Below are 56,351 nucleotides of genomic sequence, written 5' to 3' on the forward strand. Positions count from 1 at the left end.
AGACTGTGCCCTTGCCGGTAGTCGGGAGAGTTGATCGCTGATGGGATGTCGTGCCCACCTCTGTTGGGGTGTGAGTACTCGTTCATTAGGTCGTTGATGGTTCTCCTGCGGGCTGCTGATGGTGATCGACTGCGAAGACGGGAGAAGCGTTGCTGTTTGTTGGAGACGATTGGTCGGAGGCCCATCACGATGTTGAGCTGATGGATCCCACGGGTCGCAGGCTGTCCAGGGCTCGGTTGCCGGAAGGGGTCGCGGGGATCGCGCGGTTGCACGCGATGATCGGCGAACACCTTGGCGAGGACGCGGACGAGGCCGAGGCGGTGATCGGGATCGAGACCGACCGGGGTCCGTGGGTGCAGGCGCTGATCGCTGCGGGCTATCGGGTGTTTGCGGTGAATCCGTTGTCAGTGGCCCGTTTCCGGGAGCGGCATAGCGTGTCGGGCGCCAAGAGCGACACGGCCGACGCGCATACGCTGGCTGACATGGTGCGCACTGACTCCCACCAACTACGTCCGGTTGCCGGAGACACCGCGGCGACGGAGGCGGTCAAGGTGGTGAGCCGGGCGCATAAGACGTTGATCTGGGAACGTACCCGGCATATGAACCGGCTGCGGCACGCGTTGCGCGACTACTTTCCCGCAGCGCTGGAAGCGTTCGACGACCTCGCCGCCGCCGACACGTTGGAGTTGCTGGACAAGGCTCCGGACCCAGCCTCGGCGGCCCAACTGACCATCACGCAGATCAGCGCCGCACTCAAGCGTGCCCGTCGTCGCAGCATCTCAGACAGAGCCGCAGCCATCCAGGCCACGTTACGGACCGAGCAGCTGGGCCAACCCGAGGTGGTGACCGCGGCCTACGCCGCGACCACGCGCGCGGCGACTGCTGTCCTGAGCACGATCAATGAGCAGATCAACGCCTTGCAGGGACAGGTGGAGGCACATTTTGGTCAGCACCCGGCCGCTGAGGTCCTCCTGAGCCAGCCCGGCCTAGGGTCGATCGCCGGCGCTCGGGTGCTTGGCGAGTTCGGCGACGACCCCCGCCGTTATACCAGCGCGAAGTGCCGCAAGAACTACGCCGGCACCAGTCCGATCACACGCCAGTCCGGCAAGAAGAAGACCGTGATGACTCGCTACGTCCACAACGACCGGCTCCTCGACGCGCTCGCCGTGCAGGCTTTCTCAGCCCTGCAAGCATCCCCGGGCGCACGGGCCTACTACGACAAGCTCCGGGCACGCGACATCGGTCACCGCGCCGCGCTGCGACAACTCGCTAACAGGCTCGTCGGAATCCTGCACGGCTGCCTCAAAAACCGCGCCCTCTACGACGAAGCAACCGCGTGGTCACATCATCTCGAGCACGCCGCCGCTTGACATCCAAGCTCCTGGGATGTCTTTTTTCGCAGCTCGAGTGTTCGGCCGATGATTCTCCGGCAGAACCCGGGTCTTGCCGCAAGCCCACCAGTCCGCTATATGTTGAAAGTGGCGGGAGGTGCGCGCCCGATGAGTTCCCGGCCCGCTCGCGGTCGACAGGGGTGAACCGACCGAACCGGGAGTAGATCATGGCCGCACCGGACCAGGACTCGATCCTTCAGCTGCTCGACCCCGCCTTCACACCGACCGGAGAGCTCCTGCGTGAGCTGCCCGCCGAGCGATACACCGACCCGAGCCCCTGCCAGGGGTGGACCGTGCGGAACGTGGCCGATCACCTGATCAACGCGCTCGACCTGTTCGCGCGGCTCGCCGAAGGGGAAACCGGAATCGATTTCACCGCCCCCGAACCCGAGCACGCCGATCCCGCGGGCGCCTTCACCGAGGCGAGCGGACGCTGTGCCGCCGCCCTGCGCCGCCCGGGAACCCTCGATGCCGAACTGCCCTTCCCCGGCGGCGCCGCGCCCGGCTGGGTGCACGCGCACATCGCGATCTCCGAGTCGCTGATCCACGGCTGGGACATCGCCTCCGCGTCCGGCCGTGTCTACCGGCCGGACGAGCGCGTGGTCAGCACCACCGCCCGGTTCCAGGCGCAGGGTGACGAAGAGGAGCGGCGTGCCTCGGGGATGTTCCGTCCCGCCGTTGCCGCCCCCGAGGGCGCGGGCGAGTTCGAGCGGCTGCTCGCCTTCCTCGGCCGCCGCGCCTAATGTGCGCTCGCGCGGCTATGCCGCCGTACGCGCTCCGGCGAACTCCGCGACCGCCTCCGCGACCACACCGGGTTCGGTGCGCGGCAGCCAGTGCCCGCCGTGCACACGGCGTTTGGTGAAGTCCGGCACCCAGCGCGCGGCCGCCGCCTGCATCGGCGCGGTCACGTAGGAGTCGTTGTCCGGTGCGAGCACCTGCACCGGCACGGCGGTCCGGCGCTCGGCGGGGCGGCGCAGCCGGGGCCGCATGTTCGCCCGGTAGAGCTCGAGTCCGTGCACGGCGTCCTCGGGGTCAGGGCGTGGTACCTCCCCGTTGCGGCCCTCGAGCCAGCCGATGGCCCGCCCCGCGACGCCGCTGCGCCAGGCGAGCTCCGGAATGACCGGCAGCTGGAAGAAAGCGATGTACCAGGAGTGCAGCAGCTGGTTCGCACCTGCGCGAATGCCCCGGATCCCCTTGTGCCGCCAGGTCTCCCGCATCCAGTGTCCGACGTGATCGAGGCAGGGGCCGGAAATCGAGGTGAACGAGGCGAACCGGGCCGCGAACTCCGCCTCGGTGACCGTGTGCCAGGCCTGGATGGACCCCCAGTCGTGCGCCAGCAGATGCACGGGAGCCGCCGGGCTCACCGCGTCGGCGACCGCGACGACATCGCGGGCGAGCTGATCGAGCTTGTAGTCCGAACGGCTCGCCGGGGTGTCGGAATCACCCGCGCCACGCACGTCGAAAGTCACCACGCGGAACCGGTCAGCCAACCGCCGCGCCGTCTGCTCCCACAGCGTCTTGTCGTCCGGATACCCGTGCACGCACAGCAGAACCGGCGCGTCCGCCGCTCCGGTGACCGCAACCTCGAGCTCGAGCCTGTCACTGGTTCGTACCCGCATCGCCGCTCCTTAGTGTTACCGGCGGTAATACGTACGAATCGTAACCGATCTACTGATCAGTAGGAAGGGCTCAGAACGGCCAGCCGAGCACCGGCCAGCCCACGACCGCGTCCACCGCGAGCATCACGAAGACCACGCACAGGTAGGTGTTGGAGAGGTGGAACACGCCCATCGGCTTGTACTCCGCCCCCCTGCGCACCTGCGAGTGCAGCCGGTGCACCGCGACCAGGAACCACGCCCCGGCGATCACCGCGCAGGCCGCGTAGAGCCAGGAGGTGCCCGGGACGAGCACCAGCGCGCACAGCGCCATCGCCCAGGAGTACAGCACGATCCGCAGCGTGACCTGACGGGGCGAGGCCACCGAGGGGAGCATCGGGACTCCCGCGTTCGTGTAGTCCTCGCGGTACTTCATGCCGAGCGCCCAGGAGTGCGGCGGCGTCCAGAAGAAGATCACCCCGAACATCACGAAGGCCTGCCAGCCGACCGTCCCGGTCACCGCGGACCACCCGATCAGCACCGGCATGCAGCCACAGATTCCGCCCCACACCACGTTCTGCGAGGTGCGGCGTTTGAGCCACATCGTGTAGACGAGCACGTAGAACGCGATCGCGCCGAGGGTGAGCACCGCGGAGAGCAGATTCGTGGTCAGCCACATGCCCGCGACCGCGAGCGCGCCGAGCACGATCGCGAATATCAGCGCACTGCGCTTGGACACGGTGTCGTTCACGATCGGGCGTTTCGCGGTCCGCTTCATCACCGCGTCGATGTCGGCGTCCGCGACGCAGTTGAAGGCGCCCGCCGACCCCGCGGCGAGGGCGCCGAACGCGACGGTGGCCACGACCAGCCACAACGCGGGCACCCCGCGCTGGGCGAGCAACATCGAGGGAATCGTCGCCACCAGCAGCTGCTCGATGATGCGCGGCTTGGTCAACGCCAAGTACTTCAGGAAAACGTCCTTGGGGCTGCGCTGACCACCCGGCCTGGTTTCGACAATCGCAGTCACGGCACGCACCGCGCGGCGAGCACAGACAACATGCGGCTCCTTGTGGCAGTTCGGGACGCATGGCGCACGAATCGAGCACCAGCGAACACCGCCGATGGTAGTCGCGGACGTTTCCCGCGTGACGCGTGGGGCACGCGTAACGCCGCACACAATTGGCCTGGCCACACGGGCACACCAGGGGCGGGATTAGGGTGGAACGCGACAAGGCAGTCACGGCCGCGTAGCCGTAACCGAGGCACAGTTTCGAAAGAGTGGGAGCCGAATCTCCGTGTCCAGTGTTGATCGAATCACCAGCCTAACCACGCCGAACCTGCCAGCGGACTGGACCGAGCTCGACAGCCGCGCCGTCGACACGATCCGCGTGCTCGCCGCGGACGCGGTGCAGCACAAGGGCAACGGGCACCCCGGGACCGCGATGAGCCTCGCCCCGACGGCCTACGCGCTGTTCCAGCGGGTGATGCGGCACGACCCGAGCGATCCCGCATGGATCGGCCGCGACCGGTTCGTGCTCTCCTGCGGGCACTCCAGCCTCACCCTCTACCTGCAGCTGATGTTCTCCGGCTACGGGCTCGAGCTCGCCGATATCCAGGCGCTGCGTCAGTGGGGTTCCAAGACCCCCGGTCACCCCGAGTGGCGGCACACCGCCGGTGTCGAGATCACCACCGGCCCGCTCGGCCAGGGGCTCGCCTCCGCGGTCGGCATGGCCATGGCCGCCCGCCGTGAACGCGGCCTCTTCGATCCCGAGGCGCTGCCCGGTGACTCACCGTTCGACCACCAGGTCTACGTGGTCGCCTCGGACGGGGACATCGAGGAAGGCGTGACCTCCGAGGCTTCGTCCATCGCGGGCACCCAGGGACTCGGCAACCTCACGGTCATCTACGACGCGAACCAGATCTCCATCGAGGACGACACCACGATCGCGCTCTCCGAGGACACCCGCGCCCGGTACGAGGCCTACGGCTGGCACGTGCAGGAGGTCGAGGGCGGAGAGAACGTGGCCGGGGTGCTCGCCGCGCTCGAGGCCGCGAAGGCGGAGACGCAGCGCCCCAGCTTCATCGTGCTGCGCACCGTGATCGGCTACCCCGCGCCGAACCTGATGGACACCGGCAAGGCACACGGGGCCGCGCTCGGTGCCGAGGAGGTCGCCGCGGTCAAGAAGGCGCTCGGCTTCGACGAGTCCGCCGAGTTCCCGGTCGAGGACGCGGTGCTGGAGCACGCCCGCCAGGTGGTCACCCGCGGCAAGAACACCCACGCCGCCTGGCAGGAGTCGTTCGATTCCTGGGCGAAGGCGAACCCGGAGCGCAAGGCGCTGTTCGACCGGCTGCACTCCGGCGAGCTGCCCGATGGCTGGACGGAGGCCCTGCCCACCTGGGATGCCGACGAGAAGGGGCTCGCCACCCGCAAGGCCTCCGGCGCCGTGCTGAACGCGCTCGCCCCGGTGCTGCCCGAACTGTGGGGCGGCTCGGCCGACCTCGCGGAGTCGAACAACACCACCATGGAGGGGGTCGAGTCGTTCGGCCCCAAGAAGATCTCCACCGGGATGTGGCAGGCCGCCGAGTACGGCCGCACGCTGCACTTCGGCATCCGTGAGCACGCCATGGGCTCGATCCTCAACGGGATCGCGCTGCACGGCCCGACCCGCCCGTACGGCGGCACCTTCCTGATCTTCTCCGACTACATGCGCCCTGCGGTCCGGCTCGGCGCGCTGATGGGCACCACGCCGGTCTACGTGTGGACCCACGATTCGATCGGCCTCGGCGAGGACGGCCCGACCCACCAGCCGATCGAGCAGCTGGCCGCGCTGCGCGCCATCCCGAACCTCTCCGTCGTCCGTCCGGGTGATGCCAACGAGACAGCGGCCGCCTGGCGTGCGACGCTCGAGTGGCGCGAGGGCCCGGTCGGGATCGCCCTTTCCCGCCAGAACCTGCCCACCCACGCGCAGACCGCGGCGAAGGCGACCGAAGGAGTCAAGCGTGGCGGCTACGTGCTCGAGGACACCGAATCCACCCCGGACGTGATCCTCATCGCCACCGGTTCCGAACTGCAGCTCGCCGTGGCCGCGCGGAAGAAATTGGCTGAACAGAACGTTTCAGCTCGTGTGGTGTCCATGCCCTGTGTCGAGTGGTTCGACGCGCAGGACGCCGAGTACCGCGAGTCGGTCCTGCCCAAGGATGTGACCGCGCGGGTCGCCGTCGAAGCGGGTATCGCGATGCCGTGGCACCGGTTCGTCGGCGATCGCGGACGCATCGTCGGCATCGAGCACTTCGGCGCCTCCGCCGACTACGCGACGCTCTTCGAGCAGTTCGGGATCACCACCGAGGCCGTCGTCGACGCGGCGAACGCCTCCCTCAACAACGCGAACTAGGAGGACGAACATGACGGACAAACTCGCCGAACTATCCGAGCTCGGAGTGTCCATCTGGCTCGACGACCTGTCCAGGGAACGACTGGACAGCGGCAACCTCGCGGCACTGATCCGGGACAAGCACATCGTCGGGGTCACCACGAACCCGACGATCTTCGCCGGAGCGCTGAGCAACGGGGCGGCCTACGACGCGCAGGTGCGCGAGCTCGCCGCGCAGCGCCCAGACGTCACCAGTGCCGACGTGGACGCGGCCGTCCGGGAGATCACCACCACCGACGTGCGCAACGCCGCGGACCTGTTCCGGGACGTCTACACCGCGACCGACGGGGTCGACGGGCGCGTCTCCATCGAGGTCGACCCGCGGCTGGCCAGGGACACCGAGGCCACGGTGGCACAGGCCAAGGACCTGGCCAAGACGGTGGACCGGCCGAACGTGCACATCAAGATCCCGGCCACCCCGGAAGGGCTCCCGGCGATCACCGCGGTACTGGCCGAGGGCATCAGCGTCAACGTCACGCTGATCTTCTCGGTACAGCGTTACCGCGAGGTGATGGACGCGTTCTTCGCCGGGCTCGAGCAGGCCAAGGCCAACGGGCACGACCTGCGCGGCATTCACTCGGTCGCCTCCTTCTTCGTGTCCAGGGTGGACACCGAGATCGACGCCCGGCTGGAGGCGCTCGGCACCAGCGAGGCCAGCGCGATGCGCGGCAAGGCGGCCATCGCCAACGCCCGGCTCGCCTACGCGGCCTTCCAGGAGGCGTTCGCGACCGACCGGTGGAAGGCGCTGGCCGCCGAGGGCGCGCACGCGCAGCGTCCGCTGTGGGCCTCCACCGGCGTGAAGGACCCGGCCTACTCCGACACCCGCTACGTCGACGAGCTGGTCGTCACCGACTCGGTGAACACCATGCCGGAGAAGACCATCGAAGCGGTCGCCGACCATGCCGAGCTGAACGGAGACACCGTCACCGGCGCCGCGGGCCAGGCCCAGCAGGTCTTCGATGCGCTCGCCGACCTCGGAATCGACATCGACGACGTGTACGCGGTCCTGGAGAACGAGGGCGTGCAGAAGTTCGACAAGTCCTGGGCCGAGCTGCTCGAGACGGTGACCACGCAGCTGCAGAAGGCGGGGGCATGACGGTACTAGCCCGATCGAGTCTTTCCTCCGCTCCTCAGTCGCCAGGGCTCCCTACGATGCTCGGAAAGGACTCGCTCTCGTGACCGAAGTACAGATCCTCGACGACACCCTCGCCGAGCAGGCGAGCCAGACCGCGGCCCAGCTCGCCGCCGAACGGTTCGCCAGCAAGCTGACCTCCGGCGACGACACGCTGTGGGGCTCCGAAGCGCAGTCCGAGGCATCCATCCGGCTCGCCTGGACCACGCTGCACGAGACCTCCCGGCCGCTGCTCGCCGAGATCGAGGCCCTGCGGGCGGCGTACCTGGACGAGGGCGTCTCCCGCTTCGTGCTCGCCGGAATGGGCGGTTCCTCGCTGGCCCCCGAGGTGATCACGCAGACCGCGGGTGTGCAGCTGGTGGTGCTGGACACCACGGACCCGCAGCAGGTCGCCGACGCGCTCGCCGGTGAACTGCGGCGCACCGCGGTGATCGTGTCCTCCAAGTCCGGCGGCACGGTGGAGACCGACTCGCACCGGCGGATCTTCGAGGCGGCGTTCACCGAACAGGGCATCGACGCCGCCTCACGCATCGTGGTGGTCACCGACCCCGGCTCGCCGCTGCAGCACCTCGCCGAGGAAGCCGGATACCGCAAGGTGTTCCTCGCCGACCCGCACGTGGGCGGCCGGTACTCGGCGTTGACCGCCTTCGGGCTGGTGCCCGCCGGTCTGGCCGGTGCGGACATCGCCGGGCTGCTCGACGACGCGGCCGACGCGGCCAAGGAGCTGTCCGCGGACTCGGCCAGCAACCCTGCCCTGCTGCTCGGTGCGGCGCTCGGCAACGCGCACAGCGCCGGTGCCGAGAAAGTCGTGCTCGCGGACAACCACTCCGGGATCACCGGCTTCGCCGACTGGGCCGAACAGCTCATCGCCGAGTCGACCGGCAAGAACGGCACCGGACTGCTCCCGGTCGCGGTGGAGAGCCCGGAAGCGCCCGGGTTCGCCGACGCGGGCGCGGACGCCACCCCGGTCACGATCGGCCAGCCCACCGGTGCCGCGAAGCTGGCCACCTCGGGCAGCCTCGGCGGGCTGATGCTGCTGTGGGAGTACGCCACCGCGGTCGCGGGCAAACTGCTCGGCATCAACCCCTTCGACCAGCCGGATGTCGAGGCCGCCAAACAGGCCGCACGGGATCTGCTGGGCAAGCCATCCGGTGCAGGCGAGGAGGCCAGCCCGAACTTCGTCGTGGACGAGGTCGAGGTGTACGCCGCCGAGGACTGGATCGGCCAGGCGCGCAGCCTCACCGAGGCGATCAAGGCATTGCTGGACGCCGCGCCGGAGGCCGGTTACCTCGCCGTGCAGGCCTATCTGGACCGGATCGACGATGCCTCGGCCGCCGTGCTGCGCGGTGAGCTCGCCGCTCGCAGCGGACTGCAGACCACCTTCGGCTGGGGTCCCCGGTTCCTGCACTCCACCGGCCAGTACCACAAGGGCGGCCACCAGAACGGCGTGTTCCTGCAGATCACCGGCGCGAACGCGGACGACCTGGAGGTGCCGGAGCAGCCGTTCACCCTCGGCGGGCTGCAGCACGCACAGGCGCTCGGGGACGGTTCGGTACTCGCCGCGCACGAGCGTCCGGTGCTGCGCCTGCACCTCACCGATCGGCTCGCCGGTCTCTCCGCGATCGCCGCGGCGATCGGAGGACTCGCCTGATGGCGGCGGCTCAGCGCAAGAACCCGCTCCGGGACGAACGGGACAAGCGGCTGCCGCGGATCGCGGGTCCGTGCAGCGTGGTGATCTTCGGAGTCACCGGTGACCTGTCCCGCAAGAAGCTGATGCCGGCCATTTACGACCTCGCCAACCGCGGCCTGCTGCCGCCCGGCTTCGCGCTCGTCGGGTTCGCCCGCCGCGACTGGGAGGACGAGGACTTCGGCCAGGTCGTGTACGAGGCGGTCAAGGAACACGCCCGGACCCCGTTCCGCCAGGAGGTGTGGGACCGGCTCGCCGAAGGCTGCCGCTTCGTGCAGGGCAGCTTCGACGACCCGGAGGCGTTCCACACTCTCGCGCGCACGGTCAAGGAACTGGACGAGGAGCGCGGCACCGGAGGCAACCACGCCTTCTACCTGTCCATCCCGCCGGGCGCCTTCCCGACGGTGCTGCAGGGCCTGCAGACCAGCGGCCTCACCGATCAGGACAGCGGCGGCTGGCGTCGGGTGGTCATCGAGAAGCCGTTCGGCCACGACCTGCGCTCGGCCAAGGAGCTCAACCGGATCGTCAACGAGGTCTTCCCCGAGGAGTCGGTGTTCCGCATCGACCACTACCTCGGCAAGGAGACCGTGCAGAACATCCTGGCCGCACGGTTCGCGAACCAGTTCTTCGAGCCGATCTGGAACGCGAACTACGTGGACCACGTACAGATCACCATGGCCGAGGACATCGGCCTCGGTGGCCGCGCCGGGTACTACGACGGGATCGGCGCGGCCCGGGACGTCATCCAGAACCACCTGCTGCAGCTGATGGCGCTCACCGCGATGGAGGAGCCGCTTTCCTTCTCTCCGCGAGCACTGCGTGCCGAGAAGGCCAAGGTGCTCAACGCGGCGCATGCGGTGACCCCGTTCGGGGAGACCACCGCGCGCGGGCAGTATCTCGGCGGCTGGCAGGGCGGGACGAAGGTGCCCGGGCTGCTGCAGGAGGGCGGATTCGCCAAGGACTCGGTCACCGAGACCTACGCGGCGATCACCGTGGCCGTGGACAACCGCCGCTGGGCCGGGGTGCCGTTCTACCTGCGCACCGGTAAGCGGCTGGGCCGCAGGGTCACCGAGATCGCGGTGGTGTTCAAGCGCGCCCCGCACCTTCCGTTCGACGACACCTCCACCGAGGAGCTCGGGCAGAACGCGCTGGTGTTCCGGGTGCAACCGGACGAGGGCGTGACCATGCGGTTCGGCTCCAAGGTGCCGGGCAACGCCATGGAGGTCCGGGACGTGACCATGGACTTCTCCTACGGGCACGCGTTCACCGAGTCCTCCCCCGAGGCGTACGAGCGGCTCATCCTCGACGTGCTGCTCGGTGAGCCCTCGCTGTTCCCGATCAACGAGGAGGTCGAGCTCTCCTGGGAGATCCTCGACCCGGTCCTCGCGAACTGGGCGGCGAACGGCAAGCCCGAGGGATACCGCGCGGGCAGCTGGGGTCCGGAGAGCGCCAACGAGATGCTCGCCCGCAACGGACACGAATGGAGGCGGCCGTGATCATCGATATGCCCTCCACCAACACCTCGCAGGTCAACGCGAAGCTCGTGGAACTGCGCGAGGCCGGCGGGATGACCACTCTCGGCCGGGTCCTCACTCTGGTCATCGCCACCGAGGACGGGCAGCAGACCGAGGAGGCCATCGACGCCGCGAACGACGCCAGCCGCGAGCACCCCTGCCGCGTGCTGGTGGTCGCCAGGGGCGCGAAGCGGGCCGCGGCACGGTTCGACGCCCAGGTCCGGATCGGCGGTGACGCGGGTGCCTCGGAGGTGGTCGTGCTCCGCCTCTACGGTCCGCTCGCCGATGAGGGCGCCAGCTGTGTGGAGCCGCTGCTGCTCCCGGACGCGCCGATCGTGGCCTGGTGGCCGTTCGACGCGCCCGCGGTTCCCGCGACCGACCCGATCGGGCGGCTCGCGGACCGGCGGATCACCGACTCGGCGAACACCAAGCGCCCTATCAAGGCACTCGAGCAGCGCGCAGCCTCGTACACCGACGGGGACACCGACCTGGCGTGGACCCGGCTGACATCCTGGCGGGCGATGCTCGCCTCGGCGCTGGACCTGCCGCCGCACGAGAAGGTCACCGAGGCGACCGTGACCGGGGCCGCGGACTCGCCGTCCACCGATCTGCTCGCCGCCTGGCTCGCCGAATCCCTCCGGGTACCGGTGCGCCGGGTCAAGGCGGACAAGGGCGGGGGCATCGGCTCGGTGTCCCTGCAGCGGCGCTCCGGGCCGGTCGAGCTGGTCCGTCCGGACGGCAAGACGGGCACCCTCACGCAGCCGGGTCAGCCGGAGCGGAAGGTCGCCCTGCAGCGGCGCAAGGTGAACGAATGCCTCGCCGAGGAACTGCGCAGGCTCGACGCGGACGAGATCTACGCGGACGCGCTGCGCCGCTGGCGCAAGCTGAACACCGCCAAGTCCGGTACGAAGACGGCACGCAAGCCGAAGGCCGGCGCCTCATGAGCAGCACGGCCGCCGAGCCGGTCCTCCGGTAGCGGCCGCCGTGGAGCACCACCTCGCCGAGGATCTGCGCGCCCTGCCCGCGCTGCTCGAAGAGGGCGAACGCTACGCCGTCGAGGTGCTCGGCGAGCTCGCGGAACATCCCGCGGGCCGCACCGGTCCGGCGCCCGATCCTGTCCCGGTTCCGGAGACCGGGATCGGTGCCCGGGCCGCGCTGGCGGAGTTCGCCGCGCGCTGGGCCCCGGGGTTCTCCGGCAGCGCCGGTCCCCGGTATCTGGGCTTCGTCACCGGTGGAGCCACCCCCGCGGCCCTGCTCGGTGACTGGCTGACCGCGGTGTTCGACCAGAACGCCAGCGCCGCTACCGGTTCGGCCGCCGTGGACCTGGAACGCGAGACGGTGGCCTGGCTCGTGGAGCTGTTCGGCCTCGGGCCCGCGCACACCGGCACCTTCGTCAGCGGAGCGACCATGTCGAACCTGCTCGGGATCGCCGTCGGCCGGGAATGGCTCGGGGAACGCATCGGCATCTCGGTGACCGAGGACGGGGCCGACGCGCTCGGGCCTGTTCCCGTGCACTCCGGCACCCCGCACTCGAGCGTCGGGAAGGCGCTGTCCGTCCTCGGTATCGGCAGGCGCAGGCTGCGCACGATCCCGGCACTGCCCGGCAGGGAGGCCGTGGACCTGGCCGCGCTCGAGTCCGCGCTCGCCGAGCTGGGCGGACGGCCCGCGATCGTGGTGGCGAACGCGGGCACCGTGAACACCGTCGACTTCGACGATCTCACCGGGGTCCTGGCACTGCGCGAGCGCTATCCGTTCTGGTTGCACGTGGATGCGGCCTTCGGAGGCTTCGCCGCGCTCTCCCCCGCACATGCCGCGCTGCTGACCGGCTTGCACGCGGCCGATTCGGTGTGCGTGGACCTGCACAAGTGGCTCAACGTGCCCTACGATTCGGCCGTCGCGTTCACCCGGCGCCCGGATCTGCAGCGGGCGGTGTTCCACAACGCGGCCACCTATCTCGGTGCACCGGGCGCGAACCCCGATCCGATGCACCTGGCGCCGGAGAACTCGCGCCGGTTGCGGGCCCTCGCCGCCTGGTTCGGCCTGCGGTCCTACGGCAGGCGGGGGCACGCGGAGATCGTGCGGCGCAACTGCGCGCTCGCGTACTCCCTCGGCGCGGCACTCGAACAACGCCCGCATTGGCGGCTGCTGTCCCCGGTGCGGCTCAACGTCGCCTGCTTCACCCTCGCCGAGGATCCGAGCCGGGAACGCCTGGACGCCGTGCTGCACGCGCTGACCGAGGACGGCACCACTTTCCTCACCCCGACCACCTACGCCGGGGTGCCCGCGCTGCGCGCCGCGTTCAGCAACTGGCGCACCGCACCCGAGGACGTGACTAAGGTGATCGACGCACTCGATCGCGCAGGAGGTTATCGATGACCCGGTCCACCCGACTGGCCGCCGCTGGTGCGGTCGCCCTCGCGCTACTCGGCACCGGGGCGGTCCCGGCCGCGGCGAGGCCGGGCAACACGGCGCGGCACTTCTCCGCGGGCGCCGCCTCGTTCGTCGGCGCGGACACCGTGGCCGAACGGGTCGCGAGGCTGGAGTCGGTGGCGCCGGAGCTGCCGCAGGAGACGACCGCCTATGGGGCGAAAACCGTGTGGAACAACGGGATCACCGGGGACGGGAGCACAGTCGCCACGGTGGTCTCGTTCGGCGATTCGCAGGTGCGCCAGGTGCTCGACGACTACTCCCGCAAACACGGCCTGCCGCCCGCCGATGTGGACGTGCTCTCCCCCTCCGGCCCGGTGCCCGCCTGCACGGACCCGGGCGTGGACAAGGAAGCCTGCGAATCCTGGCGCGGTGAGACCGACCTGGATGTGACCATGATCCACGCGATGGCCCCCTCGGCCAAGATCGTGGTCGCCGCGACCCCGGTCGCCGAAACCGAGGGCTTCACCGGGCTGCCGGAGATGATGCACGCGGTCGACTATCTGACCGAGCACCGCATCGCCGATGTGGTCTCGTTCAGCTTCGGCACGACCGAGGAGAACTTCCCCTCGCTGGACTCGATCAAAACCCTGGATCCTGCGCTGCGCCGGGCGAACCGGTCGGGTGTCAGCCTGGTCGCCTCGAGCGGGGACGACGGGGCGACGAGCCCGGCACCGGGCAATCAGGGCGACTATCCGTTCCGCGCGGCCAGTTGGCCGGCCGCCGATCCGTTCGTCACCTCCGTCGGTGGCACCAGCCTCAGCCTGGACGAGAACGGCAAGCGCACCAAACCCGATGAGCTGATCGACTTCTCCGGCGGCGGATTCTCCAAGGTGTACAAGCGTCCCGCCTGGCAGAACCGGGTCGCGGACATCACCGGCTCGCCGATGCGATCCTTCCCGGACATCACGATGAAGGGCGAGGAGGGCACCTCGCAGTCCGCTCCCCTGTTCGCGGGCAGCCTCGCACTCGCCGTGCAGGCGGCGGGCCACCGGCTCGGCCAGATCAATCCCGCGCTCTATCGGCTCGGCGCACAGGGCACGAAGGCCGGCATCGTCGACGTCACCAAGGGCGCCAACGACTACGCGGGTGTGCCCGGATTCCGGGCCGGGCCCGGTTTCGACGTGGCTAGCGGCTGGGGCACCCCGGACCTCGCGACATTCGTGCCCGCGCTGAGCGGCACGAGCCTGACCGGTGAAAAAATGGCACCGTGAAACCACAACTATTGGCCCACACGAACCGGGAGCAGCTGGCCGCGGCCGCGGCTGCCCGCCTGGTCACCAGGATCGTCGATGTACAGAGCGCGCGGGACAACGCCGCGGTCGTGCTCACCGGGGGTGGTGCGGGCATCGCGGTGCTCGAACATGTCCGGGACAGCCCGGCGCGAGACGCCGTGGACTGGGCGAAGCTGGACATCTATTGGGGCGACGAGCGGTTCCTCCCGGAGGGCGATCCCGAGCGCAACGCGACCCAGGCCTTCGGCGCGCTGCTCGATCACGTGCCGGTGGATCCGGAGCGGGTGCACGTCATGGCGCCTTCGGACGGTGCCTTCGGCGATGATCCCGAGGCCGCTGCCGCCGACTACGCGCGCATTCTCGCCGAGAACGCCACCCCGGAGGATCACGGCGCGGTGCCCCGGTTCGACGTGCTGATGCTCGGCGTCGGCCCGGAGGGGCACGTGGCCTCGGTGTTCCCCGAGTCCCCCGCGGTCTACGAGACCGAGCAGAGTGTCGTCGCGGTGCGCAACTGCCCGAAGCCGCCGCCCACCAGGATCTCGCTGACCCTGCCCGCCATCCGGCACGCGGAAGAGGTCTGGATCGTCACCGACGGTGCGGGCAAGGCACCGGCCGTGGCCATGGCACTCGCCGGCGCCGGTGAGGTCCAGTTGCCCGCGGCGGGTGCCCTCGGTACGCACCGCACCCTCTGGCTCACCGACACCAAGGCCGCAGGCAAGATCGGCGAAAGATTCACACTTCCACTTGCGTGAATATGCGCGATCGGGAGTATCGGCGTTCGCTTTCGCACAGGATTCGGTACGCAATCGTCCCGTCACGGCTTTTTCTCCCTCTCTCTGGGTATCAGCGCAGTACCAGCGAAAGAGGGCACCGTGTCGAACATCTTGAGCGTCCCGGACACGACCGAGCACCCACCGGTGCGGTGGCAGGCGCGTCGGCTCAGCCTGCGGTTCGGCGGTGAGCTCGCCTCGCTCGCCGTTCTCGCGCTCGCGCTCGGCTGTGTGGCCGCGACCGCGCCTGTTCTCGGTATCCCCGCCGCCCTCGCGATCTCCGGAGTGTTCGCGAGCGCGCTGCTCGTGCTTCGTGCCGTGGCCAAACACCGGGTGCGCGCGCGGGCTCGGGTCCAGGTGGATCGCCGCGCGGCGGATGCGGCCCGCGCCGATGAGCGTGCCAAGCTCGCCAGGGAGATGCACGATGTCGTCTCGCACCAGGTCACGCTGATCGCGATGCAGGCGGGGGCGCTTCAGGTGGCCGAGGACGCGGACCGGATCCAGATCGCCACCACGATCCGGGAGCTCGCCACCACCACACTCACCGAGCTGCGCGGGCTGCTCAGCGCGCTGCGCCCGGCCCAGGACAAGACCCTGGACCAGGTGATCGAGCTCGCCGAGCGGCACGGCGCGGAGGTGCAGCTCGACGTGGAGCTCGCGGCGGCCACGGTGACCGGGCCGGTGGCCAATGCCGCCTATCGCACCGTGCAGGAGGCGCTCACCAATGCGCACAAGCACGCGCCCGGTGCCGGGGTGCTGGTCAGCGTCACGGGTGAGGGCACCGAGCTGGCCGTCACGGTCACCAATACGGCACCCCAGCTCGCGCCGCAGGCGATCCCGAGTCCGCGCCTTCCCTCCGGCGGCCATGGCCTGACCGGGATGCGCGAGCGCGCCACGGGTATCGGCGGCCGGTGCACCGCAGAGCCCACAGCCACCGGCGGGTTCGCCGTCTCGGCCCGATACCCCCTGGCCAGCTGAGCACGCCACGAACACAAAAGGCCCTGACCAGGACAACGCCTCCCGGTCAGGGCCTTTCTAGAGAGTCGGATTCCTCAAGCGGCGAAAGCCGTCGTCACCGCCCAGCCAACCGGCCTCGCGGCCCACACCGCCACTCGAGCCAGGTCGCAAATCTCTACGCTTCGCCGCGGCGGGCGCGGAGTCGTTGCAGCGCCTCCTCGAGCAGCGCCTTACCGTCCTCGTCGCTGCGCCGTTCTTTCACATAGGCGAGGTGCGTCTTGTACGGCTCGGCACGCGGGGCCGGTGGTGGCTGTTCCTGGTTCTTCCCCGCGGGCAGTCCGCAGCGCGGGCAGTCCCAGGTCTCCGGAACCTCGGCGTCGAGGGCGAAGGATGGCCGTGATTCGTGGTCGTTCGCGCACCAGTACGACACACGCTGCCGTGGTGCCGTCTCACCGCGCTCGGATTCACCCGTCGGGCCCGAGCCGATCCTGGTCCCCCGAATCGCGTTACCACCGGTCATTGCGTTCTCACTCCGTCAATGTGGCGTGCGTGGATATGGTTGTCGATCAGCTGACGGTGAGCAGCAGTCCGCTGCCGATCACCGCGATCGCCCAGACCGCCGCGACCAGCAGCGTGATCCGGTCGAGGTTCTTCTCGGCCACCGAGGATCCGGCGAGGCTCGACTGCATACCACCGCCGAACAGCGAGGAAAGGCCACCGCCACGGCCTCGGTGCAGCAGCACGAGCAGGATGAGCAGGATGCTCGACACGACCAGAATGATCTGCAGGGCTAATGTCATATGATGTCCGTTTTTCTACTCGCCGTATATCCAGAATACCCGCAACCGGGGCGACTCAGGGCAGTGGCCCGCCAGCGGCGAGTGCACACAGCTTCGTGAATTCCTCGGCCTCCAGGCTCGCGCCGCCCACGAGTGCCCCGTCGATGTCCCGCTGAGCGACCAAGTCGCCGATGTTCTTCGACTTGACCGATCCGCCGTAGAGGATCCGCACCCCGGAGGCCGCCTCGCCGTACTTCTCGGTGAGCGCACCGCGCAGCGCGGAGCAGACCTCCTGCGCGTCCGCCGGGGTGGCCACCCGGCCGGTGCCGATCGCCCAGATCGGTTCGTAGGCGATCACCACCCGCTCGGCGACCTGTTCGGCGGTCAGCCCCTTGAGCCCGGCGAGCAGCTGCGCGTTGCAGTGCTCGACATGCTCACCGGCCTCGCGCACCTCGAGCGGTTCACCGACGCACAGGATCGGGCTGATCTCGTGCTTGATGGCGGCGCGGACCTTCTTGTTGACCAGCGCGTCGTCCTCGGCGTGGTACTCGCGCCGTTCCGAGTGCCCGACGGTGACGAAGGAGCACCCCAGCTTGGCGAGCATCGAACCGGAGACGTCCCCGGTGTAGGCGCCCGGTTCCTGCGGGGAGAGGTCCTGCGCTCCGTGCGTGATGAGCAGCTTGTCCCCGTCGATGAGGGTCTGCACGCTCCGGATGTCGGTGAACGGCGGCAGCACCGTGACATCCACCTTGGCGAAGTACTTCTCCGGCAGCGAGAACGCGATCTTCTGCACCAGGGAGAGCGCCTCGAGGTGGTTGAGGTTCATCTTCCAGTTGCCCGCGATCAGCGGCTTGTTGCTCATGAGAGCGAGTCCTTTCCCAGCATCGCAGCGAGCGTCAGCGAGTGAGGAGCGCAGGAAGGGCTCGATCGGGACAGCACAGTGCTCACGATTCCAGAACCTCCACGCCGGGAAGGGTCTTGCCCTCCAGGTATTCGAGCGATGCTCCACCACCGGTGGAGATGTGGCCGAATCCGTCCTCCCCGATGCCGAGCAGCCGCACCGCCGCCGCGGAGTCACCGCCGCCGACCACGGAGAACGCGGAGGAATCCGCGATGGCCTGCGCGACCTCCCTGGTGCCCGAGGCGAACGGGGCGAGCTCGAACACGCCCATCGGGCCGTTCCAGAACACCGTGCGCGCCCCTGCCAGCACCTCGGCGAACCGCCGGACGCTCTCCGGCCCGATGTCCAGGCCCTTGAGCTCGGCGGGAATCTCGGTCGCGGGAACCGTGCTGGTCTCGGCGTCCGCGGCGATATCCGCGGAGGCGACCACATCGCCCGGCAGGACAAGCTTGTCCCCCGCCTCGGCGAGCAGCCGTGCGCAGGTGTCGATCATGTCCTTTTCGAGCAGCGAACCGCCGACCTGGTGGCCCTGCGCGGCGAGGAAGGTGAAGCACATTCCGCCGCCGACGAGCAGCCGGTCCACCTTCGGCAGGAGGGCCTCGATCACGGCGAGCTTGTCGGACACCTTGGAACCGCCGAGCACCACCACATAAGGGCGCTCGGGTTCCCCGGTGAGCGCGCGCAGCACCTCCACCTCGGCGAGCACCAGCCCGCCCGCGTATGCGGGCAGCCGGGTCGCCAGGTCGAACACCGAGGCCTGCTTGCGGTGCACCACACCGAACCCGTCCGAGACGAAGGCGCCGTCCGCCCCGGCGAGCGCGGCGAGTTCCCCGGCCAGCTGGGCCCGTTCGGCGTCGTCCTTGCTGGTCTCCCGCGGATCGAAGCGGACGTTCTCCAGCAGGGCGACCGAGCCCTCGCCGAGCCCGGCCACGACCTCCCGTGCGGAGGCCCCGGCCACATCACCGGCGAGCGCGACATCCGCACCGAGCAGCTCACCGAGCCGCGCGGCGACCGGCGCCAGAGAGAACGCCGGATCGGGCGCACCTTTCGGCCTGCCGAGGTGGGCGAGCAGCACGACCTTCGCACCGGCCTCGGTGAGTTTGCGGATCGTGGGCAGCGAGGCACGCACCCGGCCGTCGTCGGTGATGTCAGTACCGTCGAGCGGGACGTTGAGGTCGGCGCGGACGAGTACCACCCGTCCGCGCACCCCTTCGGCGAGCAGATCGTCGAGCGTCTTCACTGACTCTCTCCAGTGCCGGTCAGGCCAGCTTCGAGCCGACGAGCGCGACAAGGTCGGCGAGGCGGTTGGAGTAGCCCCACTCGTTGTCGTACCAGCCGACCACCTTGACCTGGTCACCGATCACCTTGGTGAGGCCGGCGTCGAAGATGCACGAGGCCGGGTCGGTGACGATGTCGGAAGAGACGATCGGGTCCTCGGTGTACCGCAGGACACCCTTGAGCGGTCCGTCCGCCGCAGCCTTGACCGCCGCGTTGACCTCTTCCACGCTGGCTTCCTTGGCGAGGTTCACGGTGAGGTCGGTGGTCGAGCCGGTCGGCACCGGAACGCGCAGCGCGTAGCCGTCCAGCTTGCCGACGAGGTCCGGCAGCACCAGGCCGATGGCCTTGGCCGCCCCGGTCGAGGTCGGCACCACGTTGATCGCCGCGGCCCGGGCCCTGCGCAGGTCGGAGTGCGGTCCGTCCTGCAGGTTCTGGTCCTGGGTGTAGGCGTGGATCGTGGTCATCAGGCCGCGCTCGATACCGAAGGCGTCGTTGAGCACCTTCGCCATCGGCCCGAGGCAGTTCGTGGTGCAGGAGGCGTTCGAGATCACCGTCTGCGAACCGTCGTAGCGATCGTCGTTCACCCCGAGCACGACGGTGAGGTCCTCACCCTTCGCGGGCGCGGAGATGATCACCTTCTTGGCGCCGCCCTCGTCCACGTGCTTGCGGGCCTGCTCGGCCTTCGTGAACAGCCCGGTCGACTCGACGACCACGTCCACACCGAGGTCGCCCCAGGGCAGCTTGCCCGGGTCGCGCTCGGCCAGGATCTTGATCAGCTTGCCGTCGACCTCGATGCCCTCGTCCGTCGCGGTGACCTCGGCGCCGAGGCGGCCGAGCACGCTGTCGTACTTGAGCAGGTGCGCCATGGTCGACAGGTCCCCGAGGTCGTTCGCCGCGACAACCTCGATGTCCGCCCCGCTCGCGGCCACCGCACGCCAGAAGTTCCGTCCGATGCGACCGAACCCGTTGATTCCTACCCGGACCGTCACGCTCGCTCCTTTACGCGTTGCTCGTTGCTGGCTTCACCCTATCGGACCCGCTTCAGACCTCGGCTTCGAGCATCTCCTGGGTGACCGCGGACTCGGTGTCCGGGATGCCCAGCTCGCCGGCCCGTTTGTCGGCCATGGCGAGCAACCGCCGGATCCGCCCGGCGACCGCGTCCTTGGTCATCGGTGGTTCGGAGAGCTGGCCGAGCTCCTCGAGGGAGGCCTGCCGGTTGGACAGGCGCAGACTTCCCGCGTGCTGCAGGTGTTCCGGGGCGCCCTCCCCGAGGATCTCCAGCGCACGCTGCACCCGGGCGGCCGAGGCGACCGCGGCGCGGGCGGAACGGCGCAGATTCGCGTCGTCGAAGTTGGCCAGCCGGTTCGCGGTGGCGCGCACCTCCCGGCGCATCCGGCGTTCCTCCCAGGCCAGCACGCTGGTGTGCGCGCCGAGCCGGGTCAGCAGGGCACCGATCGCGTCCCCGTCCCTGATCACCACCCGGTCCGCGCCCCGCACCTCACGCGATTTCGCCTGGATACCGAGCCGCCGGGCGGCACCGACGAGCGCGAGCGCGGCCTCCGGTCCCGGGCAGGTCACCTCCAGCGCCGAGGAGCGTCCCGGCTCGGTCAGCGAACCGTGCGCGAGGAAGGCACCACGCCAGGCGGCCTCCGCGTCGCACACCCCACCGGCCACGACCACCGCGGGCAACCCCCGGACCGGGCGACCGCGCTGGTCGAGCAGCCCGGTCTGGCGCGCGAGATCGTCTCCCCCGGACACCACCCGCACGACGTAGCGCGTCCCCTTGCGCAGTCCCCCCGAGGAGATGACGTGCACATCGGAGTGATGCCCGAACAGCTCGTGGATCTCCTTGCGCAGTCTGCGCGCCACCGATCCGGTGTCCACCTCCGCCTCGACGACCACTTTGCCGCCGACGATGTGCAGCCCTCCCGCGAACCGCAGCAGGGCGGCGACCTCCGCGCGACGACAGCAGCTCTTCTTGACGGTGAGCCTGCTCAGCTCATCCTTGACCGCAGCGGTCATCGCCACTCGAACACCTCCCACATCGAAGCCATGTCCCACACACGGCAACCAAGCTACCTACGAGCCTGGAGCCCGTCCGGGAACCCCGTGTCCTGCTGCGCGGGGCCAGCGCGGCGCCTCGCGGCGAAGGCGCGCAATCACCATAGCTGCCGCTATGGCTCACTCCTCCGCCTTGCCGATCCTGGGCGCGGATCCCGTACGAAACATCCACGCCGACTCCCGCTCGCAACGGGCGAGAGCTCCCGGACGCACTCTGGTCAGGGCTGCGTCGCCTTCCGGATCGCGGAGGCGAGCGCGACCGGGTCGTGCCGCTCACCCGCACCGGCCCGGGCGACATCCGCCAGTTCCACGTGTGCGTCCAATGCCGTAGCCGCCGCCCTGAGCTCACCCGGCGCGTCGACCGCTCCAGTATCGGCCACCACCGCGTCGACGCGCAGCCGCGGTGCGTGCTCGTGCAGTACGTATAGGTGACGTTCCTGGCTGAATCCCGATGTTTCACCAGGTTGGGGGACCAGATTCACCACGACGACACGTTGGGCGGCGGTTTCCACGAGTGCGTCGTGCAGTTCCGGGACGAGCAGGTGCGGGAGCACGCTGGTGAACCAGGAGCCGGGGCCGAGCAGCACCAGGTCGGCCCCGAGCACCGCCTCGACCGCCTCCCGGCAGGCGACCGGCGGATGTTCGGGCCCGCCGTTGCCGTGCAGCCGGATCCGCTGCACCTTGCCCGGCGTGGTCGCGACGGCCACCTGTCCCCTGATCCGGCGCACCGCGCGCGGATCGGCGTCCAACCCGATCACGTCCGCCTCGATGTCCAGCGGGTTCACGCACATCGGCAGCACTCTGCCCCGGGCGCCGAACAGTCGCATCGTCTCGTCCAGCGCCCGCACCGGATCGGCGAGCACCTCGAGCATCCCGCCGAGCAGCATGTTGCCGACGGCGTGCCCGGCCAGCACCCCGTCCCCGCCGAAACGGTGCCCGAACACCTCGGCGAGCAGCGGATGATCGGCCCCGGCCAGCGCGGTGATCGCCTTGCGCAGATCCCCGGGCGGAAGCAGGTCGAGCTCGCGGCGCATGCGTCCCGAGGAGCCGCCGTCGTCGGCGACGGTGACCACCGCCGTGATGTCGTCGGTGAGCTCGCGCAGGGACGCGAGGGTGACCGAGAGGCCGTGGCCTCCGCCGAGTGCGACCGCCTTCATACCTGCCTTTCCCACCCGGTTACCGGGCGCTGGGGTTCAGTCCAGAGCGCGCCTGGGAGCTCCCGTCCGCCGTGAGCGGGAGTCGGCGTGGTGTTTTCGTACGGGACACTCGCGCCCGAGAGCGGCAAGGCGGAGGAGTGAGCCATAGCGGCAGCTATGGTGATTGCGCGCCTTCGCCGCGAGGTTCCGCGCTGGCCCCGCGCAGCAGGACACGGAGCTCCCCGGGGGTGCTCCCACACTCACTCCCGGCCACACTCACTCCCGGCCGAGATCGCGGTGCACCACCTTGACCGACATGTTGTCCTCGCTGGCCAGTTGCCTCGCCAGTTCCTCGGCCATCGCCACGCTGCGGTGCTTTCCCCCGGTGCAGCCGATCGCGATGGTCAGGTATCGCTTGCCCTCCCTCCGGTAGCCCGCGCCGACCAGGGTGAGCAGCTGGTGGTAAGTGCGCAGGAACTCGGTCGCGCCCTCCTGGGAGAGCACGTAGTTGCTCACCTGCTCGTCGAGTCCGGTGAACTCACGCAGCTCCGGGATCCAGAACGGGTTCGGCAGGAAGCGCATGTCCATCACCAGGTCCGCGTCCAGCGGGAGACCGTACTTGTAGCCGAAGGACAGCACCGTGACCCTGGTGCGCATGGTGGCCTCGGAGCCGAACGCGTCCTCGATCTTGCCGCGCAGATCGTGCACCGAAAGGGCGGTCGTGTCCAGCACGAGATCCGCGTCCTGGCGCAGCGGCCGCAGCACCTCGCGTTCGCTGGCGATCCCGTCCGCGAGCCGTCCCCCGCCCTGCAGCGGGTGCTCGCGGCGGACCTGTTCGAAGCGCCGCACCAATGCCTCGTCGGAGGCTTCGAGGAACAGGATGCGCGGCTTGAACCCCTGCGCGTCCAGTTCCTTGATCACGCTGGCCAGGTCGTCGGTGAACGCTCTGGAACGCACATCCATGACCACGGCGATCCGGGTCACCGCGCCGCGGGCGCGCACACCGAGCTCCACCATGGTGGCGATCAGTTCCGGTGGCAGGTTGTCCACTACGAACCAGCCCAGATCCTCCAGGCATTTGGCCGCGGTACTGCGGCCCGCCCCGGAGAGCCCGGTCACCACGGCGACTTCGATGCCGGTGCGGTCACCCTTCTCGGTCATTGCTGCCTCGGTCATTTTTGTTCTCCCCGCTCTCGCCTTCCCCGTTTCCGCCGCGCAGGGCCGTGTGCACGGTCTGCGCGGTGTGTCGCCCGATACCTTGCACCGCGCCGATCTCTTCGACGCTGGCGGCCTTGAGTTTCTTCACCGAACCGAAGTGCTTGAGCAGGGCCGTCTTGCGAGTCTGGCCCAGTCCGGCGATGGAATCCAGGGCGGAAGTGGTCATCCGCTTGCCACGTTTCTGCCGGTGGTAGGCGATCGCGAACCGGTGCGCCTCGTCCCGCACCCGCTGCAGCAGGTAGAGCGCCTCGCTGGTGCGCGGCAGGATCGCCGGGTCCTCCTCGCCGGGCAGCCACACCTCTTCGAGCCGCTTCGCCAGGCCGATCACCGCGACCTCGGTGATGCCGAGCTCGGCAAGCACATCGGAGGCAGCGGCCACCTGCGGGGCTCCGCCGTCGACCACGTACAGGTTCGGGGCGTAGGCGAACTTGCGCGGCCTGCCCGTCTCCGGATCGATCCCGGCGGGCAGGTTCTCGTTCTCGTCCGCCGCCTGCTCCTGTTCGGCCTGGTAACGGGCGAACCGGCGGCGGGTGACCTCCGCGATCGAGCCGACATCGCCCTGCTCGGCGCCCTCCCGGACGGCGAACCGCCGGTACTCGGACTTGCGGGCCAGCCCGTCCTCGAACACGACGAGCGAGGCGACCACATCGCTGCCCTGCACGTGCGAGACGTCCACGCACTCGATACGCAGCGGTGCCTCATCCAGCGCGAGCGCCTCCTGCAGCTCGGACAGCGCGGCCGAACGCGCGCTCAGGTCACCCGCGCGGCGCAGTTTGTGCTGGGTGAACGCTTCCTTGGCGTTGCGTTCCACGGTCTCGGCGAGGGTTCGCTTGTCCCCGCGCTGGGCCACCCGCAACCGCACCTTGGCCGCGCGGTTCTCGTGCGCGCTGCGCAGCCCGGAAAGCCATTCGGTCATCGCCTCGTGCTCCGGGGGCAGTTCGGGAACGAGCACCTCGCGCGGGACCGGGCTGCCCCCGACGTCCGCCTGGGCGTCGAGATCGGCCTGGTCGCCGTAGAACTGGGAGAGGAAGTGTTCGACCAGCTCGGGCAGGCCCTGCTGTTCCACGATGTCGATCACCCAGCCACGCTGCCCGCGCACCCGTCCGCCGCGTACGTGGAACACCTGCACGGCGGCCTGCAGCTCATCGGTGGCGAAGCCGACCACATCGGCATCGGTGCCGTCGCCGAGCACCACGGCCTGTTTCTCCACCGCCCTGCGCAGCGCGGCGACATCGTCCCGCAACCGGGCGGCGCGCTCGAACTCGAGCTCCGCGGAGGCCTCCTGCATCTGCTTCTCGAGCCTGCGCACCATCGCGTCCGTCTTCCCGGCGAGGAAATCGCAGAACTCCTCCACGATCGCGCGGTGTTCCGCGGCGTCCACCCGCCCGACGCACGGGGCCGAGCACTTGTCGATGTACCCGAGCAGGCAGGGGCGGCCCATCTGGCCGTGCCGTTTGAACACCCCGGGCGAGCAGGTGCGCGCCGGGAACACGCGCAGCAACATGTCCAGGGTCTCCCGGATCGCCCAGGCGTGCGAGTACGGCCCGAAGTAACGCACGCCCTTGCGCCGGGGACCGCGGTAGACGTGCAACCGCGGGTATTCCTCGTGCAGGCTGACCGCGAGCACCGGATAGGTCTTGTCGTCCCGGTAGCGGACGTTGAACCGCGGGTCGAACTCCTTGATCCAGTTGTACTCCAGCTGCAGCGCCTCGACCTCGGTGCCGACCACGGTCCACTCGACGGCGGCCGCGGTGGTGACCATCTGGTAGGTGCGCGGATGCAGCGCGGCCGGATCGGCGAAGTAGGAGTTCAGCCGTTGCCGCAGGGATTTCGCCTTGCCGACGTAGATGACTCGCCCGGTGTCGTCGCGGAACTTGTAGACGCCGGGGGACTCGGGAATCGTGCCCGTCGCCGGGCGGTACGTCGAAGGGTCGGCCACATCCCAAGCCTAGGCACTCCCACCGACGGAAATGTGGAGAACCCCGGCGGGCACGCCCTCGGCCAGCTCGGTGGCCAGTGCCCGCACCCGCTCGCGGGCCGCGGCAGAGGACCGCGTGGCCTGTTCGGTGCACCCGGCGAGCGTGGGGATGTCGCCCGCCCTGGTCAGTTCCGCGGCCACCACGTGTATCCGGTCCGCGCGCACCCCGAGCTTGCCGAAGTGCGCCCGCAGGTACGGCTCCTGGAAATCGCAGTGCTCGCGCGGGGAACCCGGCCCGTATCGCCCGCCGCGCGCCAGTACGGCTACCACGGTGGTGTGCGCGAGCAGGTCCGCCCCGGTCACCGGATCGGTGAAGATTCCGGGAAAACCGACCCGGTCGATCCACGCCTTCAGCGAGGCGGGCACCGAGAAGTTGTACATCGGCACCCCGAGCAGCAGTACCCGGGCGGCGCGCAGCTCGGCGACCAGCGGCCGGGTCTGTGCCCATTCCCGCCGCTCGGCACCGGATTCGCAGTACCCGGGCACATCCGCGGCGGCCACGACACCCGATCGTTCGACCCGCATCCCGAGGGCGCAGTAGGCGGGCCCGATCAGCGGGACGGGCTCGGCGGCCAGGTCCCGGTAGCGGTACCCGCCCGCGCCACCCGCGTCCCGCCAGGTCCGCGCGAACATTCCGGCGAGCCGTTTGCTCACCGAATCCGCGGCATGGCTGGCATCCAGATGCAGCAGGCCGGGCGTTCGCTGTTCGGTTAGGGTTTCGGTCATCGGGTCTGTCTCCCTCGATCGGTTCTCGTCCTTCGCGCTCTCGATGGACCGACGGAACACGGCGAGGAAAGGTGACCGATGACGAACACGGAGGACTTCGAGGCGCACCGGAACGGGCTCATCGGGCTCGCGTACCGCATGCTCGGTTCGCGTGCCGAGGCCGAGGACGCGGTGCAGGATGCGTGGCTGCGGCTGCATCGCGCCGGGGAGGTGCAGAACCTTCCCGCCTGGCTGCACACGGTCGTCTCCCGGATCTGTCTGGACACGCTCCGCACCCGGGCCGCGCGCCGGGAGGACCCGTGGCCGGAGGCGGAACCGGAGGACGGTGCGGGACCCGAGGAGGACGCGGTGCTCGCCGATTCGGTCGGCCGCGCCCTGCTCGTGGTGCTGGACCGGCTCGGTCCCGCGGAGCGGATCGCCTTCGTGCTGCACGACTTGTTCGCGGTGCCGTTCGATCAGATCGCCACCGTGCTGGACCGCTCGACCGTGGCGGCGAAGAAGCTCGCCAGCCGGGCCCGCGCCCGGGTACGCGGAACCCCGGAGCACTCCCCCGCGGAACTGCGCGAGCAGCGCACCGTGGTCGAGGCGTTCCTCGCCGCGGCGCGGGACGGCGATCTGCGGCGGCTGCTCACCGTGCTCGCCCCGGAGGTGGTTCGCACCGCCGATCCGGTGGCACTGCCCCCGGGCATCCCGGCCGAGCTGCGTGGCGCACGGGCGGTCGCCGAGCAGACCGTGCTGCTCTCCGCGCGTTCCCGGTTCGCCGTGCTCGCGCTCGTGGACGGGGCGGTCGGTCTCGTGCTCGCCCCCTACGGCCGGCTCCGGCTGGCCATCCGGGTGCAGGTGCACGACAGCCTGGTGACCCGGTACGAGGTGCTCGCCGATCCGGGCCGGCTCCGTGCGACCGAGTTCGGGGTGCTCGAGGACTGAGGCCGGCGGTCACCCGGTGTGAACGGCCGTTTGGCCGACGTCAGCCTGTTGCGTAGATCACTAATGTGGCGCCTGTGATATCCACAGTCGATGGTCGCCTGCGGGTACGGGGTGGCCGTGCGTTCTATTTCTTCGGCGCGCTCGGGGCGGTGCTCTACGGGTACGACACCGGGGTCATCGGTGGCGCGATGCTGTTCCTCAAACCCGAATGGCATCTCTCCCCCACCGAGGAAGCGCTGATCACCAGCATGATCCTGGCCGGGGCGATGATCGGTTCGCTCACCGGTGGCCCGCTCGCCGACCGCTACGGACGGCGCGCGGTGGTGCTCGGCTGCTCGGTGGTGTTCGTGCTCGGTTCACTCGGCGCCGCGTTCGCCCCGGAGGTGGCGAGCCTGATCGCCGCGCGCACCGTGCTCGGTCTCGCCGTGGGCGGTGCCGCCGTGCTCGTCCCGCTGTATCTCGCCGAGATGGCGCCGACCCGGATCCGCGGTGCGGTGGCCTCGCTGAACCAGACCCTGATCATCATCGGACTCGGGGTCGCCTCGCTGATCAACTTCCTGCTGCGGGACATCGCGGACTGGCGGCTGGCGTTCGGGCTCGGCGCGGTGCCCGCACTGGTGATGCTGCTCGGTATCGGGTTCATGCCGGAGACCCCGCGCTGGCTGGTGCGCAAGGGCCGCACCGCGGACGCCTCGACCGTCCTGCGAGTCACCCGCACCGAGGCGGAAGCGGAGACCGAGCTCACCGAGATCGAACAGGTGGAGCGCTCCGGGACGGCGAAGGCCGGACTGCGCACGATCCTGTCCACCGCATGGATCCGGCGGCTGCTGCTGCTCGGTGTCGCGCTCGCGGTCGGCCAGCAGATCGGCGGCATCAACACGCTCGTCTACTACACGCCGACCATCCTCACCACGATCGGCCTGGACAAATCCGACTCGCTGCTTTTCGGGGTGCTCAACACGGTGCCCAACCTGATCGCGGTGTCCATCGCGATCTGGATCGTGGACAAGGTCGGCAGGCGCCCGCTACTGCTCTACGGATCGCTGTTCCTGTGTATCGGCATGGCCTGCATGGGGATTCCACAGCTGTTCGCGGTCTCGCACGGAGTGCAGAACGGCCTCGCCATCGGCGGCAACGTGCTGTTCACCGTGACCTTCTCGCTCACCTGGGGGCCGGTGCTGTGGGTGCTGCTCTCCGAGATCTTCCCGCTCGCCGCGCGCGGCACCGCGATGGGCATCGCCACGGTGGCCAACTGGGTGTTCAACTTCGGCGTCACGATCAGCCTGCCGATCATCATCGCCGCGTGGGGAACCGGCCCGGTGTTCACCATGTACGCCGCGCTGAACCTGCTCGTGCTCGGGTTCATCGGCTTGTTCCTGAGCGAGACCCGTGGGCGCAGTCTCGAACAGCTCGAGACCGATGCACGGAAGGAGGCCGCCACGTGACCGAGCTTGCGAGGTCACCGATGGATACAGCACCGCCGGTCGCGGGGCCGACGAGCGCCAGCGAGGAGGGCCCGTGACCGAGCTTGCGAGGTCACCATTGGATACAGCACCGCCGGTCGCGGGGCCGACGAGCGCCAGCGAGGAGGGCCCGTGACCGGTTACGGGGACTACGGCTCGAGCCTGCGCGATCTGCCGCGGCTGCGGCACACCCGGCGACGGCGAGTGTCCAGCTGGGATCGCAGCGGCGGCAACGAGGACCGCATCTGGTTGCGCCCGGGTCAGACCGAGGTGATCGCGGACATTCCGGGCGCGGGGAACGTGAACCACATCTGGATGACCACGCGCACCATGACCCTGCCGTACATGAATCCGGCCCATCCGGAGCCGGATTTCCTGCGCCGCCTGGTGTTGCGCGCCTTCTGGGACGGCGAGCAACATCCGAGTGTCGAGGTGCCGCTCGGGGATTTCTTCGGGGTGGGGCACGGCCGCTACGCCCAGTTCAACTCGGTTCCCCTGCAATGCAGCCCGCGCGAGGGCATCTCCTACAACAGCTTCTTCCACATGCCCTTCGCCGAGGGCGCGCGCTTCGAGATCACCAGCGAATGCCGGCAGGAAACGGTGCCCTTCTACTGGTACATCGACTACGAGGAGTTCGACGAGCTCGAAGAGGGGCTCGGCCGGTTCCACGCGCAGTGGCGCAGGGAGAACCCCTGCGACGGCGTCCCCCAGGGTGCGGCGTCCACCCCCGAGCACCTGCTCACCGGGACCAATCTGGACGGGGAGGGCAACTACACGATCCTGGACGCCCGCGGGTACGGGCACTACGTGGGCTGCGTGCTGAACGTGCACAACCTGCGCCAGAGCACCGAATGGAACTGGTACGGCGAGGGGGACGACATGATCTTCATCGACGGTGAGCGCTGGCCGCCGAGCCTGCACGGGACCGGAACTGAGGACTATTTCAACACCGCCTGGTGCCCGGACGAGCCGTTCTCCGCGCCCTATCACGGGATCACCCTCGCCGGTGGGCCGAACTGGTCCGGGCAGACCAGCCTGTATCGCTTCCACATCGAGGATCCGGTCACCTTCGCCGAGTCCATCCGGGTGACCATCGAGCACGGGCACGCGAACAAACGCTCCGACGACTACTCCTCGGTCGCCTACTGGTATCAGGCCGAACCGCATGTCCCGTTCCGGCTCCCGCCCCTCGAGCAGCGCCTGCCCCGCCCACTGTGAGAAGGAGAATCCCATGCGGTTGAACGTCGGTGATTTCATGCGCATCTACGATCCGAGCCCGGATTTCGGTGCGCCGTGGTATGTCAACGACCACACGATCATCCGGGATCCCGATGGGGAGTGGCACCTGTACGGCATCAACCACGCGGAGCCCTCCGATCCGGACGGTGAGACGACCTTCCTGCACGCCACCGCCACCGACATCCAGGGGCCGTGGCACACCAGGGAAACCGCGCTGACCCTCGATCCGAACTACTACGGGGAGCGGCATCTGTGGGCCCCGCACGTGATCCGCGCCGACCGCAAATACTGGATGTTCTACAACGCGGGCGGAGACGACCCCACCCGCGAAGCCGTCAACCTCGCCACATCCGAAGACCTCTACCACTGGACCCGCCACCCCGAAGGACCACTGTTCCGCGACGGCTACAGCGCCCGGGATCCCATGGTCACCTGGACCGGCGATCAGTGGACCATGTACTACTGTGGCAACGACGATCCGCTCGGCGGGCATTTCGCGGTCGTCTACCGCTGTAGCGACGACCTGATCCACTGGGGCGACCGCAAGATCGCGTTCACCAGTGAATTCACCGGCCAGGGATTCAACAGCCCGACCGAATCCCCGTTCGTGGTCAAGGAAGAGGACCACTGGTATCTGTTCATCGGGCCGTGCGGCAGATATCAGCCCACCCCGGACGGGTTCGTGTGCACCGCGGTCTACGAGTCGGACAATCCCTGGGAGTTCCCGCGCGACCATCTGATCACCAGGATCGGCAGCCATGCGGCCGAGATCATCGAGAACCGCTGGATCACCTCGTGCGGAGCCGGACAGGGCGGGGTGTATCTCGCGGAACTGTCCTGGGAGAGCTGAGATGCGACTGACCGCGAGCGAATTCCGCCATGTCTTCGATCCGAGCGAGGCGGCGGGGGTGCCGAGCTATCTCAACGACCACACGATCATCCGGGCCGAGGACGGCAGCTGGCACCTGTTCTCCATCACCCATCCGGAACCGGCGAACCCGACCGAGGAGAAAACCTTCCTGCACGCCAGGGCCGGGGACGTCGAAGGCCCGTGGCACACCCTGGATCCGGCGCTCGTCGTGGATCCGGGCTATCACGGGGAACGACATCTGTGGGCCCCGCACGTGATCCGCGCCGACCGCAAATACTGGATGTTCTACAACGCGGGCGGAGACGACCCCACCCGCGAAGCCGTCAACCTCGCCACATCCGAAGACCTCTACCACTGGACCCGCCACCCCGAAGGACCACTGTTCCGGGACGGGTTCAGTGCGCGGGACCCGATGGTGGTGTGGACCGGCGACGAATGGACCATGTACTACTGCGCCACCGACGACCCCTCGGGCGGCAGGCATGTGGTCGCGTACCGGTGCAGCGAGGATCTGGTGCACTGGGACGACCGGAAGATCGCGTTCACCAGTGAACGCAGCGGCACCGGGGGCGGGCCGACCGAATCCCCGTTCGTGCTCTGGGAACAGGGCAGCTGGTATCTGTTCATCGGGCCGTGCGGCGCGTACGCGAAGACCCCGGACGGCTACGTGTGCACCGCGGTCTACGAGTCGGACAGTCCGTGGGAGTTCCCGCGCGACGGGCTGCGCACCCGGATCGCCAGCCACGCCGCCGAGGTGGTGGACAACCGCCTGATCACCTCGGCCGGCTGGGGCCAGGGTGGGCTGTACCTCGCTGACCTCGGATGGGAACGGGATTGACCCGCCGATAGTCGGGTGCTCCCACGACCATTTCCGGTATCGCCTCATCGAGGGACCCGGCTACGGTCTGCGTGTCACCGGACCAAAACAGAAGGTGACCGGAAGAAGGGAATCCCCAGATGCGCAAATCCAGCAAGGTCGGGGGGCTGGCCGCGGCGACACTCGGCCTGGCACTCGTCGCTGCACCGTTCGCCCAGGCATCACCGGCGACCCCGAAAATCATCGGCGGCGAACCGGCCAGTGACGTCTCCTACGGCGCGCAGGTCTATGTCGACGGGCAGTTCAACTGCTCGGGCAGCGTCATCGCTCCCGAGTGGGTGCTCACCGCACAGCACTGCGACGGCCAGGGGCTCAGCGTCAAGGTCGGCAGCCTCAAACTCGGCGAGGGCGAGGACGCCAAGGTCGAGCAGTCCACCAAGGCTCCGGGCGGTGACCTGCTGCTCCTGCACCTGGACCACGCGGTCAAGGCGCAGCCGGTGCAGCTCGGTGACAAGGATCCGGCCAAGGGCGACCAGAACAAGATCTACGGTTGGGGCCGCGAAGAGGGCAGCGGTCCGCCGGCTCCCGCGCTGAAGGTGGCCACCGTCGAGGTCACCGGGCAGAGCCAGGACGCCTTCGACGGACCCGCGATCGCCAGCAAGGGCGTGGATGGCGCATCGTGGCACGGCGACTCGGGCGGCCCGCAGATCGCGGACGGCAAGCAGGTCGGCGTCTGCTCCACCGGGGAGAACTCGGGTAGCGACAAGAACGGTACACAGAACTACGCCAGCGTGGCCAACAGCCGCGACTGGATCAAGCAGACCGCGGGCGTCTAGGGCACGACCCCACGGCCGAACACGATGGCGGGCACCGGATTTTCCCGGTGCCCGCCATCCATGGTGTCCGAGACCGGTTCAGCGGTGCAGGCTTGCTCCCTTGAGCACCTTGTCCACCCCGTTGCGCGGGCCGTGCACGGCGAACCCGACCAGGTCGAGCTCCGCACCCGGGAGGGCGGCGACCGCGGCCCGGTTGTCCGTGTCGTTCCCGGTGTGGAACAGATCCGCGGTGAACACCGCCGTGGGCAGTCCCCTGCGTAACGCACGGGCATGTGCGGTGCCCATCAGTTCCTTGTCCCCCTCGAACACGAGCACCGGCTGGCGGAACATCGGCAGGTATTGCGTCCCGTCCGCATCGGCATAGGGCGCACCCAGCAGTTCGGCATTGGCGGCGATCCCGGAACTGAGGAAGGCACACACGTTCAGCCGCTGCCACGGCTCCAGATCCTCGCGCAGCAACACCGCGATCTTGGTATCGAACTTTGAGCACATCTGAGAACTCCGTGTTCTGCTGCGCTGCGACGTTGGCGAAGTGCCTTCGCATAGACGTTGACGAAGTGCCTTCGCATAAACGTTGGCGAAGTGCCTTCGGGCGTCGGCGAAGTACCTTCGCATGCCAGATCGTCGCCTCGCAGCGTTGTCGTCAAGCGCCGTAGAAACCCGCTACGGCTCATTCCTATGCCTGCCGATCCGACTCCCGCTCGCGACGGACGGGAGCTTTCAGACACGCTCAGGCATAGGACCAGTGTCGTCGAGCGGTGGCGCGGGCGTCTTGTACGTTCTTCACATGCCGGAAAGCGCCGTCCGCGCGTGGGAACCCGGGATACCGGGCATTCGTGAGGTGCTGCACGCGCGGTTCCTCGAACACGCCTACCCCAGTCACACGCACGCCGCGTGGACGGTGCTGATCATCGATGAGGGCATGGTGCGCTACGGCCTGCATCGCGGTGAGCACGGTGCCCTGCGCTCCCAGGTGACCGTGCTGCCCCCGCATGTGCCGCACGACGGGCGCAACGTCACCGAGTGGGGCTTCCGCAAGCGGGTGCTCTATCTGGAACCGTCCGCGATGGACGAATCGCTCATCGGGGCGGCCGTGGATCAGCCCGGACTGCGGGATCCCTTGCTGCGCAAGCGCATCCACGAACTGCACGAGGTATTGCGCGGACCGTGGGAACCGTGGCACGCGCAGTCCCGGCTCGCCCTGATCACCGAACGCCTCGCCGAACGGCTGCACGGTGCCCCCGCCCCGGAGCGGGTACCGGTGGCTCCGGAGCTGGCCGGGCAGCTGCGCGAGCTGCTGGACGCGAGCGCCCCGGTGGGGATCACCCTGGACGAGGCGGCCCGGCGGCTGCACGCCCATCCGGCCCATCTGGTGCGCGTGTTCAGCACCCGGTTCGGCATCCCGCCGCACCGCTACCTCACCGGGTTGCGCATCGACCTCGCGCGCAGGCTGCTGCTCGACGGGCTGCCCGCCGCTCAGGTCGCCCTGGCCGCCGGGTTCACCGACCAGTCCCATCTGAACCGGCATTTCACCGCGATGCTCGGCACCACTCCGGGCCGGTTCCGCGCCTAACGGTCCGCGGTGACCGGCTGCCGGAGGATCGTGCGCAGCTTGCCGGGTGCGACCCTGCGGAAGTCGCTGAGGTAGATCTCGTGGTGTTCACCGGTCATCCGCAGGCCCTGTCCGGGAATGAATTCCCGGTGCATCCGCTCGAGCACGGCGGCCTCCTCGTCGAAGGGGCCGAGGTGCAGGGTCTGTACGCAGGTGCCTTCCGCCAGTCGCTGCAGCCGCACCCGGTCGAGCGCCGCGGTCGGACCACCCGCGGCGGCCTTGGCCACCGCAGCCTCGAGCAGCTCCGGGCCGATCCAGTCCGGAACCATGATCATGAGGGTCCAGTTCCACCGGCTCTTGTCCCGTGCGGCGGTGAAGGCCGCCATGTCTTCGGCCCACCAGCGGCCTTCCAGGGGCATGACCACGTAGTCCCTGCCGAGCTTCTGTTTGCTGGCGAACTTGAGCTTGTAGGCGACCGGATAGAGCGCGCTCACCGCGGCGGCGAACTCCCCGCTCGTGTTCGGGTCACCGTGCCCGTCGACCATCAGATACTGCAGCGGCGGCACCTCGAGGATGCGGAACCGGTCCCGCACCGCCCGGTAGCAGTCCAGCTGCTTCTTGAAGTCGACCTTCTCCGGCACGCCGCCTCCCCTGGTCCGGCGCGGTCTACGCTCCGCCGTGTCCGCGGTGCATCGCCCGAAGGGCACGCATCGCGTCCACCGCCCGCTGACCGTCGTGCGCCTGGATGGCCATCACCGGGTAGTACTCGTCGGCCAGCAGTTCCACCCGCGCCCAGGGGGAACCGTCCGGGAAACTCACCGCGCGCACATCGGCCCAGTCGAACCACTTGCCCTGAAACACATTGCGCACTTCGATGCCGTGCTCGTCGGCGCGCACCCGGGGCCGCAGCAGCAACAGCACGGCGCAGGCGAGAATCACACCGACCACGATCATGGCGACCTGGTCGGCCGAGCCGAAGCTCGCCCCGGTCGGGGTCTGCCGCATCAGTACCCCGGCTACGACCAGCGCGGCGAGCAGGATCAGCGCGAACGGGATGACATAGCGCCGGATCCGTACCGGTCGTGCGATCGTCTCCATCACTTCACCCATGTCGGCTCGGTCCATCACCTGCGCGCCCGTCACGAGAAACCCCGTTCGGTCCACGGGGCGCGCAGCCCGCGCAGCACCCGCGCGGCCTCCAGCGCGGCGACCGTGGCCTCGGCGCCCTTGTCCTCGCTCGATTCGGGCAAGCCGGCCCTGGCGAGCGCCTGCTCCTCGGTGTCACAGGTGAGCACGCCGTTGCCGATCGGGGTGCCCTCGTCCAGCGCCACCCTGGTCAGGCCCGCGGTGACGGCATCGCACACGTACTCGAAGTGCGGGGTGCCGCCCCGGATCACCACACCGAGCGCGACCACCAGATCGTGCTGGCGGGCGAGCTCCTGGCAGACGACGGGAAGCTCGACGCAGCCGGGCACCCGCACCTCGGTGATGTCGGCGACCTTGGCGCGCTCCACCGTGCTCCGCGCGCTGAGCAGCAACTGCTCGGTGATGCGCTCATGCCAGCGGGTCGCGGCGATCGCCACCCGCAATGCGTCGCAGTCCCCGGGTACTTCGATCTCCGGTCGACCGTGGCCAGCCATGTCCTATGCCTCGTACTCGTCGAGCGTCAGCAGGTGCCCCATGCGATCCCGCTTGGTGCGCAGGTAGCGCAGGTTCTCCGGGTTGGCCGATACCGGGAGCGAAACCCGGTCCAGCACGGTGAGCCCGTAGCCTTCGAGGCCGACCCGTTTGGCGGGATTGTTGGTGAGCAGCCGCATCGACCGAACCCCGATGTCCACCAGGATCTGGGCCCCGGTGCCGTAGTCACGCGCATCCGCGGGCAGTCCCTGCTCGAGGTTCGCGTCCACGGTGTCCGCCCCGCGATCCTGCAACTGGTAGGCCTGGAGCTTGTGCAGCAGGCCGATACCGCGCCCCTCGTGCCCGCGCACGTAGAGCACCACGCCCCTGCCGTTCGCGGCGACCGCCTCCAGCGCCGCGTCCAGCTGCGGCCCACAGTCGCAGCGCAGCGAACCGAAGACATCCCCGGTCAGGCATTCGGAGTGCACCCGGACGAGCACATCCTCACCGTCACCGATCTCCCCGTAGACGAGGGCGACATGCTCGATCCCGTCCAACAGGCTGTCGTAGCCCAGCGCCCGGAAGGTGCCGTGCACGGTCGGTATCCGCGCCTCGGCGACCCGCTCCACCTGCTTCTCGTAGCGGCGGCGGTAAGCGATCAGGTCCGCGATCGAGATGATGCTCAGCTCGTGCTCGGCGGCGAACACCTCGAGCTCGTCGCGGCGGGCCATGTCCCCGTCGCTCTTCTGCGAGACGATCTCGCACAGCACACCGGCCGGCTGCAGCTTCGCCAGCCGGGCCAGATCGACCGCCGCCTCGGTGTGGCCGGGCCTGCGCAACACCCCGCCGTCCTTGGCGCGCAACGGAACGACGTGCCCCGGGCGGCGGAAATCGCGCGGGGCGGATGCCGGATCGGCGAGCAGCCGGATCGTGTGCGCCCGGTCGGTCGCGGAGATCCCAGTGCTCACGCCTTCGGCGGCGTCCACGGTCACGGTGTAGGCCGTGCCGCGCACATCCTGGTTGGTGTGGAACATCGGCGGCAGGTCGAGCCGGTCGCAGTCGCGTCCGGTCAGCGGCACGCAGATGTACCCGGAGGTATAGCGGACCATGAAGGCGAGCAGCTCCGGCGTGGCCTTCTCCGCGGCGAAGATGAGGTCGCCCTCGTTCTCCCGGTCCTCGTCGTCGACGACGATCACGGCCTTGCCGTCCGCGATGGCGGCGATGGCTTCCTCGACGGCCTCGTAGTCGGCCACTGCGCTCACGCTCCCGTTTCTTCGCCACCGAGGGCCGCCAGATGCGGCCGGGCAAGCTTGTCGAGGTACTTGGCGACCACGTCGACCTCGATATTGACCTGATCCCCCGGTTCGAGCAGCCCGAGGGTGGTGTCCGCGAGCGTGGTCGGGATCAGCGCCACGGTGAACTCGGTGTCGCTCACCTCCACCACGGTCAGGGAAACCCCGTCCACGGTGATCGAGCCCTTCTCCACCACGTAGCGGTTCAGCTCGCGGGGCAGGGCGAAACTGGTCGTCCCGTCCGGATCGCGCCCGGTGTAGCTCGCGGTCCCGTCCACGTGTCCCTGCACGATGTGCCCACCGAGCCGGGCCCCGACCGCGGCCGCCCGCTCCAGGTTGACCTTCACGCCGGTGGCCAGCTTGCGCAGGCTGGAACGGTGCAGCGTCTCGGCGACCGCGTCCACCGCGAAGGTGTCGTCCTGGAGTTCGGTCACCGTGAGGCACACCCCGTTCACCGCGATCGAGTCGCCGTGCGCCGCGTCGCTGGTGACCAGTGGACCTCGGATGCGGATGCGCGCCTGCTCCGGCGCATCGGTCAGCTCGACGATTTCGCCGACCTCTTCAACGATCCCGGTGAACATGTCCCCACAGTAGCGCTGGGCTTTCGGGGCGGCGCAGCCAACCGCGTGGCGGTGACGACCGCCACGTCCGGCCGGGCACCGTCCCGTGGTGCAGACTGGCACCCGCACCGTCGAGAAGGAGACCGCCATGTCCTTCACCGAACAAGAGATCGCCTATCTGCGCTCCCAGCCGCTCGCCCGGCTGGCCACCGTCGACGCCGGCGCTCCGGGCGTCCCGGCCCAGCCGGACGTGGTGCCGGTCGCCCTCGAATACGACGGCGAGCACCTCTGGGTCGGCGGCGGCGACCGGTCCGTGCTCGGCACCCGGAAGTTCCGCAATCTGGCCACCGGAGCGCACCAGGTCGCGGTGGTGGTCGACGATCTGCCCTCGTTCGAGCCGTTCATCGCGCGCGGGATCCGGATCTACGGCCGCGCCGAGCAGCCCTTCCAGCGGACCGGCATGGTGGGGCCGGGCTGGTATCTGCGGATCACCCCGACGGTGTCCTGGAGCTGGAACCTGGACGGCGAGCCCGTCGGGGAGGACTGGTATGAGGCGCGCCGGGCCGTGCACTAACCGCGGGCGGCTGCCGCGCTCGCCCGCAGGGCGGTCAGTGCCGCGGCGGGGTCCTCGGCGCCGTAGATCGCCGACCCCGCCACGAAACAGTCCACTCCGGCCTCGGCGGCCTGCTCGATGGTGTCCGCGCCGATCCCGCCGTCGATCTCCACCAGCACCCGCAGCTCACCGGCGTCCACGAGGCGGCGCGCGACGCGCACCTTGTCCAGCACCTCGGGCATGAACCGCTGACCGCCGAAGCCCGGTTCCACGGACATCACGAGCAGCGTGTCGTAGTGCTGGAGCAGCTCCACGTATGGCTCGAACGGGGTGCCCGGCTTGATGGAGAGCCCCGCCTGGGAACCCGCGGCGCGCAGGTTCTTCGCGATCGCCACCGGATCCTCGGCCGCCTCCACGTGCACGGTCACGTTGTGGGCGCCCGCCTCCGCGTAGCCGATCGCCCAGCGGTCCGGGTTCTCGATCATCAGGTGGCAGTCGAGCGGGATCTCGGTCGCCTTGCGCAGCGACTCCACCACCGGGAGCCCAAGGGTCAGGTTCGGCACGAAGTGCGCGTCCATCACGTCGACGTGCAGCCAGTCGGCATCCTGCACGGCCGCCGCTTCCTCGGCGAGGCGCGCGAAATCCGCGGAAAGGATGCTCGGGGCGATCATGGGTTCAGCCACGGTGGCGAGTGTAGATGCCGCGGTCAGCCGGAAACGACCGAGGCGACCAGGATCCTGGTGAGCTCCGCGCAGACCTCATCGAGTGGGACCGGACGGCCGTTGCTCTCCCAATCCCGCATCGTCTCGTTCACCGCGCCGATGAAGGCGATGCTGACGGTGCGCAGCTCCCGCCGCGGGGCCTCGCCCCGGTCCATCACGCGCTGCCCCTCCGCGTCGAAGAACCGGCAGAGCCGTTCCCGCCACACGATCCGGTGCTCTTCGACCGCCTTGCCGACGCCCATGTTCTCCACATAGGCGATCCGGGTCCACCGCGGATCGCTCGAGGTCACCTCGAGATAGGCACGCAGCGCGGCGCCGACCCGTTGGGCGAGCCCGCTGTCCTCGGCCGCCTCCAGCGCTTCCACGGCCGCCGCCATGGCGCGGGCGGTGATCCGGTCGTGCAGCTCGATGAGCACCTGCTCGCGCCCGTCGAACTCCTGGTAGAAATTCCGCGTCGAGACACTCGCGGCCGCACAGAGCTTTTCGATCGAGGTCACGGCGTACCCGTTACTGCCGAACAACTCGAAGCCCGCGTCGAGCAAGCGTTCCTTGCGCTCGGCGCGCCGCTGATCGGCCGTCCGGCCACCGTAGTCGCGGCGCGGCATCGTCGTGTCCGCCATACCACCATTGTGCGCGGTGGGCGTGGGATCACCGTTACCAACCACGATGCCGCGCACTGTTACCGGACGAGTGCGCTCACCGGTTCACTCGGCAGGATCTCCTCGTGTACCGCGTGGCGGACGTACATCGGGGCTTCGGGCCCGGTCTTGCCGGTGAGATACGCGTTGCTGAGCGGTCCGATGCCGGATACGCGTCGCCGAGACCCGCGTCGAGTGCGACCGCAGACCGAATTTCCCTGGCGCCGGTTCCCCTGCGATTCCCGGGCCGCCGAGGTTCAGCGCAGCTCCGGTGCGACCTCCTTGTTGAACAGCTCGATCCCCGACCTGTCGTAGGCCGCCTCGGCGAAGTACAGGATGGCGTATTCGAGCCCGAGACCACGCAGGCCGGTGAGCCGCTCCGCGATCTGTTCCGGAGTGCCGACCAATGGGCCGTTCGCTATCATCTCGCGCTGTTGCGCGACCTTCTCCGCGGAGACGTACTTCGCGTAGTGCGCCTCGAACCAGTCCAGCCGCTCGGCCACTTCCCGTTCCGTCTCGCCGATCACCACGTTGTAGTCGGCCGAGCGCACGATCGCGTCGAAGTCGGTGCCGAGCTCGGCACAGTGCCCCGCGAGCACCTCCGATTTGTGCCGGAACCCCTCGGGGGTGCCGTCGAAGTTGGTGTAGGAGGCATACTGCGCCGCGATCCGCAGTGTGCGGCGTTCACCACCACCGGCGATCCACAGCGGGATCCCGTTCTCCTGCAACGGAAGCGGTCGGCAGATCGCCCCGTCCACGGTGTAGTACTTGCCGTCCCGGCTCGACCTGCCTTCGGTCCAGAGATCGCGCATGATCCGCACGCCCTCCTCAAGCCTGCCGAGCCGCTCCCCCGCGCTCGGGAACCCGTAGCCGTAGGCCCGCCACTCGTGCTCGTACCACCCGGCGCCGATGCCCATCTCGACCCGGCCGCCGGAGATCAGGTCGGCGGTCGCGGCCACCTTCGCCAGCTGGGCCGGATTGCGGTAGCTCATGCAGGTGCACATCTGCCCGAGGCGCACCGTGCTGGTGCTCGCGGCCAGTGCGGAGATCAGCGACCAGGCCTCGTGCGTGGCCTCCTCGGTCGGTTCCGGAACGGTGTGGAAGTGGTCGTACACCCAGATCGACTCGTACGGCCCCTGCTCGGCGAACTTCGCGATGTCCAGCATCCGCGACCAGTGTTCCCTCGGCTCGATTCCCGCGAGGTCGAGCCGCCATCCCTGAGGTACGAACAGTCCGAAACGCATGGCCGGAACCCTAGTCGCCGCCGCGGTTCCGCGTCGAGACCGCTAACCGGAACCGGCCCGGGCGCGCGCCCGGCGCCAGGCGCGGGAACCGAGCAGCCGCAGCCCGTTCAACCCGACGAGGACCGTGGACCCCTCGTGCCCGGCAACGCCGAGCGGTAACGGCAGCACCCCGGCCAGATCCCAGACCACGAGCCCGAGAATGAACGCCGCGGCGATCACCAGGTTGGCCACGACCACCCGTTCGGCCCGGCGGGCGAGGGCGAGCACCGTGGGCACCGCGATCAGTTCGTCCCGGACGAGCACGACATCCGCGGCGCCGAGGGACAGATCGGCACCCGCGCCACCCATGGCGAGCCCGGTGCTCGCGGCGGCGAGTGCGGGAGCGTCGTTCACCCCGTCGCCCACCACTGCGAGCCGCGCACCCTCGGACTCGTATCCGGCGATCAGTTCCCGCTTCTGCTCGGGAAGCAGGCCCGCGTGCACGGTGCGGATGCCCAGCTCGTCCGCGATCGGTCGCGCCGCGACGGAATGGTCCCCGGTGACCAGGACGGCACCGGTTCCGGTCAGCCTGGTGCAGCACGCGACCGCCGCGGCGGCACCGGTGCGGGTACGGTCCGCGATCCCGAGCACACCGATCGGCTTTCCGGCCTCACTCACCAGCACCGCGGTACGGCCCCGGGCACGCACCTCGGCCAACACGTCGTCCATTGTGGACTGTCCACGGTGAACACCGACCTCGATCTGCGTGCCACCGACCCGGCCGCGAACCCCGTGCCCCGGCCGGGCGGAGAAGCCGTCCACCGGCGCGAGGGACAGCTCGCGTTCGCGTGCCGCGTCCAGGATCGCGCCCGCGAGCGGATGTTCGCTCGGGTACTCCACCGCAGCGGCAAGGGCGAGCACATCCTCTTCGGCCCGGCCGGCGGTGTGGATCTCGGCGAGTACCGGGGCGCCCTTGGTGAGGGTTCCGGTCTTGTCGAAGGCGAACCGGGTGGTACGGGCGAGGCGTTCGAGTGCGACGGCGGATTTCACCAGCACCCCGTTGCGGCTCGCGGTGGCGATCGCGGCCAGCAGCGGCGGCATGGTGGCGAGCACGAGCGCACACGGGGAGGCCACGATCATGAAGGTCATCGCCCGCAGCAGCGCCTCCTGGAACGGGGTGCCGATGGCGAGCGGGATCGCGAACAGCAGCACGGTCGCGGCGACCATACCGAGCGAGTACCAGCGCTCGACCCGCTCCACGAACAACTGTGTGCCCGCCTTCGTCGCGCTCGCCTCGCGCACCGATTCGGCGATCCTGGCCAGCACGCTGTGCCCGGCGGTGCGCCCGACCCGGATGCGCAACACCCCGGTCCCGTTCCCGGTGCCCGCGAAGACCTCGTCCCCGGCGAACGTGGCCACCGGAAGCGGCTCCCCGGTGATACTCGCCTTGTCCACCTCACTCTCCCCGTGCAGCACGATCCCGTCCGCGGCGATCCGTTCCCCGGGGCGCACCAGGACCTCGTCCCCGACCGCGAGCTCCGCGACCGCAACGGCGTCTTCTCCGCCCGCCGTCACCCGGCTCGCGGTCTCCGGGGCGAACCGCAGCAGCCCGCGCACCGATTCCTCGGTGCGCCTGGTGGCCAGCGCTTCGAGGGCACCGGAGCTCGCGAAGATCACGATCAGCAGCGCCCCGTCCATGAACTGACCGATCGCGGCCGCACCGATGGCGGCGAGCACCATCAGCAGGTCCACATCCAGGGTCTTCCCGGCGAGCGCGCGCACCCCGGCGACGGCGGGTTCCCAACCACCGGCGAGATAACAGGCCAGATAGGCGGACACCCACACCCATTCCGGGCAACCGCTGAGTTCCGCGGCAAGCCCGAGCAGGAACAAACCCAGTGCCATGGCGGCGAACCGCACTTCGGGGACGGCGAACACGAACCCAAGATAGCAGAACATATGAAGATGTCTTCAATTATGGGTTGTGGGCTACGCTACTCGCGTGGGACACACACCGCAGGTGCGCCAACCGGTCGAGGATCTCGATCCACAGAGCGCGGCGAACGTCGCCGAGACACTGCAAGCGCTCGCCACCCCCAGCCGGTTGCGCATTCTCGCCAAACTGCGCGCGGGCCCGCTCCCGGTCACCGAACTCGCCGAGGCGGTCGGCATGGAGCAGTCCGCCGTCTCGCACCAGCTACGGCTGCTGCGCACCCTCGGACTGGTGACCGGCACCCGCAATGGGCGCAGCATCATCTACCGGCTCTACGACAACCACGTCGCGCAGCTGCTCGACGAGGCCGTGTACCACAGCGAGCACCTTCGCCTCGGCCTCACCGATCGGTGACGTGCGCTATCGGCGCGCGTTCACGATCCGCATGCCGCCGAGCAGGTCCCGGGTCCGCCCGCCGATGTGCCGCCCGTACCCCTGCTCGATCGCCTCGATGCCGCGCGGCTCCACCGACCATCCTTTGCCGCTCAGGAATTCCGCGAAGTCCGCGCGTTCCTCCTGGCTGACCAGATCGGCGAAGCTGACCCCGAACTGCTCGGAGGCGTCCGCGACCCGCTCGTCGTGTATGAACGAGCCGGTTGCCAGTGCGCCCGCGTCTTCCACCGAGATCATGCTGCCTGGGGCGGAGAGCTCGTCGATCCGCGCGAAGAGCTGATCCTCGGCCTGTGCGGGCAGATACATCAGCAGTCCCTCGGCGAGCCAGGCGGTCGGCAGTTCCGGGTCGAATCCGGCCGCGCGCAGTGCGGACACCCAGTCCTCGCGCAGATCGGTGCCCACCATGTGGTGCCGGCACACCGGTTCGGCGCCGCGCGCCTCGAGCACGTCCTGCTTGAACGCGAGCACCTTTGGCTGGTCCACCTCGAACCAGCGGGTGTCCGGTGCGACCGAGAGCCGGTAAGCCCGCGCGTCCAGTCCGGCGGCGAGCACCACGACCTGCGGCGTCCCGGCCTTCTCCAGGAACTCGTCGAAAAACCTGGTGCGCACCGCCATGTAGTCGACCATGGAGAGCCAGAATTCCTCGTCCACGCCCCGTTGCCCGTCCCGGATCGACGTCGCCGGGTTCGCCGACTCGACGAAGGCGGCCGCGTATTCGTCGGTGATGAGCGGATCGGCGCTGGCGGTCTCGGCGGCACGCGCGGCAGCGACCATCAGCGCCGTGAAGCCAACACTGGAGACGATGTCCCATTCCTCGTACGCCTGCGTCATGGCCGACCTCCATCGCGAATACACCCGGACAACAGTGGACAGGACCGCTTTTCACACCGTGGCACGAGCCACCGGATAACCGTCCGCTTTGCCCGAATCCCTGACTGTGAGCTTGCTCATGCCCCGGGATCGGCGGCACTCCAGCGCCGTACCGGGGCCGCATTGCGCGGGCGCATGATCAGCGCGGCGATGTAGTAGTGGCACGGTTCCGCGGTGAGGTTGGCGTAGCTGTGCACGGCATCCGCGGAGAAATACAGCGAATCGCCCGCCTCGAGGTGGTAGACCTCGGCGCCGACCCCGATGCGCAGGCCGCCCGATTCCACGACGACGAACTCGTGCGAACCCGGGGCATAGGCCGGATATTCGCCCGCGGCGCAGTGCGGTGGCAGGCTGGAGCGGATCCATTCGAAGTTCACCCCGGGAACCACCGGGGACAGCACCACGCGCCGCCAGCCGCCCGGTTCGTCCACCACATCCTGCTCGGCGGCCCGGCGCAACACCGTGCGCGGCCCCTGATCCAGCAGTTCGGTGAGCGGCACGCCGAGCCCTTCGGCGATCCTGGCCAGCACCACCACCGTCGGCGCCTTCTGGCCGCGCTCCACCGAGGACAGCATGCTCACGCTCACCGAGGCCGTCGAAGCGAGCTCCTGCAGGGTCATCCCCCGCTCGCCACGCAACGCCTGGATGCGCTTTCCCAGTTCACCGAGATCCATGATTCCGCTATAATAGTCATAATGTTCTCTATAGAGAAAGCGGCGGTCCGGCCCGCCTGTCTGGAGGATCTGCCCGCCGTCACCCGGATCTACGAGCACTATGTGCACACGAGTCTCGCGACCTTCGAGGAGAACCCGCCAGACCTCGCGGACTGGCGGGCCAAGTTCGCCGAGCTGTCCGCACGGGGGCTGCCGTTCCTCGTCGCGCAGTCGGATACCGCGATCCTCGGTTATGCGTACCTCGGTCCCTGGCGGCCGAAACCCTCCTATCGGTACACGGGCGAGGACACCATCTACCTCGCTCCCGGGCAGTCCGGGAAGGGCCTCGGCAAGGCGCTGCTCGGCGAGCTGCTGACGCGCGGCGCCGAAGCGGGCGTCCGCCAGCTGATCGCGGTCGTCGTGGACACCGGGGATCCATCCTCCGCGGCGCTGCACCTGGCGTTCGGCTTCACCGAGGCCGGTCGGCTCACCGGGGTCGGCGAGAAACACGGCAGGATCCTGGACACGGTCCTCTACCAGCGCTCGCTATGACCCGGCGAGCTGCGCTGCTCGGCCTGTGCGCGACCGAGATCGTCAGCTGGGGCGTGCTCTACTACACGTTCCCCGTGCTGCTCGGCGCGGTGCTGCGGGAGACCGGCTGGTCGGCTGGTGCCGCGATGGGCGCGTTCTCCACCGGACTGGTCGCCTCCGCGGTGTGCGGGCCCTTCGTCGGCCGCTGGATCGACCGGAACGGCCCGCGTGTGGTGATGACGACCGGATCGGTCCTCGGTGTGCTCGGCCTGCTGGCGGTGGCGAAGGCCCCGAACCTCCCGCTGTTCTTCGCGGCCTGGGGACTCACCGGAGCGGCCCAGGCCATGCTGCTCTATCAGCCCGCCTTCGCCGCGCTGACCCGCTGGTACGGCACCGAGCGGGTGCGGGCGCTCACTGCCGTGTCCCTGGTCGGCGGCCTGGCGAGCACCGTGTTCGCGCCGATCGCGGACGGGTTGCTCGGGCTGCTCGGCTGGCGCGGATGTCTGCTCGTGCTCGCCTGCCTGCTCGGCGCGGTGACCTTTCCGGTGCACTTCTGGTGCCTGCGGCTGCCCTGGCCGCCCGATCGGCAGCGGACGAACGCGGCAAACGGGGATCACGTCCGTACCGTCGCGCGCGCAGCCCGGCCTTCTGGTCGCTGGTGTGCGCGATGGTGCTGGCCGGGTTCGGCATGTACGCGGCCACGGTGAACCTGGTGCCGCTGTTCACCAGCCGAGGCGAGTCGAACACCGCGGGCGCGATCGCCCTCGCGCTGTGCGGGGCCGGGCAACTGCTCGGCAGGCTCGGCTACGGCCGGTTCAGCGCGCGGTTCGGACCGGGGTCCCGCACCGTCGCCGTGCTCGCCCTCGGTGCGCTGATGACCGCCCTGCTCGCCGTGGTGTCCGGACCGGCCGCCCTGGTGATGGTGCTCGGAGCTGGTGCCGGTGCGGTGCGCGGGGTGTACACGCTGCTGCAGGCGACCGCCGTCAGCGACCGCTGGGGAACCGCGCGGTTCGGCACGCTCAATGGGCTGTTCAGCGCACCACTCACGCTGGCGATCGCGCTCGCCCCGTTCGGCGGGACCGGACTGGCCGCCCTGTTCGGCGGCTACGGCACGGCGTTCGCGATCCTCGCCGCGCTCGTCGCCCTCGGTGCCCTGCTCGCGACCAGCGGCCGGGTACGCCGAGCCGGTGCGGCACCGGGCTGAGGAAGTATCGGGCTGAGGGAGTATTCGGCTGAGGGAGTATTCGGCTGAGGGAATATTCGGTTGCCCTGTCACCGCGAGGCAATAAGGTCTCTCGTATGACCATCCCCGCATTCATCGCCGCGCTGCCGAAAGCCGAACTGCACCTGCACCTCGTCGGCTCGGCCTCCCCGGAAACCGTGCTCACGCTCGCGCGCAGGCACCCGGACGGCGCCGTACCGACCGACCCGGCGGAGCTGGAGCGGTTCTACGAATTCGTCGACTTCCCGCATTTCATCGACAACTACGCCAAAGTGGACGAACTGGTACGCACCGGTGAGGATGTGCGCGAGCTGGTACTCGGTGCCGCACGCGACGCCGCCAAGTGCCAGGTGCGTTACGCCGAGATCACCGTGACCCCGGTGATGCACATCCGCAAGGGAGTGGCCCCCGAAGAACTCGGGGAGACCCTCACCGCGGCACGCATCGAGGCCGCGCAGGTGCACGGCGTCGAGCTCAACTACATCTACGACATCCCGGCCGGTTTCGGTGGCACCGAGGAGACCGTGGACTTCGCCGTCCGCGTCCGTCCGGAAGGGACTGTCGCATTGGGACTCGCCGGTCTCGAGGACGGCTACCCGCGCGCCGGCTTCGCGGACGCGTTCGCCACCGCACGGGATGCCGGGCTGCACGTGGTCGCGCACGCCGGGGAGACCACCGGCCCGGACGAGGTGTGGGCGGCGGTACGCGAACTGCACGCCGAGCGCATCGGGCACGGGATCGGCAGCGTGACCGATCCGGAACTGCTGGATCACCTGGCGCGCAACGGAATTCCGCTGGAGGTGTGCCCGATGTCCAATCTGCGCACCAGGGCAACGGAATCCTTCGAGGCCCATCCGCTCCCCCGCCTGCTGGCCTCCGGTGCCCCGATCACACTGAGCACGGACGATCCCGGGATGTTCCACACCGATCTGGACACCGAGTACACCGTCGCGGCCCGGTTGTGCGAGCTCGACAAGGAAGGTCTCGCCGAGCTGGCCCGCAATTCGATCAGGTATTCCTACGCGGCACCGGAAATCGCCGAACGCATACTCGCCGAGATCGACTCGGTACTCGCTTCGGCCTGATCGCGGTCAGGCGCCGAACCCGGCGACCTCCCCGATCACCACGATCGCGGGAGGCGTGAACTCCTGTTCGCGCGCCTCGGCCGCCACCTGCGCCACGGTGGACCGCAGCACCCGCTGGTTGCGGGTCGCACCGTCGGCGATCACTGCGGCCGGGGTGTCGCCCGGTTTCCCGTTCGCCATCAGCACTTCGGCGAACTCGCCGAGCCGCTGCATGGCCATCATCAGCACCAGGGTGCCACGCAGTCTGGCCACCGATGGCCAGTCCACGAGGCTGCTCTCGTCAGCGGGGCCGACATGCCCGGAGACCACGACCACCTCATGGGTCACGCCGCGATGAGTGACCGGAATGCCCGCACTCGCCGGGGCGGAGAAAGCACTGGTCACCCCGGGAATCACGGTCACCGCGATCCCCTCCTCGGCGCAGGCGAGCACCTCCTCGAATCCCCTGCCGAACACGAAGGAATCGCCGCCCTTGAGGCGCACCACCCGTTGCCCGGCACGCGCGCCCTCGATCAGCGCCGTGTTGATGGCCTGCTGGGTGGCCGCGCGCCCATAGGGGATCTTGGCGGCGTCCACGATCTCCACGTGCCCGGACAGTTCGTCGAGCAGCGCACGCGGGGCGAGCCGGTCGGCGACCACGAGGTCCGCGCGCGCCAGTTCGCGGCGGCCGGCCACAGTGATCAGGTCCGGGTCGCCCGGACCGGCACCCACGAGCACCACGCCCGCGGTCTTCGCGCCGAGTTCGCCCGCCTCGGCCAGGGCTCCGGTGCGCAGTGCCTCGAGCACCACATCCCGTACCGCGGCGGAACGCCGGTGCGCCCCACCGGCCAGCACCCCGAGCACCATCCCGTCGTGTTCCCCGATCGCCGGGGTGACCGCGGTCCCCGCGGCAGCCAGATCGGAACGAACACAGAACACCCGCCGCCGCTGGGCCTCCTCGACCACCCGGACGTTGACCTCCGGATCCGAGCTGGCCGCGATCGCGTACCAGGCCCCGTCCAGGTCCCCCTCGGCGTAACCGCGCCGCTGCCAGGACACCTCACCGGATTCGATCATCCCGGACACCGCGACGGTGACCTCGGGCGCGATCAGCTCCACCCGCGCCCCGGCCGCGATCAGCCTCGGCAGCCGCCGCTGCGCCACCCCGCCGCCGCCGATGAACACGACGCGCCGGTCCCGCAGGTCGAGCCCGGCGAGATAGTGGTCCTCGCTCATCGAACTCCCCACAACAGCACATCCTGACTCGCCGGTCCCATGCCGACACCTCCACCGTCGAACTCCGCGAGGCCCGCGACCGCCAGCTGCCGCCCGGACACCCGGTATCCCTTGTCCCGCAACATGTCCCGATAAGCACCCAGCTTGGTCAGATCGGCCACCGAGGTGACGATCCGGTCCGCCCCGCTCGCCACGACCGCGGCGAACACCTCCTGGCCCGCACCGCCGACGTACACCGCGTCCGGTTCGGGCAGCTCCTGCAGCGATCCGGGCGCCGGTTCACCGACCAGCCGCACATCCACATCGTGCCGGGATGCATTCGCCAGCACCCGCACCGATTGCCCCGGATCGGGCTCCACCGCGACGACCGCCGCACCGAGCCGTGCGCATTCCACCGCGATCTGCCCGGCGCCCGCGCCGATGTCCCAGACGAGCTGACCGGGACGCGGGGCCAGTCTGGCCAGGGCGAGCGCGCGCACGGCGTCCGCGGCCAGTTCCCCCTCGCGGTGCGCGAACGCCTCGCTCTCCAGCGCCCAGCCACCGTCCGGCGGGCACGGTTCCCCGCACCCGTTCCAGTTCTTTCCCTGGCCCAGCTGGGATTCCGCAAAGGAGAACACCACGTTCGGGAACCGCCACAGTCGTTTGGCCGCCTCCGCCGCATCCACTGTGGACAGTGTCTCGCGCGGGGTGCCGATCTCCTCGGCCACCACGAGACTGCGCCGCCAGCCGTCCAGTCCCGCGCCCAGTTCGGTCGGTCCGGCTCCCTGCGCGGTGAGCACGGCGACCGCCTTGCGCGCCCGGCACACGTTCAGCGCCCTGCGCAACCCGCCGTCGCTCCCGTCCACGATCGCCATATCGTCCCAGGGCACCCCGGCCATCGCGGCGAGCCGCTGCACCGGGCTCAGCGCGGGAAGCACTCTCGGCTCGATCCCGTTCTCCCGCAACGCGCCGAGCATGCCGAAGAAACCCGGATCGCCGTGCACCAGCACGACCACATTGCCGTCTTCCTTGCCGTGTTCCCGGTAGATCGCGCCGACACTCGAGCCGAGCGGCTCCAGATCCCGGTGCGGCACCCCGCGCGGCGCGAAGGCCTCGACATGCCTCGGCTCGCCGATGATCAAGGTCGCCTTGCCGATCAGGTGCCGCCCGCCCGGTGCGAGCGAGGTCCCGTCGACGCCGACAACGGTCACGGTCACGTTCGGTTCACCTTCTCCCGCGGGGCTGTGTGCTCCGCGGTAAGTCAACCATGTGCCGCGCGCAGGCCGCGACGAACCGGGTGATCGCCTCCGGACTGCCGACCGGATGGGTGTGCAGATACGAGGCGTGCACCTGCCCGGTCACGAACCCTTCCAGGCGATTCCCCGGCAGTCCCCACGCCGCCGTCTCGCCGTGCCCCGGCTCGATCGTGGTGCGGTGGAACTCGTGCCCTGCCACCCGTTCCCCGGCGCGGAACAGCACCGAATCGCTCGTGGCCACGGCATCCCGGTAGCCGAGCGCGAGGCGTTCGGTGAACCGGGCATCGGCCGGGACCACCCCGCACATCGGCACCCCGTCCAGGTGCTGTGCGAGGTAGAGCAGCCCGGCGCACTCGGCATGCACCGGTCCACCGGCCCGGGCGAACCCGGCGATCTCGGCGCGCAGTCCCGCACGCTCGGCGAGGTCCTTGGCGTGCAGTTCGGGGAACCCGCCGGGCAGCACCAGCCCCGCAGTCTCCGGAGGCAAGGCGGTGTCCCGCAACGGATCCAGGGTCACCACCCGGGCACCGGCGGCCTCCAGCAGTTCGGTGTGCTCGGCGTAGCCGAAGGTGAACGCGCGCCCGGAGGCCACCGCGACCACCGGTGATCCGGGCTCCGGTTCGAGCCCGGGCGCCCAGTCCGGTCCGGTCAGCGGGGGCGCGGAGCGGGCCACCCGCACCACCGCGTCCAGGTCCAGGTGTTCGGCGACGAGCTCGCCCATCCCGCGCACCGCGGCCTCCGCCTCGGCACCGTGCTCGGCGGCGGTGAGCAGGCCGAGATGCCTGCTCGGCACCCCGACCTCCGCCGCGCGCGGCAGCGAGCCGAGCACCTCGAGCCCGACCTCGTTGGCCGCTTCGGTCAGCACCTCGGTGTGTCGCGGCGAACCGACATTGTTCAGGATCACCCCGGCGATCCGCACCCCGGAGGAGTAGGTGCGGAAGCCGTGCAGCAGCGCGGCGAGGCTTCGGCTCTGCCCCCTGGCGTCCACCACGAGCAGCACCGGGGCGTCAAGCAGTTCGGCCACGTGCGCGGTGGAGCCGAACCCCTCCGCGCCGAGCCGCCCGTCGTAGAGCCCCATGACGCCCTCGATGACGGCGAGATCCGCCCCGCGCGCCCCGTGGCCGAACAGCGGGGCGACGGTGTGTTCCCCGACGAGCACCGGGTCCAGATTGCGGCCCTGGCGCCCGGCCGCGAGCGTGTGATATCCGGGGTCGATGTAGTCGGGGCCGACCTTGCCCGGTGCGACCACGTGCCCGCGCGCCCGCAATGCCGCCATCAGACCGGTGGCCACCAGGGTCTTGCCGGTTCCCGAAGCGGGAGCGGCGATCACCACCCGGCCGGTGCTCACCACTCGATACCCCGCTGGCCCTTCTGCCCGGCATCCATCGGGTGCTTGACCTTTTCGGTGCGCAGCACGAGATCGGCGGCCTCGATCAGCTCGGCGGGCGCGTCCCTGCCGGTGATCACCACGTACTGATGCCCAGGCCGGTCACGCAGCACCGAGACCACTTCGTGCACGTCCACCCAGCCCCACTTGAGCGGATAGGTGAACTCGTCGAGCACGTACAGGGTGTGCTGCTGCTGCCCGATCCGCCGGGTGATCTCCCGCCAGCCCTCCAGCGCGGCCGCGGCGTGGTCGGACTCGGTGCCCTGCTTGCGCGCCCAGGACCAGCCCTCCCCCATCTTGTGCCATTCCACCGGGCCGCCCTGGCCGGTCTGTTCGTGCACCTCGCCGAGCGCGCGGAACGCGTTCTCCTCCCCGACCTTCCACTTCGCCGATTTGACGAACTGGAACACCCCGATGGACCAGCCCTGGTTCCACCCGCGCAGCGCGGTGCCGAACGCGGCGCTGGACTTCCCCTTCATCTCCCCGGTGTGCACCATCAGCAGCGGCCGGTTGCGCCGTTGCCGCGTGGTCAGCCCGTCCTCGGGCACGGAGTTCGGTTTTCCTTGTGGCATAACGGTTCCTCCGTTCCTCAGGCCGCGCGCACGATTCCGGCCACTCCGTCCGCGGAGAGGTGTTCCAACCGCAGGCACTGCCCGGACATGGCCTCGGCCAGCCGCCCCGCGAGCCCGAGCCGGACCGGTCCGCTCTCGCAGTCGACCACGATGCCCGCCACGCCGTCCGCGGCAAGCCCGGCCGCCACCGCGTCCGGGTTCTGACCGGCCGTGGCCCGGCCGTCGGTGACCACCACCAGCAGGCAGCGCCGGTGCGGATCACGCACCCGTTCGGTCGCGGCGACCTTGCGTGCGGTGTGCAGTCCCTCGGCGAGCGGGGTACGCCCACCCGTGGTCACCCTTCGCAGCCTGCGCACCGCGGTGTCCACGCTGTTCGTCGGTGGCAGCAGCAGTTCCGCGCCCGCGCCGCGGAAGGTGATCACCCCGACCTTGTCCCTGCGCTGATAGGCATCGCGCAGCAGCGAGATCACCGCCCCGGTGACCGCGGACATCCTGGCCCGTGCCGCCATCGAGCCCGAGGTGTCCACCGCGAACAGCACCAGGTTCGACTCCTTGCCGACCCGTACCGCGCGCCGGATGTCCTGGGCGCGCAATACGAGCCCGGAACCGTCCCGCCCGCGCTCGGCCTGGAACGGCGCCGCGGCGCGCAGTGTGTCCGTCAGGTGCAGCCCGGTGCCGTCCGCGCCCGAGCGCACCGTGCGCCCGCCCGTCGTGCGGGCGACCGAACGCTTCCCAGGGGCACCCGCGCCCACGCCGGGCACGGCGAGCAGCCGGGCGCGGAACGCCGGATCGGGTGCCTCCGTGGTGCGTTCGCTGGAAGACCCCTGCTGCGATGTTCCGTTCTGCGGGGTCCCGTTCTGCGGGGTCCCGTTGCCCTCATCCGGCGCGTCCTGTCCGCCGCCTGGCCCGCCTGGCCCGCCTGGCCCGCCGTCCGGACCGTCACCGTCCGGCTCCGGTGGTTCCGGGGGTTCCTCTTCTTCGGCGGCCTGCGCGGCCTCGGACATGGCCTCGCGCAGCTGCTCCTCTTCGATTCCCGGTTCGTCGAACGGATCCCGGCGCCTGCGGTGCGGCAGCGCGAGCCGGACCGCGGCCTCCACATCCTGTTCGGCGACCGTCTCGGCGCCCCGCCAGGCCGCGTGCGCCACCGCGGTGCGCGCCACCACCAGGTCCGCGCGCATCCCGTCGACATCGAAGGAAGCACACACCGAGGCGATGCGGCGCAGCTCGGCATCCGGCAGCCGCACCGAACCGAGCAGAGCACGCGCCCGCACGATGCGCTCGGCGAGCCCGGCGTCCGCGCTCGCCCACTGCGCGGCGAATCCGTCCGGGTCGGCTTCGAAGGCCAGCCGCCTGCGCACCACCTCGGTCCGCGGTCCGACCTCCCGGTCCGCGGACACGGTCACGGTCAGCCCGAAGCGGTCGAGCAGCTGCGGGCGCAGCTCGCCCTCCTCCGGGTTCATCGTGCCGACCAGCAGGAACTGCGCGGCGTGCGAGATCGAGACCCCCTCACGCTCCACGTGCGCGCGCCCCATCGCGGCGGCGTCGAGCAGCAGGTCGACGAGGTGGTCGTGCAGCAGGTTCACCTCATCCACGTAGAGCACCCCGCGGTGGGCGTCGGCGAGCAGACCGGGCTGATAGGCACGCACCCCATCGGTGAGCGCCCGCTCGAGGTCCAGCGAGCCGATCACCCGGTCCTCGGTGGCGCCGACCGGCAGCTCCACGAGGGTGGCCGGGCGTTCGCGGGCCGCGGTGGCGTGCGGTCCGTCCGGACAGTCCGGGTCCGGGGCGCCGGGGGCGCAGGCGAAGCGGCAGTCCTCGAGCACCTCGACGGCGGGCAGCAGTCCGGCGAGCGCACGCACGACCGTGGATTTGGCCGTGCCCTTCTCGCCACGCACGAGTACCCCGCCGATCGCCGGGTGCACCGCGTTGAGCAGCAGGGCCAGGCGCAGGTCGTGCTGGCCGACAACGGCGGAGAACGGGAACTGGGCAGGCACGGGGCAAAGCTCCTTCCTCGGGTGTCCACGCCCGAGCGACAGGTCGGTTCACGAGAGTTCCTGGCTCCCGGATCGCTCCGGTCACAGTGGCGGGACCGCGCCGGATTCGCACCGGCTTCCTCTCGGGGCGCGCAGGGGCGCTCCAACGTCCCGACGCTAGCCGGTCGGCGCGCGCGCACCAACCCCGGCTGCAGTGGCGCCCGCCACGGAGGACAGACTGCCAGACATGTTCGACCCCGAATCCGCGTTCGCCTGGCTGGACGAACAGGCGGGCAAACGAGCCGAGGCCGGGCTGACCCGGCGGATCCGGCCACGGCCGCCCGTGTCCGGGCTGATCGACCTCGCCGGCGCCGATTATCTTGGCCTGGCCAGGAACAAGCGGGTCACCTCCGCCGCGGCGGCCGCCGCCCTGAAGTGGGGTGCGGGCACCACGGGTTCCCGGCTGGTCACCGGGAGCACCGAACTGCATGCCGAGCTGGAGCGCGAGCTCGCCGCCTATGCGGGGACCGAGGCCGCGCTCGTGTTCTCCAGCGGGTTCACCGCCAACCTCGGCGCGGTCACCGCGCTCTCCGGCAAGGAGTGCGCGATCGTGGCGGACAAATACATGCACGCCTCACTGATCGACGCCTGCCGCCAGTCCGGTTCGGCCGTCGCCGTCTCCGGGCACGCGGATGTGCCCGCCGTGACCAAGGCACTCGCCACTCGCAAGGTCACCAGGGCGCTGGTGCTCACCGAATCGGTGTTCACTGTGGACGGTGGCATCGCGCCACTGGCCGAGCTGCACGCGGCCTGCCGGGAACACGGGGCCGGTCTGGTCGCCGACATCGCGCACGGGTTCGGGATCCTCGGCGACGGCGGACTGGCCGAGGCGGGCCTGGCCAAGGCGCCCGATGTGGTGGCCACCGTCTCGCTGGCCACGGCGCTGGGCAGCCAGGGCGGCGCCGTGCTCGGACCGCGCCGGGTGATCGCGCATCTGGTGAACACCGCGCGCACGTTCCTCCACGACACCGGGCTCAACCCACCGGCCGCGGGTGCCGCCCTCACCGCGCTCAAGATCGCGAGGGAGGAGCCCGAGCGCGCCGCCCGGGCCCTCGAACATGCCGCCACCCTCGGCGAAGGGCTACGTGCGGCGGACCTTCAGGTCAGCGCCCCCGGTTCGGCCGTGGTCTCGGTACTCGCACCCTCCCCGCAGGCCGCCACCGACTGGGCCAACGCGGTGCGCGAACGCGGAGTCGCGATCGACTGTTCCCGTCCGCCGTCCGCCCCGGACGGGGTTTCCCGGCTGCGGCTGCGGGCACACGCGGAGCTGTCTGCCGAGGATGTGGAACTCGCGGTGCGGTCCCTCACCGAGACCGCACCGCGAAGCTGATCACTACTTCAGCTGGGCCTTGACGTCGTCGGCGACCGCGGAGACGCGAGTGTAGACGCCGTACTTGCCGGCCTGGGCGCAACCGTCACCCCAGGACACGATGCCCGCGAGGCGGCCGTCGACGACCAGCGGGCCACCCGAATCGCCCTGGCAGGAGTCCTTGCCGCCTTCCTTGACCCCGGCACAGGTCATAGAGGCCTTGTCGAACCTGTCCGTGTAGGCGCCGCTGCAGGTCTGGTCACTGGCCATCGGCACGGTGACCTTGCGCAGCAGCTTCTGGTACTGGCCGCCGCCATCCTTGATGTCGCCCCAGCCGAGCACGGTCGCGTTCGTGCCCTCGGTGTAGGCCTTCGGATCCGTGTTCAGTTCGGCCAGCGGCGCCTTGAGTTCCTTGTCCAGGGTCAGCACGGCGACATCGTCTTTCATGCTGTCCATGGTGAAATCCGGGTGCTGCCAGATCTTGGTGACCTTGGCGTGCTCGGCCTTGGCGTCGGTGCGGTCCGCCGATCCGGACACGATCTGGAAGAAGTCCGGCTGCTTCCCGTCGACACAGTGGGCCGCCGTGACCACCTTGTTCTTCGCCACCAGCGTCCCGCCGCACCAGTTGTCCCCATTGGACTGGTTCACCGCGACGATGGACGGGAAATCGGAGAGCTTGGCCTCCGTGCCGCCCACGATCTTCGGTTCCATGCCGGTGTGCTGCGTGGCGCCCGCGCTCCCCGCCGCGACGAGCGGGATCACCGCCGCGGCCGCGATCGCGCCGAACAATGCCCCGGCCCTGCCCCTGATGGTGCGCATCCTCTGGCTCCCTCCGTACGTTTCGTTCCGGCCATCCGATCACATCAGGTGGAGATCGTGCTGACTATCCGCACATCGGCGGGTATCTCGCTGTGAAATTTCACAGTGGGTATCGTGGCCACGCAATCCCGCGCAACGTATGGAGGGTCAGCCGATGAGCCTTGAGCGTCCTACCGCCCCCGATCCCTACTCCCTGCTTCCCTCGGTCGCTTCCTTCACCGTCACCTCGGCCGATGTCGCCGACGGCGGCGCGCTGCCGGACGCCCAGGTGTTCAACGGCATGGGCGTCTCCGGGCAGAACATCTCGCCGCAGCTTTCCTGGTCCGGTGCGCCGGATGCCACGTTGTCCTATGTGGTCACCTGTTTCGATCCGGACGCGCCGATTCCCGGCGGCTTCTGGCACTGGATCGTGGCCAACATTCCGGCCTCGGTGACGTCCCTGGACACCGGTGCCGGGGCGAGCGACGACAGCCTTCCCGGCGGCTTCCACATCGCCAACGACCTCGGC

The 56,351-nt window shown here is 69.7% G+C and carries 56 protein-coding genes and 1 riboswitch (1 of these 57 running past the window's edge); of the genes, 26 read left to right on the top strand and 30 right to left on the bottom strand.

Annotated features, from left to right (window positions below; translation table 11 throughout):
* Positions 1–149: 149 nt before the first annotated feature.
* Positions 150–1,370 carry an IS110 family RNA-guided transposase gene (locus A37U_RS0116800; RefSeq protein WP_026197291.1) on the top strand — a complete coding sequence of 407 codons (1,221 nt, stop codon included), beginning with the start codon at positions 150–152 and terminating at the stop codon, positions 1,368–1,370.
* Between the two features lie 188 nt (positions 1,371–1,558).
* Complete coding sequence (locus A37U_RS0116805; RefSeq protein ID WP_020497820.1) at positions 1,559–2,134, top strand: TIGR03086 family metal-binding protein; 576 nt, start codon at positions 1,559–1,561, stop codon at positions 2,132–2,134.
* Positions 2,135–2,149: 15 nt separating this feature from the next.
* Here A37U_RS0116805 and A37U_RS0116810 read toward each other — a convergent pair whose 3' ends face one another.
* Complete coding sequence (locus A37U_RS0116810; RefSeq protein ID WP_020497821.1) at positions 2,150–3,010, bottom strand: alpha/beta fold hydrolase; 861 nt, start codon at positions 3,008–3,010, stop codon at positions 2,150–2,152.
* A gap of 70 nt (positions 3,011–3,080) precedes the next feature.
* Positions 3,081–4,022, bottom strand: a complete 942-nt coding sequence (locus A37U_RS0116815) for a heme o synthase (protein ID WP_020497822.1) — start codon at positions 4,020–4,022, stop codon at positions 3,081–3,083.
* Between the two features lie 259 nt (positions 4,023–4,281).
* Here A37U_RS0116815 and tkt point away from each other — a divergent pair, with 259 nt between their 5' ends.
* From tkt to A37U_RS44080, 9 genes are all read left to right on the top strand, one after another.
* Positions 4,282–6,378: a transketolase gene (tkt, locus tag A37U_RS0116820; protein ID WP_020497823.1), complete on the top strand. Its 2,097-nt coding sequence runs from the start codon at positions 4,282–4,284 to the stop codon at positions 6,376–6,378.
* Between the two features lie 10 nt (positions 6,379–6,388).
* On the top strand, positions 6,389–7,513 hold the full coding sequence (gene tal, locus A37U_RS0116825) for a transaldolase (RefSeq protein WP_020497824.1): 1,125 nt from the start codon (positions 6,389–6,391) through the stop codon (positions 7,511–7,513).
* A gap of 79 nt (positions 7,514–7,592) precedes the next feature.
* On the top strand, positions 7,593–9,200 hold the full coding sequence (locus A37U_RS0116830) for a hypothetical protein (RefSeq protein WP_020497825.1): 1,608 nt from the start codon (positions 7,593–7,595) through the stop codon (positions 9,198–9,200).
* The gene (gene zwf / locus A37U_RS0116835; RefSeq protein ID WP_020497826.1) at positions 9,200–10,732 is read left to right on the top strand and encodes a glucose-6-phosphate dehydrogenase; all 1,533 of its coding nucleotides are present in this window, start codon (positions 9,200–9,202) and stop codon (positions 10,730–10,732) included. Before A37U_RS0116830 ends, zwf begins: the two co-directional genes overlap by 1 nt.
* Positions 10,729–11,694 (top strand): glucose-6-phosphate dehydrogenase assembly protein OpcA, encoded by a 966-nt coding sequence (gene opcA / locus A37U_RS0116840; protein WP_040588039.1) that lies wholly within the window; start codon positions 10,729–10,731, stop codon positions 11,692–11,694. The genes zwf and opcA overlap by 4 nt, the downstream gene beginning before the upstream one ends.
* A gap of 40 nt (positions 11,695–11,734) precedes the next feature.
* On the top strand, positions 11,735–13,126 hold the full coding sequence (locus tag A37U_RS0116845) for a pyridoxal phosphate-dependent decarboxylase family protein (RefSeq protein WP_020497828.1): 1,392 nt from the start codon (positions 11,735–11,737) through the stop codon (positions 13,124–13,126).
* Positions 13,123–14,391, top strand: a complete 1,269-nt coding sequence (locus tag A37U_RS44075; RefSeq protein ID WP_020497829.1) for a S53 family peptidase — start codon at positions 13,123–13,125, stop codon at positions 14,389–14,391. The genes A37U_RS0116845 and A37U_RS44075 overlap by 4 nt, the downstream gene beginning before the upstream one ends.
* A complete protein-coding gene (pgl, locus tag A37U_RS0116855) occupies positions 14,388–15,164 on the top strand; it encodes a 6-phosphogluconolactonase (protein ID WP_020497830.1) in 777 nt (258 codons plus the stop codon). The genes A37U_RS44075 and pgl overlap by 4 nt, the downstream gene beginning before the upstream one ends.
* A gap of 120 nt (positions 15,165–15,284) precedes the next feature.
* A complete protein-coding gene (locus A37U_RS44080; protein WP_020497831.1) occupies positions 15,285–16,160 on the top strand; it encodes a sensor histidine kinase in 876 nt (291 codons plus the stop codon).
* A 154-nt stretch (positions 16,161–16,314) separates the two neighbouring features.
* Here the strand turns inward: A37U_RS44080 and A37U_RS0116865 are convergent, their stop codons facing one another.
* The 10 genes from A37U_RS0116865 to A37U_RS0116910 form a co-directional block, all read right to left on the bottom strand.
* Positions 16,315–16,659, bottom strand: a complete 345-nt coding sequence (locus tag A37U_RS0116865; RefSeq protein WP_020497832.1) for an RNA polymerase-binding protein RbpA — start codon at positions 16,657–16,659, stop codon at positions 16,315–16,317.
* Positions 16,660–16,705: 46 nt separating this feature from the next.
* On the bottom strand, positions 16,706–16,939 hold the full coding sequence (gene secG, locus A37U_RS0116870) for a preprotein translocase subunit SecG (protein ID WP_020497833.1): 234 nt from the start codon (positions 16,937–16,939) through the stop codon (positions 16,706–16,708).
* 55 nt (positions 16,940–16,994) lie between these two features.
* Positions 16,995–17,780, bottom strand: coding sequence for a triose-phosphate isomerase (gene tpiA, locus A37U_RS0116875; protein ID WP_020497834.1), 786 nt, complete (start codon positions 17,778–17,780; stop codon positions 16,995–16,997).
* Positions 17,781–17,862: 82 nt separating this feature from the next.
* Positions 17,863–19,059, bottom strand: a complete 1,197-nt coding sequence (locus A37U_RS0116880; RefSeq protein ID WP_020497835.1) for a phosphoglycerate kinase — start codon at positions 19,057–19,059, stop codon at positions 17,863–17,865.
* Positions 19,060–19,078: 19 nt separating this feature from the next.
* Positions 19,079–20,086 carry a type I glyceraldehyde-3-phosphate dehydrogenase gene (gene gap / locus A37U_RS0116885; protein WP_020497836.1) on the bottom strand — a complete coding sequence of 336 codons (1,008 nt, stop codon included), beginning with the start codon at positions 20,084–20,086 and terminating at the stop codon, positions 19,079–19,081.
* A 52-nt stretch (positions 20,087–20,138) separates the two neighbouring features.
* A complete protein-coding gene (gene whiA / locus A37U_RS0116890) occupies positions 20,139–21,125 on the bottom strand; it encodes a DNA-binding protein WhiA (protein ID WP_026197293.1) in 987 nt (328 codons plus the stop codon).
* 251 nt (positions 21,126–21,376) lie between these two features.
* Positions 21,377–22,315 carry a gluconeogenesis factor YvcK family protein gene (locus A37U_RS0116895; protein ID WP_020497838.1) on the bottom strand — a complete coding sequence of 313 codons (939 nt, stop codon included), beginning with the start codon at positions 22,313–22,315 and terminating at the stop codon, positions 21,377–21,379.
* A 255-nt stretch (positions 22,316–22,570) separates the two neighbouring features.
* Complete coding sequence (gene rapZ, locus A37U_RS0116900) at positions 22,571–23,455, bottom strand: RNase adapter RapZ (RefSeq protein ID WP_020497839.1); 885 nt, start codon at positions 23,453–23,455, stop codon at positions 22,571–22,573.
* A complete protein-coding gene (gene uvrC, locus A37U_RS0116905; RefSeq protein WP_020497840.1) occupies positions 23,439–25,451 on the bottom strand; it encodes an excinuclease ABC subunit UvrC in 2,013 nt (670 codons plus the stop codon). Before uvrC ends, rapZ begins: the two co-directional genes overlap by 17 nt.
* 9 nt (positions 25,452–25,460) lie before the next feature.
* The gene (locus A37U_RS0116910) at positions 25,461–26,216 is read right to left on the bottom strand and encodes an FMN-dependent NADH-azoreductase (RefSeq protein ID WP_020497841.1); all 756 of its coding nucleotides are present in this window, start codon (positions 26,214–26,216) and stop codon (positions 25,461–25,463) included.
* 78 nt (positions 26,217–26,294) lie between these two features.
* On the opposite strand from A37U_RS0116910, the gene A37U_RS0116915 reads away from it, so the two are divergent.
* The 6 genes from A37U_RS0116915 (at position 26,295) to A37U_RS0116940 (ending at position 32,369) form a co-directional block, all read left to right on the top strand.
* Positions 26,295–27,143: a sigma-70 family RNA polymerase sigma factor gene (locus tag A37U_RS0116915; protein WP_020497842.1), complete on the top strand. Its 849-nt coding sequence runs from the start codon at positions 26,295–26,297 to the stop codon at positions 27,141–27,143.
* A gap of 74 nt (positions 27,144–27,217) precedes the next feature.
* Positions 27,218–28,588 carry a sugar porter family MFS transporter gene (locus tag A37U_RS0116920; RefSeq protein WP_020497843.1) on the top strand — a complete coding sequence of 457 codons (1,371 nt, stop codon included), beginning with the start codon at positions 27,218–27,220 and terminating at the stop codon, positions 28,586–28,588.
* 150 nt (positions 28,589–28,738) lie between these two features.
* A complete protein-coding gene (locus A37U_RS0116925; protein ID WP_020497844.1) occupies positions 28,739–29,824 on the top strand; it encodes a glycoside hydrolase family 172 protein in 1,086 nt (361 codons plus the stop codon).
* Positions 29,825–29,837: 13 nt separating this feature from the next.
* The gene (locus tag A37U_RS0116930; protein WP_020497845.1) at positions 29,838–30,695 is read left to right on the top strand and encodes a glycoside hydrolase family protein; all 858 of its coding nucleotides are present in this window, start codon (positions 29,838–29,840) and stop codon (positions 30,693–30,695) included.
* Position 30,696: 1 nt separating this feature from the next.
* Positions 30,697–31,554: a family 43 glycosylhydrolase gene (locus A37U_RS0116935; protein ID WP_020497846.1), complete on the top strand. Its 858-nt coding sequence runs from the start codon at positions 30,697–30,699 to the stop codon at positions 31,552–31,554.
* 119 nt (positions 31,555–31,673) lie between these two features.
* Entirely contained in the window at positions 31,674–32,369 is a 696-nt protein-coding gene (locus tag A37U_RS0116940; RefSeq protein ID WP_020497847.1) for a S1 family peptidase, read from the top strand.
* A 78-nt stretch (positions 32,370–32,447) separates the two neighbouring features.
* Here the strand turns inward: A37U_RS0116940 and A37U_RS0116945 are convergent, their stop codons facing one another.
* The gene (locus A37U_RS0116945) at positions 32,448–32,861 is read right to left on the bottom strand and encodes a DUF2000 domain-containing protein (protein ID WP_020497848.1); all 414 of its coding nucleotides are present in this window, start codon (positions 32,859–32,861) and stop codon (positions 32,448–32,450) included.
* 295 nt (positions 32,862–33,156) lie between these two features.
* Between A37U_RS0116945 and A37U_RS0116950 the strand changes: the two genes are divergently transcribed.
* Positions 33,157–33,942 (top strand): AraC family transcriptional regulator, encoded by a 786-nt coding sequence (locus A37U_RS0116950; protein ID WP_020497849.1) that lies wholly within the window; start codon positions 33,157–33,159, stop codon positions 33,940–33,942.
* Here A37U_RS0116950 and A37U_RS0116955 read toward each other — a convergent pair.
* From A37U_RS0116955 to A37U_RS0116975, 5 genes are read right to left on the bottom strand one after another with little or no spacing between them, the layout of a single operon-like run.
* Positions 33,939–34,562 (bottom strand): GyrI-like domain-containing protein, encoded by a 624-nt coding sequence (locus A37U_RS0116955; RefSeq protein WP_020497850.1) that lies wholly within the window; start codon positions 34,560–34,562, stop codon positions 33,939–33,941. The two genes, A37U_RS0116950 and A37U_RS0116955, sit on opposite strands and share 4 nt — an antisense overlap.
* A gap of 25 nt (positions 34,563–34,587) precedes the next feature.
* Positions 34,588–35,031 (bottom strand): PH domain-containing protein, encoded by a 444-nt coding sequence (locus A37U_RS0116960; protein ID WP_240437601.1) that lies wholly within the window; start codon positions 35,029–35,031, stop codon positions 34,588–34,590.
* A gap of 29 nt (positions 35,032–35,060) precedes the next feature.
* Positions 35,061–35,561: a 6,7-dimethyl-8-ribityllumazine synthase gene (gene ribH / locus A37U_RS0116965; RefSeq protein WP_020497852.1), complete on the bottom strand. Its 501-nt coding sequence runs from the start codon at positions 35,559–35,561 to the stop codon at positions 35,061–35,063.
* 3 nt (positions 35,562–35,564) lie between these two features.
* Positions 35,565–36,791, bottom strand: coding sequence for a bifunctional 3,4-dihydroxy-2-butanone-4-phosphate synthase/GTP cyclohydrolase II (locus tag A37U_RS44085; RefSeq protein WP_020497853.1), 1,227 nt, complete (start codon positions 36,789–36,791; stop codon positions 35,565–35,567).
* A gap of 5 nt (positions 36,792–36,796) precedes the next feature.
* On the bottom strand, positions 36,797–37,411 hold the full coding sequence (locus A37U_RS0116975; protein WP_020497854.1) for a riboflavin synthase: 615 nt from the start codon (positions 37,409–37,411) through the stop codon (positions 36,797–36,799).
* Between the two features lie 88 nt (positions 37,412–37,499).
* Between A37U_RS0116975 and A37U_RS0116980 the strand changes: the two genes are divergently transcribed.
* On the top strand, positions 37,500–37,964 hold the full coding sequence (locus tag A37U_RS0116980; RefSeq protein ID WP_240437602.1) for a PPOX class F420-dependent oxidoreductase: 465 nt from the start codon (positions 37,500–37,502) through the stop codon (positions 37,962–37,964).
* Here A37U_RS0116980 and rpe read toward each other — a convergent pair.
* From rpe to A37U_RS0117000, 4 genes are all read right to left on the bottom strand, one after another.
* Entirely contained in the window at positions 37,961–38,614 is a 654-nt protein-coding gene (gene rpe / locus A37U_RS0116985) for a ribulose-phosphate 3-epimerase (RefSeq protein WP_020497856.1), read from the bottom strand. The two genes, A37U_RS0116980 and rpe, sit on opposite strands and share 4 nt — an antisense overlap.
* Positions 38,615–38,649: 35 nt before the next feature.
* Positions 38,650–39,285 carry a TetR/AcrR family transcriptional regulator gene (locus A37U_RS0116990; protein WP_020497857.1) on the bottom strand — a complete coding sequence of 212 codons (636 nt, stop codon included), beginning with the start codon at positions 39,283–39,285 and terminating at the stop codon, positions 38,650–38,652.
* A 275-nt stretch (positions 39,286–39,560) separates the two neighbouring features.
* On the bottom strand, positions 39,561–40,547 hold the full coding sequence (locus A37U_RS0116995) for an LLM class F420-dependent oxidoreductase (protein WP_020497858.1): 987 nt from the start codon (positions 40,545–40,547) through the stop codon (positions 39,561–39,563).
* Positions 40,548–40,589: 42 nt separating this feature from the next.
* Positions 40,590–42,485 carry a heavy metal translocating P-type ATPase gene (locus A37U_RS0117000; RefSeq protein ID WP_020497859.1) on the bottom strand — a complete coding sequence of 632 codons (1,896 nt, stop codon included), beginning with the start codon at positions 42,483–42,485 and terminating at the stop codon, positions 40,590–40,592.
* A 43-nt stretch (positions 42,486–42,528) separates the two neighbouring features.
* Between A37U_RS0117000 and A37U_RS0117005 the strand changes: the two genes are divergently transcribed.
* Complete coding sequence (locus tag A37U_RS0117005; RefSeq protein WP_020497860.1) at positions 42,529–42,873, top strand: ArsR/SmtB family transcription factor; 345 nt, start codon at positions 42,529–42,531, stop codon at positions 42,871–42,873.
* A gap of 6 nt (positions 42,874–42,879) precedes the next feature.
* On the opposite strand, the gene A37U_RS0117010 is transcribed toward A37U_RS0117005, so the two are convergent.
* Positions 42,880–43,743 carry an SAM-dependent methyltransferase gene (locus A37U_RS0117010; protein ID WP_020497861.1) on the bottom strand — a complete coding sequence of 288 codons (864 nt, stop codon included), beginning with the start codon at positions 43,741–43,743 and terminating at the stop codon, positions 42,880–42,882.
* A 116-nt stretch (positions 43,744–43,859) separates the two neighbouring features.
* Positions 43,860–44,456: a helix-turn-helix domain-containing protein gene (locus A37U_RS0117015; protein WP_020497862.1), complete on the bottom strand. Its 597-nt coding sequence runs from the start codon at positions 44,454–44,456 to the stop codon at positions 43,860–43,862.
* 21 nt (positions 44,457–44,477) lie between these two features.
* On the opposite strand from A37U_RS0117015, the gene A37U_RS0117020 reads away from it, so the two are divergent.
* From A37U_RS0117020 to add, 4 genes are all read left to right on the top strand, one after another.
* On the top strand, positions 44,478–44,987 hold the full coding sequence (locus tag A37U_RS0117020) for a GNAT family N-acetyltransferase (RefSeq protein ID WP_020497863.1): 510 nt from the start codon (positions 44,478–44,480) through the stop codon (positions 44,985–44,987).
* Complete coding sequence (locus A37U_RS53670) at positions 44,984–45,673, top strand: MFS transporter (RefSeq protein WP_240437603.1); 690 nt, start codon at positions 44,984–44,986, stop codon at positions 45,671–45,673. Before A37U_RS0117020 ends, A37U_RS53670 begins: the two co-directional genes overlap by 4 nt.
* A complete protein-coding gene (locus A37U_RS53675) occupies positions 45,634–46,170 on the top strand; it encodes an MFS transporter (RefSeq protein ID WP_020497864.1) in 537 nt (178 codons plus the stop codon). The genes A37U_RS53670 and A37U_RS53675 overlap by 40 nt, the downstream gene beginning before the upstream one ends.
* Before the next feature lie 95 nt (positions 46,171–46,265).
* A complete protein-coding gene (add, locus tag A37U_RS0117030; protein ID WP_020497865.1) occupies positions 46,266–47,273 on the top strand; it encodes an adenosine deaminase in 1,008 nt (335 codons plus the stop codon).
* 6 nt (positions 47,274–47,279) lie between these two features.
* On the opposite strand, the gene cobA is transcribed toward add, so the two are convergent.
* Genes cobA through A37U_RS0117055 form a run of 5 tightly spaced genes read right to left on the bottom strand, consistent with a single transcriptional unit; the run spans position 47,280 to position 53,676 of the window.
* The gene (gene cobA, locus A37U_RS0117035) at positions 47,280–48,488 is read right to left on the bottom strand and encodes a uroporphyrinogen-III C-methyltransferase (RefSeq protein ID WP_020497866.1); all 1,209 of its coding nucleotides are present in this window, start codon (positions 48,486–48,488) and stop codon (positions 47,280–47,282) included.
* The gene (locus tag A37U_RS0117040; RefSeq protein ID WP_020497867.1) at positions 48,485–49,684 is read right to left on the bottom strand and encodes a bifunctional cobalt-precorrin-7 (C(5))-methyltransferase/cobalt-precorrin-6B (C(15))-methyltransferase; all 1,200 of its coding nucleotides are present in this window, start codon (positions 49,682–49,684) and stop codon (positions 48,485–48,487) included. Before A37U_RS0117040 ends, cobA begins: the two co-directional genes overlap by 4 nt.
* Before the next feature lie 7 nt (positions 49,685–49,691).
* Positions 49,692–51,074 carry a cobyrinic acid a,c-diamide synthase CobB gene (locus tag A37U_RS0117045; RefSeq protein ID WP_020497868.1) on the bottom strand — a complete coding sequence of 461 codons (1,383 nt, stop codon included), beginning with the start codon at positions 51,072–51,074 and terminating at the stop codon, positions 49,692–49,694.
* On the bottom strand, positions 51,068–51,682 hold the full coding sequence (cobO, locus tag A37U_RS0117050) for a cob(I)yrinic acid a,c-diamide adenosyltransferase (protein ID WP_020497869.1): 615 nt from the start codon (positions 51,680–51,682) through the stop codon (positions 51,068–51,070). Before cobO ends, A37U_RS0117045 begins: the two co-directional genes overlap by 7 nt.
* Positions 51,683–51,699: 17 nt before the next feature.
* On the bottom strand, positions 51,700–53,676 hold the full coding sequence (locus A37U_RS0117055) for a magnesium chelatase subunit D family protein (protein WP_020497870.1): 1,977 nt from the start codon (positions 53,674–53,676) through the stop codon (positions 51,700–51,702).
* Between the two features lie 54 nt (positions 53,677–53,730).
* Positions 53,731–53,798: riboswitch (cobalamin riboswitch) on the bottom strand.
* A gap of 104 nt (positions 53,799–53,902) precedes the next feature.
* Between A37U_RS0117055 and A37U_RS0117060 the strand changes: the two genes are divergently transcribed.
* Positions 53,903–55,045: an 8-amino-7-oxononanoate synthase gene (locus tag A37U_RS0117060; RefSeq protein WP_020497871.1), complete on the top strand. Its 1,143-nt coding sequence runs from the start codon at positions 53,903–53,905 to the stop codon at positions 55,043–55,045.
* A 3-nt stretch (positions 55,046–55,048) separates the two neighbouring features.
* Here the strand turns inward: A37U_RS0117060 and A37U_RS0117065 are convergent, their stop codons facing one another.
* Complete coding sequence (locus A37U_RS0117065; protein ID WP_020497872.1) at positions 55,049–55,843, bottom strand: S1 family serine peptidase; 795 nt, start codon at positions 55,841–55,843, stop codon at positions 55,049–55,051.
* Between the two features lie 154 nt (positions 55,844–55,997).
* Here A37U_RS0117065 and A37U_RS0117070 point away from each other — a divergent pair, with 154 nt between their 5' ends.
* Positions 55,998–56,351, top strand: partial view of a YbhB/YbcL family Raf kinase inhibitor-like protein gene (locus A37U_RS0117070; RefSeq protein ID WP_020497873.1) — the 5' portion only. It continues 186 nt past the right edge of the window; 354 of the gene's 540 nt are visible here — the first part of the coding sequence; the start codon lies at positions 55,998–56,000; its stop codon lies off the right edge, out of view.

Origin of the sequence: Sciscionella marina DSM 45152 (genome assembly GCF_000379465.1) — a bacterium.
Lineage (GTDB): Bacteria > Actinomycetota > Actinomycetes > Mycobacteriales > Pseudonocardiaceae > Sciscionella > Sciscionella marina.

Bases quoted from the DNA above. Each gene is read 5' to 3' on its own strand.
- A37U_RS0116960 (WP_240437601.1), bottom strand. From the start codon at position 35,031: ATGGGTGAAGTGATGGAGACGATCGCACGACCGGTACGGATCCGGCGC.
- A37U_RS0116975 (WP_020497854.1), bottom strand. From the start codon at position 37,411: ATGTTCACCGGGATCGTTGAAGAGGTCGGCGAAATCGTCGAGCTGACC.
- A37U_RS0116990 (WP_020497857.1), bottom strand. From the start codon at position 39,285: ATGGCGGACACGACGATGCCGCGCCGCGACTACGGTGGCCGGACGGCC.
- A37U_RS0117000 (WP_020497859.1), bottom strand. From the start codon at position 42,485: ATGTTCTGCTATCTTGGGTTCGTGTTCGCCGTCCCCGAAGTGCGGTTC.
- A37U_RS0117010 (WP_020497861.1), bottom strand. From the start codon at position 43,743: ATGACGCAGGCGTACGAGGAATGGGACATCGTCTCCAGTGTTGGCTTC.
- zwf (WP_020497826.1), top strand. From the start codon at position 9,200: ATGGCGGCGGCTCAGCGCAAGAACCCGCTCCGGGACGAACGGGACAAG.
- A37U_RS0116950 (WP_020497849.1), top strand. From the start codon at position 33,157: ATGCCGGAAAGCGCCGTCCGCGCGTGGGAACCCGGGATACCGGGCATT.
- A37U_RS44075 (WP_020497829.1), top strand. From the start codon at position 13,123: ATGACCCGGTCCACCCGACTGGCCGCCGCTGGTGCGGTCGCCCTCGCG.
- A37U_RS0116930 (WP_020497845.1), top strand. From the start codon at position 29,838: ATGCGGTTGAACGTCGGTGATTTCATGCGCATCTACGATCCGAGCCCG.
- cobO (WP_020497869.1), bottom strand. From the start codon at position 51,682: ATGCCACAAGGAAAACCGAACTCCGTGCCCGAGGACGGGCTGACCACG.
- A37U_RS0116895 (WP_020497838.1), bottom strand. From the start codon at position 22,315: ATGAAGGCGGTCGCACTCGGCGGAGGCCACGGCCTCTCGGTCACCCTC.
- A37U_RS0117020 (WP_020497863.1), top strand. From the start codon at position 44,478: ATGTTCTCTATAGAGAAAGCGGCGGTCCGGCCCGCCTGTCTGGAGGAT.
- A37U_RS0116940 (WP_020497847.1), top strand. From the start codon at position 31,674: ATGCGCAAATCCAGCAAGGTCGGGGGGCTGGCCGCGGCGACACTCGGC.
- A37U_RS0116935 (WP_020497846.1), top strand. From the start codon at position 30,697: ATGCGACTGACCGCGAGCGAATTCCGCCATGTCTTCGATCCGAGCGAG.
- A37U_RS0116865 (WP_020497832.1), bottom strand. From the start codon at position 16,659: ATGACCGGTGGTAACGCGATTCGGGGGACCAGGATCGGCTCGGGCCCG.
- tal (WP_020497824.1), top strand. From the start codon at position 6,389: ATGACGGACAAACTCGCCGAACTATCCGAGCTCGGAGTGTCCATCTGG.
- cobA (WP_020497866.1), bottom strand. From the start codon at position 48,488: ATGAGCGAGGACCACTATCTCGCCGGGCTCGACCTGCGGGACCGGCGC.
- tpiA (WP_020497834.1), bottom strand. From the start codon at position 17,780: ATGAGCAACAAGCCGCTGATCGCGGGCAACTGGAAGATGAACCTCAAC.
- A37U_RS0116915 (WP_020497842.1), top strand. From the start codon at position 26,295: ATGACGAACACGGAGGACTTCGAGGCGCACCGGAACGGGCTCATCGGG.
- A37U_RS0116810 (WP_020497821.1), bottom strand. From the start codon at position 3,010: ATGCGGGTACGAACCAGTGACAGGCTCGAGCTCGAGGTTGCGGTCACC.
- A37U_RS0117065 (WP_020497872.1), bottom strand. From the start codon at position 55,843: ATGCGCACCATCAGGGGCAGGGCCGGGGCATTGTTCGGCGCGATCGCG.
- ribH (WP_020497852.1), bottom strand. From the start codon at position 35,561: ATGGCTGGCCACGGTCGACCGGAGATCGAAGTACCCGGGGACTGCGAC.
- secG (WP_020497833.1), bottom strand. From the start codon at position 16,939: ATGACATTAGCCCTGCAGATCATTCTGGTCGTGTCGAGCATCCTGCTC.
- A37U_RS53670 (WP_240437603.1), top strand. From the start codon at position 44,984: ATGACCCGGCGAGCTGCGCTGCTCGGCCTGTGCGCGACCGAGATCGTC.
- A37U_RS0116910 (WP_020497841.1), bottom strand. From the start codon at position 26,216: ATGACCGAAACCCTAACCGAACAGCGAACGCCCGGCCTGCTGCATCTG.
- A37U_RS0116945 (WP_020497848.1), bottom strand. From the start codon at position 32,861: ATGTGCTCAAAGTTCGATACCAAGATCGCGGTGTTGCTGCGCGAGGAT.
- A37U_RS0117015 (WP_020497862.1), bottom strand. From the start codon at position 44,456: ATGGATCTCGGTGAACTGGGAAAGCGCATCCAGGCGTTGCGTGGCGAG.
- rpe (WP_020497856.1), bottom strand. From the start codon at position 38,614: ATGATCGCCCCGAGCATCCTTTCCGCGGATTTCGCGCGCCTCGCCGAG.
- rapZ (WP_020497839.1), bottom strand. From the start codon at position 23,455: ATGACCGAGAAGGGTGACCGCACCGGCATCGAAGTCGCCGTGGTGACC.
- add (WP_020497865.1), top strand. From the start codon at position 46,266: ATGACCATCCCCGCATTCATCGCCGCGCTGCCGAAAGCCGAACTGCAC.
- A37U_RS0116805 (WP_020497820.1), top strand. From the start codon at position 1,559: ATGGCCGCACCGGACCAGGACTCGATCCTTCAGCTGCTCGACCCCGCC.
- A37U_RS0116995 (WP_020497858.1), bottom strand. From the start codon at position 40,547: ATGCGTTTCGGACTGTTCGTACCTCAGGGATGGCGGCTCGACCTCGCG.
- A37U_RS53675 (WP_020497864.1), top strand. From the start codon at position 45,634: ATGGTGCTGGCCGGGTTCGGCATGTACGCGGCCACGGTGAACCTGGTG.
- A37U_RS0117060 (WP_020497871.1), top strand. From the start codon at position 53,903: ATGTTCGACCCCGAATCCGCGTTCGCCTGGCTGGACGAACAGGCGGGC.